49 protein-coding genes and 1 pseudogene (2 of these 50 cut by a window edge) are annotated in these 57307 nt (G+C 65.5%); 18 read left to right on the top strand and 32 right to left on the bottom strand.

Going from position 1 to position 57307, the window contains the following annotated elements; all coding sequences use genetic code 11:
- From ACVI1L_RS05840 to ACVI1L_RS05785, 12 genes are all read right to left on the bottom strand, one after another.
- Positions 1 to 300: the beginning of an FAD binding domain-containing protein gene (locus ACVI1L_RS05840; RefSeq protein ID WP_057016875.1), read on the bottom strand. 519 nt of this gene lie to the left of the window's left edge; only the first 300 of its 819 coding nucleotides appear in the window; it begins with the start codon at positions 298 to 300; its stop codon lies off the left edge, out of view.
- 15 nt (positions 301 to 315) lie between these two features.
- Positions 316 to 759, bottom strand: coding sequence for an SRPBCC family protein (locus tag ACVI1L_RS05835; protein WP_057016876.1), 444 nt, complete (start codon positions 757 to 759; stop codon positions 316 to 318).
- Between the two features lie 3 nt (positions 760 to 762).
- Positions 763 to 1200, bottom strand: a complete 438-nt coding sequence (locus tag ACVI1L_RS05830; protein WP_028338488.1) for an SRPBCC family protein — start codon at positions 1198 to 1200, stop codon at positions 763 to 765.
- Positions 1201 to 1209: 9 nt separating this feature from the next.
- Positions 1210 to 4104: a flotillin domain-containing protein gene (locus ACVI1L_RS05825; RefSeq protein WP_456782490.1), complete on the bottom strand. Its 2895-nt coding sequence runs from the start codon at positions 4102 to 4104 to the stop codon at positions 1210 to 1212.
- Positions 4105 to 4128: 24 nt separating this feature from the next.
- A complete protein-coding gene (locus ACVI1L_RS05820; protein WP_456782489.1) occupies positions 4129 to 4962 on the bottom strand; it encodes a phosphoenolpyruvate hydrolase family protein in 834 nt (277 codons plus the stop codon).
- Positions 4963 to 4965: 3 nt separating this feature from the next.
- Positions 4966 to 7176, bottom strand: a complete 2211-nt coding sequence (locus ACVI1L_RS05815) for a Tm-1-like ATP-binding domain-containing protein (protein ID WP_456782488.1) — start codon at positions 7174 to 7176, stop codon at positions 4966 to 4968.
- Positions 7169 to 7951, bottom strand: a complete 783-nt coding sequence (locus tag ACVI1L_RS05810; RefSeq protein WP_456782487.1) for an ABC transporter ATP-binding protein — start codon at positions 7949 to 7951, stop codon at positions 7169 to 7171. Before ACVI1L_RS05810 ends, ACVI1L_RS05815 begins: the two co-directional genes overlap by 8 nt.
- Complete coding sequence (locus tag ACVI1L_RS05805; RefSeq protein WP_076826017.1) at positions 7944 to 9029, bottom strand: branched-chain amino acid ABC transporter permease; 1086 nt, start codon at positions 9027 to 9029, stop codon at positions 7944 to 7946. Before ACVI1L_RS05805 ends, ACVI1L_RS05810 begins: the two co-directional genes overlap by 8 nt.
- A 3-nt stretch (positions 9030 to 9032) precedes the next feature.
- Positions 9033 to 10043 carry a branched-chain amino acid ABC transporter permease gene (locus ACVI1L_RS05800; RefSeq protein WP_168855385.1) on the bottom strand — a complete coding sequence of 337 codons (1011 nt, stop codon included), beginning with the start codon at positions 10041 to 10043 and terminating at the stop codon, positions 9033 to 9035.
- A gap of 120 nt (positions 10044 to 10163) precedes the next feature.
- Positions 10164 to 10982, bottom strand: a complete 819-nt coding sequence (locus ACVI1L_RS05795) for a helix-turn-helix transcriptional regulator (RefSeq protein ID WP_016847806.1) — start codon at positions 10980 to 10982, stop codon at positions 10164 to 10166.
- A gap of 136 nt (positions 10983 to 11118) precedes the next feature.
- On the bottom strand, positions 11119 to 12369 hold the full coding sequence (locus tag ACVI1L_RS05790; RefSeq protein ID WP_456782486.1) for an ABC transporter substrate-binding protein: 1251 nt from the start codon (positions 12367 to 12369) through the stop codon (positions 11119 to 11121).
- Positions 12370 to 12494: 125 nt separating this feature from the next.
- Entirely contained in the window at positions 12495 to 12686 is a 192-nt protein-coding gene (locus ACVI1L_RS05785) for a hypothetical protein (RefSeq protein WP_057016883.1), read from the bottom strand.
- A gap of 758 nt (positions 12687 to 13444) precedes the next feature.
- Between ACVI1L_RS05785 and ACVI1L_RS05780 the strand changes: the two genes are divergently transcribed.
- Together ACVI1L_RS05780 and ACVI1L_RS05775 are read left to right on the top strand one after the other, a co-directional pair.
- The gene (locus tag ACVI1L_RS05780) at positions 13445 to 15469 is read left to right on the top strand and encodes an autotransporter assembly complex protein TamA (RefSeq protein WP_456782485.1); all 2025 of its coding nucleotides are present in this window, start codon (positions 13445 to 13447) and stop codon (positions 15467 to 15469) included.
- Positions 15469 to 19818: a translocation/assembly module TamB domain-containing protein gene (locus ACVI1L_RS05775; protein ID WP_456782484.1), complete on the top strand. Its 4350-nt coding sequence runs from the start codon at positions 15469 to 15471 to the stop codon at positions 19816 to 19818. The genes ACVI1L_RS05780 and ACVI1L_RS05775 overlap by 1 nt, the downstream gene beginning before the upstream one ends.
- 19 nt (positions 19819 to 19837) lie before the next feature.
- Here the strand turns inward: ACVI1L_RS05775 and ACVI1L_RS05770 are convergent, their stop codons facing one another.
- Complete coding sequence (locus tag ACVI1L_RS05770; protein ID WP_456782483.1) at positions 19838 to 20611, bottom strand: SDR family oxidoreductase; 774 nt, start codon at positions 20609 to 20611, stop codon at positions 19838 to 19840.
- Positions 20612 to 20746: 135 nt separating this feature from the next.
- Between ACVI1L_RS05770 and ACVI1L_RS05765 the strand changes: the two genes are divergently transcribed.
- From ACVI1L_RS05765 to ACVI1L_RS05755, 3 genes are all read left to right on the top strand, one after another.
- Positions 20747 to 21655 (top strand): LysR family transcriptional regulator, encoded by a 909-nt coding sequence (locus tag ACVI1L_RS05765; RefSeq protein WP_456782482.1) that lies wholly within the window; start codon positions 20747 to 20749, stop codon positions 21653 to 21655.
- 62 nt (positions 21656 to 21717) lie between these two features.
- Complete coding sequence (locus tag ACVI1L_RS05760) at positions 21718 to 22341, top strand: hypothetical protein (RefSeq protein ID WP_168855389.1); 624 nt, start codon at positions 21718 to 21720, stop codon at positions 22339 to 22341.
- A gap of 185 nt (positions 22342 to 22526) precedes the next feature.
- Complete coding sequence (locus ACVI1L_RS05755) at positions 22527 to 23300, top strand: SDR family NAD(P)-dependent oxidoreductase (protein ID WP_456782481.1); 774 nt, start codon at positions 22527 to 22529, stop codon at positions 23298 to 23300.
- A 119-nt stretch (positions 23301 to 23419) separates the two neighbouring features.
- Here ACVI1L_RS05755 and ACVI1L_RS05750 read toward each other — a convergent pair whose 3' ends face one another.
- The 6 genes from ACVI1L_RS05750 to ACVI1L_RS05725 all read right to left on the bottom strand — a co-directional run bounded on the left by ACVI1L_RS05750 (position 23420) and on the right by ACVI1L_RS05725 (position 31868).
- Positions 23420 to 25906 (bottom strand): TonB-dependent receptor, encoded by a 2487-nt coding sequence (locus ACVI1L_RS05750; RefSeq protein ID WP_456782480.1) that lies wholly within the window; start codon positions 25904 to 25906, stop codon positions 23420 to 23422.
- A gap of 325 nt (positions 25907 to 26231) precedes the next feature.
- Positions 26232 to 26906: an RraA family protein gene (locus ACVI1L_RS05745; protein WP_316394025.1), complete on the bottom strand. Its 675-nt coding sequence runs from the start codon at positions 26904 to 26906 to the stop codon at positions 26232 to 26234.
- Positions 26907 to 27092: 186 nt separating this feature from the next.
- Positions 27093 to 28118, bottom strand: a complete 1026-nt coding sequence (locus ACVI1L_RS05740) for an amidohydrolase family protein (protein ID WP_057016890.1) — start codon at positions 28116 to 28118, stop codon at positions 27093 to 27095.
- 22 nt (positions 28119 to 28140) lie between these two features.
- A complete protein-coding gene (locus ACVI1L_RS05735; RefSeq protein ID WP_456782479.1) occupies positions 28141 to 29469 on the bottom strand; it encodes an MFS transporter in 1329 nt (442 codons plus the stop codon).
- 29 nt (positions 29470 to 29498) lie between these two features.
- Entirely contained in the window at positions 29499 to 30830 is a 1332-nt protein-coding gene (locus ACVI1L_RS05730; RefSeq protein ID WP_456782478.1) for an MFS transporter, read from the bottom strand.
- Between the two features lie 51 nt (positions 30831 to 30881).
- Complete coding sequence (locus tag ACVI1L_RS05725) at positions 30882 to 31868, bottom strand: NAD(P)-dependent oxidoreductase (RefSeq protein WP_456782477.1); 987 nt, start codon at positions 31866 to 31868, stop codon at positions 30882 to 30884.
- Between the two features lie 186 nt (positions 31869 to 32054).
- On the opposite strand from ACVI1L_RS05725, the gene ACVI1L_RS05720 reads away from it, so the two are divergent.
- Positions 32055 to 32990 (top strand): LysR substrate-binding domain-containing protein, encoded by a 936-nt coding sequence (locus tag ACVI1L_RS05720; RefSeq protein ID WP_229193443.1) that lies wholly within the window; start codon positions 32055 to 32057, stop codon positions 32988 to 32990.
- Between the two features lie 185 nt (positions 32991 to 33175).
- Entirely contained in the window at positions 33176 to 33526 is a 351-nt protein-coding gene (locus ACVI1L_RS05715) for a hypothetical protein (RefSeq protein ID WP_456782476.1), read from the top strand.
- 22 nt (positions 33527 to 33548) lie between these two features.
- Here the strand turns inward: ACVI1L_RS05715 and ACVI1L_RS05710 are convergent, their stop codons facing one another.
- Positions 33549 to 34445, bottom strand: a complete 897-nt coding sequence (locus ACVI1L_RS05710; protein WP_168855395.1) for a LysR family transcriptional regulator — start codon at positions 34443 to 34445, stop codon at positions 33549 to 33551.
- Between the two features lie 116 nt (positions 34446 to 34561).
- On the opposite strand from ACVI1L_RS05710, the gene ACVI1L_RS05705 reads away from it, so the two are divergent.
- Positions 34562 to 35440 carry an NmrA family NAD(P)-binding protein gene (locus ACVI1L_RS05705; protein WP_456782475.1) on the top strand — a complete coding sequence of 293 codons (879 nt, stop codon included), beginning with the start codon at positions 34562 to 34564 and terminating at the stop codon, positions 35438 to 35440.
- Positions 35441 to 35478: 38 nt separating this feature from the next.
- On the opposite strand, the gene ACVI1L_RS05700 is transcribed toward ACVI1L_RS05705, so the two are convergent.
- Positions 35479 to 36435 (bottom strand): IS481 family transposase, encoded by a 957-nt coding sequence (locus ACVI1L_RS05700; protein ID WP_456782474.1) that lies wholly within the window; start codon positions 36433 to 36435, stop codon positions 35479 to 35481.
- 182 nt (positions 36436 to 36617) lie between these two features.
- Between ACVI1L_RS05700 and ACVI1L_RS05695 the strand changes: the two genes are divergently transcribed.
- Positions 36618 to 37781, top strand: a complete 1164-nt coding sequence (locus ACVI1L_RS05695; RefSeq protein ID WP_057015126.1) for an IS4 family transposase — start codon at positions 36618 to 36620, stop codon at positions 37779 to 37781.
- 196 nt (positions 37782 to 37977) lie between these two features.
- Here ACVI1L_RS05695 and ACVI1L_RS05690 read toward each other — a convergent pair whose 3' ends face one another.
- The 3 genes from ACVI1L_RS05690 to ACVI1L_RS05680 form a co-directional block, all read right to left on the bottom strand.
- Positions 37978 to 38688: a type 1 glutamine amidotransferase gene (locus ACVI1L_RS05690; protein WP_456782473.1), complete on the bottom strand. Its 711-nt coding sequence runs from the start codon at positions 38686 to 38688 to the stop codon at positions 37978 to 37980.
- An 85-nt stretch (positions 38689 to 38773) separates the two neighbouring features.
- Positions 38774 to 39712: a hypothetical protein gene (locus tag ACVI1L_RS05685; RefSeq protein ID WP_456785515.1), complete on the bottom strand. Its 939-nt coding sequence runs from the start codon at positions 39710 to 39712 to the stop codon at positions 38774 to 38776.
- 193 nt (positions 39713 to 39905) lie between these two features.
- On the bottom strand, positions 39906 to 40394 hold the full coding sequence (locus tag ACVI1L_RS05680) for an Lrp/AsnC family transcriptional regulator (RefSeq protein WP_016847653.1): 489 nt from the start codon (positions 40392 to 40394) through the stop codon (positions 39906 to 39908).
- A gap of 126 nt (positions 40395 to 40520) precedes the next feature.
- Between ACVI1L_RS05680 and ald the strand changes: the two genes are divergently transcribed.
- On the top strand, positions 40521 to 41636 hold the full coding sequence (gene ald / locus ACVI1L_RS05675; protein WP_141340735.1) for an alanine dehydrogenase: 1116 nt from the start codon (positions 40521 to 40523) through the stop codon (positions 41634 to 41636).
- Positions 41637 to 41879: 243 nt separating this feature from the next.
- On the opposite strand, the gene ACVI1L_RS05670 is transcribed toward ald, so the two are convergent.
- Positions 41880 to 42668 (bottom strand): IclR family transcriptional regulator, encoded by a 789-nt coding sequence (locus ACVI1L_RS05670; RefSeq protein WP_456782472.1) that lies wholly within the window; start codon positions 42666 to 42668, stop codon positions 41880 to 41882.
- Positions 42669 to 42813: 145 nt separating this feature from the next.
- Between ACVI1L_RS05670 and leuC the strand changes: the two genes are divergently transcribed.
- From leuC to ACVI1L_RS05640, 6 genes are read left to right on the top strand one after another with little or no spacing between them, the layout of a single operon-like run.
- Positions 42814 to 44217, top strand: a complete 1404-nt coding sequence (gene leuC, locus ACVI1L_RS05665) for a 3-isopropylmalate dehydratase large subunit (protein ID WP_168857287.1) — start codon at positions 42814 to 42816, stop codon at positions 44215 to 44217.
- Positions 44218 to 44220: 3 nt separating this feature from the next.
- Positions 44221 to 44871, top strand: a complete 651-nt coding sequence (gene leuD, locus ACVI1L_RS05660) for a 3-isopropylmalate dehydratase small subunit (RefSeq protein WP_168857286.1) — start codon at positions 44221 to 44223, stop codon at positions 44869 to 44871.
- A complete protein-coding gene (leuB, locus tag ACVI1L_RS05655) occupies positions 44868 to 46001 on the top strand; it encodes a 3-isopropylmalate dehydrogenase (protein WP_456785514.1) in 1134 nt (377 codons plus the stop codon). Before leuD ends, leuB begins: the two co-directional genes overlap by 4 nt.
- Positions 46001 to 47062, top strand: coding sequence for an ABC transporter substrate-binding protein (locus tag ACVI1L_RS05650; protein WP_141340739.1), 1062 nt, complete (start codon positions 46001 to 46003; stop codon positions 47060 to 47062). The genes leuB and ACVI1L_RS05650 overlap by 1 nt, the downstream gene beginning before the upstream one ends.
- A complete protein-coding gene (locus tag ACVI1L_RS05645; protein ID WP_456782471.1) occupies positions 47059 to 47892 on the top strand; it encodes an ABC transporter ATP-binding protein in 834 nt (277 codons plus the stop codon). The genes ACVI1L_RS05650 and ACVI1L_RS05645 overlap by 4 nt, the downstream gene beginning before the upstream one ends.
- Positions 47889 to 48761, top strand: coding sequence for an ABC transporter permease (locus ACVI1L_RS05640; RefSeq protein WP_456782470.1), 873 nt, complete (start codon positions 47889 to 47891; stop codon positions 48759 to 48761). Before ACVI1L_RS05645 ends, ACVI1L_RS05640 begins: the two co-directional genes overlap by 4 nt.
- Positions 48762 to 48809: 48 nt before the next feature.
- Here ACVI1L_RS05640 and ACVI1L_RS05635 read toward each other — a convergent pair whose 3' ends face one another.
- Positions 48810 to 48986, bottom strand: coding sequence for a hypothetical protein (locus ACVI1L_RS05635; protein ID WP_168857282.1), 177 nt, complete (start codon positions 48984 to 48986; stop codon positions 48810 to 48812).
- A gap of 218 nt (positions 48987 to 49204) precedes the next feature.
- Here ACVI1L_RS05635 and ACVI1L_RS05630 point away from each other — a divergent pair, with 218 nt between their 5' ends.
- Both ACVI1L_RS05630 and ACVI1L_RS05625 read left to right on the top strand, forming a co-directional pair.
- The gene (locus tag ACVI1L_RS05630) at positions 49205 to 49462 is read left to right on the top strand and encodes a hypothetical protein (RefSeq protein WP_057016905.1); all 258 of its coding nucleotides are present in this window, start codon (positions 49205 to 49207) and stop codon (positions 49460 to 49462) included.
- A 92-nt stretch (positions 49463 to 49554) separates the two neighbouring features.
- Entirely contained in the window at positions 49555 to 51060 is a 1506-nt protein-coding gene (locus ACVI1L_RS05625) for a CYTH and CHAD domain-containing protein (protein WP_456782469.1), read from the top strand.
- 28 nt (positions 51061 to 51088) lie between these two features.
- Here the strand turns inward: ACVI1L_RS05625 and ACVI1L_RS05620 are convergent, their stop codons facing one another.
- The 6 genes and pseudogenes from ACVI1L_RS05620 to ACVI1L_RS05595 form a co-directional block, all read right to left on the bottom strand.
- Positions 51089 to 51256: a hypothetical protein gene (locus tag ACVI1L_RS05620; RefSeq protein WP_168857280.1), complete on the bottom strand. Its 168-nt coding sequence runs from the start codon at positions 51254 to 51256 to the stop codon at positions 51089 to 51091.
- Positions 51257 to 51349: 93 nt separating this feature from the next.
- Complete coding sequence (garD, locus tag ACVI1L_RS05615) at positions 51350 to 52891, bottom strand: galactarate dehydratase (RefSeq protein WP_456782468.1); 1542 nt, start codon at positions 52889 to 52891, stop codon at positions 51350 to 51352.
- 183 nt (positions 52892 to 53074) lie between these two features.
- Positions 53075 to 54523 carry an aldehyde dehydrogenase family protein gene (locus tag ACVI1L_RS05610; RefSeq protein ID WP_076826058.1) on the bottom strand — a complete coding sequence of 483 codons (1449 nt, stop codon included), beginning with the start codon at positions 54521 to 54523 and terminating at the stop codon, positions 53075 to 53077.
- Between the two features lie 17 nt (positions 54524 to 54540).
- Positions 54541 to 55894: pseudogene (gene gudD / locus ACVI1L_RS05605) on the bottom strand (glucarate dehydratase).
- A gap of 43 nt (positions 55895 to 55937) precedes the next feature.
- The gene (gene kdgD / locus ACVI1L_RS05600; RefSeq protein ID WP_456782467.1) at positions 55938 to 56879 is read right to left on the bottom strand and encodes a 5-dehydro-4-deoxyglucarate dehydratase; all 942 of its coding nucleotides are present in this window, start codon (positions 56877 to 56879) and stop codon (positions 55938 to 55940) included.
- A gap of 126 nt (positions 56880 to 57005) precedes the next feature.
- On the bottom strand, positions 57006 to 57307 hold the 3' portion of the coding sequence (locus tag ACVI1L_RS05595; RefSeq protein ID WP_141340767.1) for a LysR substrate-binding domain-containing protein. 604 nt of this gene lie beyond the right edge of the window; only the last 302 of its 906 coding nucleotides appear in the window; the start codon falls outside the window, past its right edge — the gene reads right to left on this strand; it ends in the stop codon at positions 57006 to 57008.

Below are 57307 nucleotides of genomic sequence, written 5' to 3'. Positions count from 1 at the left end.
CATGTTGCGCACCGCCGGCCCGCCGATCGAGCGCGCCGGGGCGTGCAGGAAGGCGAGGTCGCGTTCGGCCAGGATGCGGGCGAAGGTGACGCCGGCGCCGAGCGTGATGCGCGAGCCGGTGGCATCGATCCGTGTCATCGCTTGGTCGCTGGCGCGCACGATGGTCGAGATCGAGATGTCGCCCTCGTTCAGCGCCCGCATCACCAGCGTGCCGCCGCCGAGATAGCGGGCGCTGCGATCCGAGGACAGCGCCGCCGCGGCGTCATGGGTGCTGGTGAAGGTCTTCACCGTGACTGGCATGATGGTGCTCTCCGCTTACGCGGCCTCCTTCAGATGCCGGCGGATGGCGTCGAAGCCGGCCTGGTAGATGTCTTCCGAAACCATCCGCGTGATGCGCTCGCTGTCCTCGGTTCGCGTCGTGAAGCGCGACTCCCAGTGCCAGAAGGTGCGGTCACCATCGGTGACCGGCAGCAGACGGACATGCGCCACGTAGTTGAACATCGGGATCGGCGTATCGAGCAGGCAGTAGCTGAACGATTGCTCAAGATCGGACAGCGCCAGCAGTTGCTCGCGCAGCTCGGCGCCGTCCTTCAGCTTGAAGCGCCTGACGCAGCCGATCTTGTCGGACGGCTGGGCGCGCTCGATGCCGCTGCTCGCGACCGCCGGATGCCAGCGATCATGACCGTTGAAATCGCGCAGCACGGCCCACACCGCATCGGTCGGCGCATCCAGGATCGTGCTTTTGACGATATGCGGCACGGTCTATCCTCCGAACGCCCGCTTCAACGCGTCGAAGCCGCCCTGGAACACGCCGCCGCCGATATTGTTGACGAGCTCCGTCTCGCGCTCCGGCGCGCAGTCGAATTCGGCGGTCCATTCCAGGAAGGTCTGGTCGCCGTCGGTGACTGGCGTGAGCCGCAGCGTCGCGACGTAGTTCTCGACGCCCATCGGCGATTCCAGGATCGAATAGGTGCAGAACATGTCGTAGTCGGACAGCCCGAGCAGCTTCTCGCGGATGCGATCGCCGTTGCGCAGCCGGAAATCCCTGACGCAGCCGATCTTGTCGGAGGGCTCGCCGCCCTCGATCCGGCTTTCGGCGATCGCGGGATGCCAGTTCGGCAGCCCGTTGAAATCGCGGACGCGGGCCCAGACCCGGTCGTTGCGGGCGTTGACGACGGTGGAAACGTAAACCCGTGCCATGGCGTGAGCTCAGTCCTTCTTGCGCGGCGTGCGCTCAGGTCGCGCCGGCTCGCCGCCACCCTCGGGCGCCGGCGGCTTTTCCTCGGCGCCGCTCTTGCGCGCGGAGTCCTTGATGCCTTGCATGTCTCGGGCTTCGCGGATCAGGCCGGGCATCTTGGCGAGGCTGCCGCCCTCGACGCCGATATCCGAGAGGATCGAGTCGATCAGCGGCGCCTGCACGCGGTAGCGCAGCGCCGAGTCGATCACTTCGTCAGTGGCGCTGCGTCCGGTGCCGTTGCCATGCCCGTTGCCGTTGAGGCCGTCGACCTGGAGGATGCGGATGCCCTCGATCTTCTCCATCGGCTTGACGCTCTCGCGCACGATGCCCTCGATCCGGTCGAGCAGCTTGCGGCGGAACAGCGAGTAGCGCGCCTGATCGGTCAGCACGTTCTCGGCCTCGTTAAGCAGACGCTGCGCCTCGGCCTCGACCGTGGCACGGACCCGTTCGGCCCCGGCTGCGATCCTGGTTTCCTCGGCCTGCTTTTCGGCGAGCAGCACCTCGACGGTCTTGCGCCGCTTTGCGATCTCGCTTTCGCGCGCGGTGACGACGCGTTCGGCCGCTTCGGTGGCGTGGATCCGGGCGTCCTCGGCCGCGGCTCGTGCCGCGGATTCTTCCAGTGATTTCTGATGCAGCGCGATGGCCTTTTCCATCAGCGCGGTCTCGACATCCTTCTCGCGGTTGACCTCGAGCTTGCGTAGCTCGCGCTCGCGGCCGATGCGGGCCTCGTCGAGGCCACGGTCGGAGGCGATGCGGGCGCGTTCGACCTCCTCGCGGGCGACGATCTCGGCCTCCTGCAGCGACTGGTTGCGAGCGACCTCGAGCTGTTCGATCGCACGGCGCCGCTCGATCCGGGCCGCCTCCAGCGCCTGCTCGCGGGAGACGTCGGTGGTGTCGATGTCCTTGCGCGCCACAATTTCGGCCTGCCGGACCTGCCGGTCGGCATCGATCCGCTCGGAGCGCTTGGCGGCGAGCGCGATCACGCGCTCCTCGTCGGCGAGCTCGATCGCCTTCTTCTGGTCGATGTTGAGCACTTCGCGGGTCCTGGAGGAGGCGATCCGCTCACTCTCCAACGTCAGCTCGACATCGATGCGCTGCCGCTCGATGGCGTCGCGGCGCTTCAGCTCGGCGGCCTCGATCGCCTCGGTGCGCGCGATCTCGAGCCCGCGGGTTTCGCGCTCGGCGCGGATGCGCTGCGCGGCGACCGACTTCTCCTGCGAGATCCGCGCCGCCTCGATCGCCTCGCGGGAGGCGATATCGGCTTCCTCGATCGCGCGGGTGCGGGCGATCTCAAGCGCCCGGACGTGCTCTTCCTGGGCGATCCGCGACGCTTCGGTGGCTTCGCGGGCACTGATCCCGGCGATCTCGACCGCCTGGTTGCGCTCGATCTCGAGCTTGCGTGTGGTGTGGTCGGCGGCGATGCGCTCGGCGGCCAGCATCTTCTCGCGCGCGATGCGGGCGGCCTCGACCGCCTTCTGCGCCTCGATCTCGGCTTCCTGGATGGTGCGGACCTGCTGGATTTCCAGCGCGCGGGTGCGCTCGTCCGAGGAGATGCGCTCGACATTGACCGTCATGGTCTGGGCGATGCGTGCCTTCTCGGTGGCCTCGCGCGCGGCGATCTCGGCCTCGTCGACCGCGCGGGTGCGCTCGATCTCGCGGCGCCGGGTCTCCTCCTCATTGGCGATGCGGGCGTCGGTGACGACGCGGTCCTGCTGGATCCGGGCCTTCTCGATCGCCTCGCGAGCGGCGATCTCGGCTTCCTCGACCGTGCGCATCCGCTCGATCTCGCGCTGGCGCACCTCGCGCTCGGAGGCGATGCGGGTGGTGTCGACCGAGCGCTGGTTGGCGATCCGGACCTTCTCGATCTCCTCGCGCGCCAGCAGCTCCTTCTCTTCGACCGCCCGCGTCCGCTCGATCTCCTTGTGCCGGGTCTCGCGCTCCGAGGCGATGCGTGCTTCGGTGATCGCCTGCTCGTTGGCGATGCGCGCTTTCTCGATGGCTTCGCGCGCCGCAATCTGGGCCTGCTCCGACTCGGTCTCACGCAGCGCGCGCTCGCGGGCGACTTCGGTGCGCTGCAAGGCGCGGCGCATCTCGATGTCGCGTTCCTGCTCGAGGCGGGCGGTCTCGCTTTCGCGCTCGATCTCCAGCGCCTGCCGCTCCGCCTCGAGATTGCGGGAGCGGATCTTGATCATCGACTCCTGCTCGATGTCGTTGCGCAGCTTGCGCTTGGCCTCGATGTCCTCCATCAGGCGGGTCAAGCCTTCGGCGTCGAAGCGGTTCGAGGGATTAAAATATTCGAGGTCGGTCTGATCGAGATCGGTGATCGCGACCGACTCCAGTTCGAGGCCATTCTGCGCCAGTGCTTCGGCGGCATTGGCCTTGACGCGCGCCACATAGTCGCCGCGCTGCTCGTGCATCTGCTCCATCGTCATCTCGGAGGCGACTGAGCGGATCGCGGAGATGAACTTGCCGGAGAGCAGGGTGTGGAGCTGTTCGGGCTCCATGGTGCGGCGGCCGAGCGTGGCGGCAGCGATCGAGACCGCTTCGCGGGTCGGCTGAACCCGGACGTAGAAATCGGCCTCGATGTCGACGCGCATGCGGTCGCGGGTGATCACCGCGTCCTGCCTGGAGCGCACGATCCCCATCGGCAGCACGTTCATGTTGACCGGCGTGTAGTCGTGGATGAAGGGCAGCACGAAGGCGCCGCCATTGATCACCACGCGCTCGCCGAGGAAACCGGTGCGGACGAAGGAGACCTCCTTCGACGAGCGGTGATACAGCCAGTTCACGACATAGACGATGATGACGATCGCGACGATTGCGACGATGAGCCAGAGGATCAATTCACCGACCAGCATCCCCGACATCTCTTCCTCCCTTGGTCACGGCGGCTAGCGCGCGCCGATCGCCTTGAATTTGCGAACCTGATCCGTCAGCGCACGCTCGACCGGCAGGCGTTCCATCGAGGAGGCGCCGTAGAAGCCGTGGCAGTTGCGGGTCTGCTTCATGATGAAATCGGCATCGGCGGGGTCCGCGATCGGACCGCCATGCGCGAGCACGATGATGTTCGAATTGACGCTGAGCGCGGCCTCGGCCCAGGCCTCGATGCGGGCAGGGCAGTCGGCGAGCTTCGGCGCGGTCTGCGCGCCGATCGTGCCGCCGGTGGTCAGGCCCATGTGGCAGACGATGATGTCGGCGCCGGCGATCGCCATCGCGGCGGCCTCCTGCTCGCTGAAGACATAGGGCGTGGTCAGCATGTTCTTCTCATGCGCCTTCGCGATCATGTCGATCTCGAGCGCGTAGGACATTCCGGTCTCTTCGAGATTGGCGCGGAAGGTGCCGTCGATCAGGCCGACGGTCGGGAAGTTCTGCACGCCGGCAAAGCCGATCGCCTTGAGCTGGTCGAGGAAGAAATCCATATCGCGGAACGGATCGGTGCCATTGACGCCGGCGAGCACCGGCGTCCTGGTCACGACCGGCAGCACCTCGCCGGCCATCTCGACGACGATGGCGTTGGCATCGCCATAGGGCATCAGTCCGGCGAGCGAGCCGCGGCCGGCCATGCGGTAGCGGCCGGAATTGTAGATCACGATCAGGTCGACGCCGCCGGCCTCCTCGCATTTCGCCGACAGTCCGGTGCCGGCACCGCCGCCGACGATCGGCTCGCCGCGTGCGATCATGGCGTGAAACCTCTTCAGCAGCGCTGCTCGTTCAAACCTGGGCATGGGTCACCTCGCCACTCTCCGCCGCACACCGGCGCGTCCGAGCAAGGGGCGGAACGCGCTGACGATGGCGGCGGTGAACTCGGGATCGTTGATGTTGCGTTTGATGCGGATGATCCGCCGGTTGCCGGTCTGGCGCACGGTGCGCTCCAGCGCGCGGAACAACGCTGCATCGGCCTCCGGGTCCCAGAACGGCTGGCCGGGTGCATCGAGCGCGGAGACGCCGCCTTCGGCCAGGAAGAAGCGCACCGGCCCGTCCATCTGGTTGAGCCGTTCGCCGATCCAGCGGCCCATGCGCTCGTTCTCTTCCGGCGTGGTCCGCATCAAGGTGACCTGCGGATTGTGGATGTGGAATTTGCGCTGCCGATAGCGCTCCGGGATCGTGTCGGGTGCGCCGAAGTTCACCATGTCGAGCGCGCCGACCGAGCCGACATAGGGCACGCGGCTGCGGATGATGGCGCCGAAGCGATCCTCGGTCGCCGGGAACACGCCGCCCATCAGGAGGTCGCAGACCTCGGTCGTGGTGAGGTCGATCACGCCGGCGAGTTGGCCGGACTCGACCAGCTTCTCCATCGAGCGGCCGCCGACGCCGGTGGCGTGGAAGACGAGGCACTCGAAATCCTCGCGCAGGTCGGCCGCGATCTTCTGCACGGCCGGGGTGGTGACGCCGAACATGGTGATGCCGATCGCCGGAAGGTTCGCGCCTGCGCTGCGCTGCTTGCCGGCCTGCTCATCGAGCCGCGCCTTAACCATGCCGACCAGCGCATGAGCGCCGTTGCCGAGCACCGTGCGCGAAATCGAGTTGAGACCCTGCACGTCGGTCACCGAATACATCATGGTGATGTCGGCGGGACCGACATAGGGACCGACGTCGCCGGACGCGACCGAGGAGATGATCAGCTTCGGCACGCCGACCGGCAGCGCGCGCATGCCGGGCGCGACCAGCGACGCGCCGCCGGAGCCGCCGGCGGAGATGATCCCGGCGATATTGCCCTGGCGACGCAGCCATCGCTCGAACGCCTCCGCCATCGCCGTCACCGAGGCGCCGCGATCGGCGCCGAACACGCCGGAGCCGCCGCGGCCGTGGTTCAGTGCGATCTCCTGCGCGGTGACATCGCAGCTCGCCGCTTTGCCGCTGGTCGAGACGTCGACCAGTCGCGTGCGCAGGCCGCTGCCGGCGATGATATCGCGGATGAAGCGCAGCTCGGCACCCTTGGTGTCGAGCGTGCCGACGATGAGGACGACCGGTGGCCCGGACGTTCGGGAGGTCGTCGGTTCGCGTCGCTGCCGGGTTGCCTCCTCGAGCCGAGTGACCCCGGTGGACTGCGTCCGTGCGGCGGCCTCGATGCGGGCGATCGGCACCGGCTGCGACCAGCGGGTCGGCAGCACGGGATTGGAGACGTAGATGCGGGTCGGCCCCTTGCGTTCCGGCTGCGGGGCACCGGCCGCTTCGGCCTTCGCCGGTGCTGGCTCGGCGTCGGTCTCGTCGGCGCCATGGGTGCCGACGCCGAGCAACCGCTGCTGCAGCTCGCGGTCGGTTGCAAGGCGGGCGGAATCGATGATCCGGTTGATCCGGCCATTGACCATGATGGCGACGTTGCGCGACACCGCCGTCGCCACACCGATGTTCTGCTCGATGACCAGCACGGAGATGTCGCCCTCATCGCCGAGCCGCAGCAGCATGTCCTCGACCTGGGCGACGATCACGGGCGCAAGGCCTTCGGTCGGCTCGTCCATGATCAAGAGATGCGGATTGGTCAGCAGCGCACGCGCGATCGCGAGCATCTGCTGCTCGCCGCCGGACAGCTGGTTGCCGCCGTTGGTCTTGCGCTCGGCGAGGCGCGGGAAGGTGTCGTAGATTCGCTCGATGGTCCAGGCGCCGCGCCGCAGGCCGCCGGCAAGCGCAAGGTGCTCGTCGACGGTCAGCGACCGCCACAGGCGGCGGCCCTGCGGCACATAACCGACGCCGAGCCGGGCGATCCGTGCCGGATTGAGCCGCGTGACCTCTTCGCCGCGAATCCGGATCGAACCGCCGCTGGCACGCACGAGGCCCATGATCGCCTTGCACAGCGTGGTCTTGCCCATGCCGTTGCGGCCGACTACCGAGAACACGCCGGACTCGAGCGTGAGATCGACGCCCTGCAGCGCATGCGAATGGCCGTAATAGACGTCGAGGCCCTTCACCTCGAGCGCGGGCATTGCGCGGCGGTCATTCATGGCCGCCTCCGAGATAAAGCTCCTGCACCTCGGGATCGGATTCGATCTCGCGCGGCAGGCCTTCCTTGAAGATGCGGCCGTTGTGCATCATCGTCACGCTCTCGACGACGCGCAGTGCGACGTCCATGTCGTGCTCGATGATGATGTAGCCGATATGCGCCGGCAACGAAGTCAGGATCTCGATCAGCTCGCGCCGCTCGGTCGGCGACAGCCCCGCCGCCGGCTCGTCGAACAGGATGAAGCGCGGCGCGCCGGCCAGCGCCAGCGCGATCTCGAGCTGCCGCTGCTGGCCATGTGCGAGCTCGGCGACGCGCTGGTCCTTCACGCAGCTGAGGTGAACCGCCTGGACCAGCGTTTCGGTCGCGTGCATCAGCGCATCGTTCTGCCCCGGGCGCAGGAACGAGAACCGGCCACGCGAGACGCCACGGCAGGCGAGGTAGACGTTGTCCTGCACCGTGAGGCCGGGGAACAGCGCCGAGATCTGGTAGGTACGGCGTAAGCCCCGGCGGATCCGCTCATAGGGCGGGAACTGGGTGATGTCCTCGCCGAAGAAGCGGATCGTGCCGGAGGAGGGCGGGAAGTCACCGGTGATGCAGTTGAACAGCGTGGTCTTGCCGGCGCCGTTCGAGCCGAGCACCGCGCGCCTTTCGCCCGGCCGCACAGTGATGGTGACGTCGGTCAGCGCCGCCAGCGCGCCGAACAGCCTTGTCACGCCGCGCAGTTCCAGCGCCGCGCCGGCGCCGACCACGGACAGCCGCTGCGCGACGCTATCCATGGCGGCCTCCGCCTGAACGTTGCGTCGAGGATGCATTGCGCTGCCGCCAGCGTTCCCACAGGCCGATCACGCCATCCGACGACCAGAACACGATGGCGAGGAAGCCGAGCCCGATCAGCAGCCGGAAGCGGTTGCCGTCGAGCCCGAACTTGATCAGCACGTCGAGCGCGAAGGTCCGCAGCAGCACGAAGATCAGCGCGCCGATGAAGGGTCCGATCGGCCGCGTGATGCCGCCGACCACGGCGATGATCAGGACGTCGATGCAGGCTCCGACGCTGACCGAGCCGGGCGAGATCTGCCGGTAGTTCCAGACCTGCAGCACGCCGCCGAGCGCGGCGATGAAGGCGGCGAAGGCGTAGGCCGCGATGCGGTGCGCATTGGGGTTGAAGCCGAGCGCCGCCATGCGGCGGGAATTGTCGCGGACGCCCTGCAGCGCGAGGCCGAACGGCGCGCGCGAGACATACTGGACGGCGAAGTAGCAGATCGCGGCGACGCCGAGCGTGACATAGTAGAAGGCGATATCGGCGCGCCAGTCGACGCCCCAGAAATGCGGCGTCGCGACGGTGTTGATGCCGGTGTGGCCGTTGAAGATCGCCCAATTCTGGTTGGTGAAGTAGTAGAACGCCGCGCCGATCGCGAGCGTGATCATGATGGTGTAGATGCCCTCGGTGCGCACCGCGAGCGCGCCGCCGAGCGTGCCGAACAGCGTCGCCAGCGCCAGCGCCATCGGGGTTGCCAGCCACCACGGCCAGCCGAGGCTGATATTGGCGTTGCCGCTGATGCCGAAGACCGCGACCATGTAGCCGGCGAAGCCCGCGATGGTGAGCTGCATCAGGCTGACCATGCCGCCATAGCCGGCGAGGAACATCAGGCTGAGCGCGATGATGCCGAGGATCAGCGTGGTGGCGAAGATCTCGATCAGAAAGAAGCCGTTGGCGATCAGCGGCATGATCACGAGGATCAGCGCGACCAGCCAGGCCGCCGGGTTCTGGAATTCCGGCCAGGCACGGATGAAGGCGCGGCGGGTCGCGTTGGCGGACGGGTCGGGGCGGAACTGGGTGCTCTGCAGCAGCGACATCTGTCATCGCCTCGCGAGCAGGCCCTGCGGCCGCAGCGCCAGCACCAGCACCATGATCAGGAAGGTGACGACGATGGCGTAGGTCGGGATGTAGACCGAGCCGAGCTGCTCGGCGAGGCCGATGATGACGGCGCCGAGCGCCGCTCCCGGGATCGAGCCCATGCCGCCGACGATCACGACGACGAGCGAGGCGAGCAGGAACCGCGTATCCTCGCCCGGCGACAGCGACTGGAAGGTGCCGCCGACCACGCCGGCGATGCCGGCAAGGCCCGCGCCGAGCGCGAACACCAGCACGAACACCAGCTGGATCCGCACGCCGGTGGCGGCCAGGATGTCGCGGTCGTCGACGCCGGCGCGCACGATCATGCCGATCCGCGTACGGTTGAGCGCCAGCCACATCGCGATTCCGATCACGACGGACGCAGCGAAGATCACCAGCCGCACCAGCGGGTATTGCAGATAGACCGGTTCGCCCGTTGATTTGATCGCGGTCAGCAGCGGCAGCTGGATCGGGCCGATCAGCCAGCTCGGGGTCTGGATCTGGTAGAAGTCGCCGCCGAACACCCAGAGCATCAGATCGGCGAACACGATCGACAGCCCGATCGTCACCATGGTCTGCCTGAGGTCCTGACCCTCCATGCGTCGGAACACGACGAGCTGCAGGATCACGCCGACCAGCGCCACCGCGATGAAGGCGATGATGAAGCTGAGGAGCCATGACCCGGTCCAGCTGCTGATCGCGTAGCCGACATAGCCGCCGAACAGATAGAGCGAGCCGTGCGCGAGGTTGACATTGCGCATCAGGCCGAAGATCAGCGTGAAGCCGCTAGCCACCAGGAAGTAGAGCCCGCCGAGCGTGATGCCGTTCAGCACCGCGTTGAGGAACACGCGCTTGCGGCCGATCGCGGCCTCCAGCCCCGGCGGCCAGATCGCGAACACCAGCCACGCGAGCACCGCGACCGCGATGATCACGATCAGTGCCCAGGCCGGATGGCGTTCGATGAACCTGGCCATCTCCGTCGCGTTCCCTCACTGGTCGCGACCGTCTGCCGGGCCGCGTGTCCAGTATCCTACCGAGGGCGTAAGCTCAGGATTTGATCGACAGTATCTTTTATCGTGCGCTCCGGAACTCCTTCACGGCCGCAACACCTTGGCGGCGCGGCGATAGTCGGTCGGGGCCATGCCGACATTGGCGGCGAAGAAGCGGGTGAAGCCGCTCTGCGAGGAGAAGCCGAGGTCGAAGCCGATATCGGCGATCGGCGTCTCGGTCGCCACCAGCGCATCGAGCGCCTGCTCCATGATCAGCGTGTTCATGTAGAGGTGAGGGGTGACGCCGGTCTGGGTGCGGAACAGCCGGTAGAAATGCGGCCGCGACAGCCCGGCCTCGCGCGCGATCGCATCGAGCTCGATCTCGGCGCCGGGGCTTTCCGACATCAGCTTGATCGATTTGCGCACCCTGAAATCGGTCACCGCGGCCGCCGCGCGCGCATCCTGCGCGGCCTGCCAGCTCTCCTCGTAGCAGGAGTCGATCAGCTGCCGGAGTTCGCAATCGAGGCTGCGCAGCGACGGCGCGCCGCACACTAGTGCTGCGGTGCGGCGGATCAGCCGGTCGAGCGCTTCGGTGCGCGGAAAGAAGGTGCGGCCGAACCGCAGGCCCTGTGCCGTCGCGGGCTGCGGCGCGAACCATTCGGCGTTGACATAAAGCACGAAGAAGATCGCGCCGTGGTCCATGTCGGTCGGCAGAAAGTTGTGCGGTTCCCACGGGTTGACCGCGACGACGGTGTCGTCCTTGAGCAGCAGCCGCTGCTCCGAGACGTCGATCTGCGCCGGCGTTCCGCCGACATGAAAGATCAGATGCCCCTCGCGGTGCGCATGCACGTTGAAGGGACGGTTCAACTGATAGACCGTCGCGCGACCGAACCGGCCGTGGAAGACGGCAAGCGCCCTGCTCATGCCTCCCCTCCCGCGGGATGTTCTTGTCTTTTCGACAAGGGTTCATCATCCGCCCGCGGAAAGCAAGGGCGAGCAGGGCTCTTGATGCAACCGCGCACCATGCCGCGGCCGTTCAGCCTGCACTGCAACAAATACGTCAGTACTTCTTGCACTCCGGGACCGTGCGGCTCGGCAGGCCGATCTTGGCGAACACCGCCGGATCGTAGCCCAGCGTCTGGTTGACGTTCGGGATCACCTTGACGACCTTGCTGAACAGTGCGCCCTTGCTGTCATCGACCACCTCGGTGACGAAATTGGTGCCGATCGCCTGGCGGTTGGAGTCGAGCTTGATCTTGCCGTTCGGCGCGTCGATCTCGATCTTCGCCAGCGCGTCCTTGAGCTTGGCCTGGTTGTTGGAGAGATCGCCATTGACCTGGCGCAGCGCCAGGATCAGCGCCATCGTCGAGCCGTAATAGTTGGTCGCGAGCAGCGACGGGCTTGGGAAGCGTTTGGCCGGCGGGAAGGCATCCTGATAGGCCTTGACGAATTTCTGCCAGCCCGGATCCTCCCAGGTATCGGCCTGGCCGCTGGCGGCGATGGTGCCGATCAGCGCGTTCTTGGCGTTGCCCTTCGACGACAGGATGGTCTGGTCGATCATGATCGAGCCGCCCATCAGATGCGCCTTGCCGCCGGCCTGCTGATACTGGTTGAGGAAGTTGACGGCATCGGCGCCGCCGAGGCCGAGATAGATCGCGTCGACGTCGTCAGGCAGCGCGGCGATCACGGAGGCAAAGTCCTTGGTGCCGAGCGGCACCCATTGTCGGTTGGTGACCTGGCCGCCGGCGCCGCAGAACTCGAGCACCAGGCCAAATACCTGGGTGTAGATGAAGGAGTAGTCCTCGCCGACGGTCGCGATCTTGCGATAGCCCTTGGTCTCATAGGCGTATTTGCCGAGGCCGACCTGCCACTGCGCGCCGTCCATGTTGTAGCGGAAGAAGTTCGGCGCCGGATCGACATAGGTCGTTTCCTGCGCGCCGGAGGCGGCGTTGACGAAGGTCAGCTCCGGATGGGTCTTGGCGAAGTTCTTGACCGCGATGCCTTCGTCGCCGGACAGCGGCGACAGCAGGATTTGCACCTTGTCCTGCTCGATCAGCTTGCGCACCGCGCGCACCGCGGAGTCGGGCGTCGCGTCGGTCGAGGCGACGACGAATTCGAGCTCCTTGTCGCCGATCTTCTTGCCGAGCACGTTGAGCGCCGTCTGGAAGCCGCGCATGCCGTCCTCGCCGAGCACCGTGTAGGTGCCCTCGAGCGTCGCGGTGACGCCGACCTTGATCTTCTCCTGAGCGAACGCCGTGCCCGAAAGCAACAGGCTGCTCAACGCAATCAGTCCCAAACTGCCTTTCAACATCGCGCTCCTCCCTCTGCGTTGTCGCCGGCGTCCACTTGGCGTGCGAAGGCTGATGGGCGTCCGGTTGTTGCCGGCAAAGCTAGCCGAAGGCGGGCGCGGCGCGGATGTCGTCGGCGCCAATTGGCTTAACGGGCAGTCTCATTTTGATTGTTGCGCCGCAGCGCGGCTCGCGGCGCAATGCCGCGGAGCGTGTTCGGTGTCATCACCGCGCATGCGGGTGATCCAGTATTCGAGAGACGGTCCTGCTTGAGCCGAGAGGTCACGGTGCACTGGATGCTCGCACGCGCGGGCATGACACCGGAGAGAATGCCGTCCATGCTCTCTCCGCACGTCGTCCCGGCGAAAGCCGGGACCCATAGGCCGCGGCGGGTGTCGTGAACGGGACTCGTCGTTCCACATCGTTCAACAATCACGCTCGGTGGTTATGGGTCCCGGCCTTCGCCGGGACGGCACCGAATGTATTGCGCTGCCGGTGAGTCATACTTCCGCGCTCTGTCCGAGCTTTGCATTTCGTTTCGCCACTCCGGAAACAGAGGGCGCAGGGAAAGCCTGGGTGCCGATCGCACCCATGGGTCCCGCTGATAAAAAACGCGGGAGGTAAGACCACGGCCGCGGGGGCGTGTGCCGTCGGGCAAATCAGTGGCAGGGCCCGGATTGGTTAATGCGCCCACGCAACGCGTTGCCCGATGACGGGCTCTGCGTTGATCGGCCACGGCAGCAGACTGCCGGCCCGACCTGAACCTGTCCCTCTGCATTTGCGGATTGGATCGGCCGAGCTTGCACTCTGCTTTTAACTGGCGACGGTTCCGGCATCAGCGCCATGGAATCGTGATGACGCGTGTGGCGGATTGTCCGCAAGATGCGGTTGCCGGAACCGATGGTGGCGCGCATCGGAGAGTCGATAACTGCGACGAACGTCGAAGTTCCCTTGCGTTTGCCCAACATTGTCCATCATGAGTCTATCAACTTCGCGTGTGGTGCCTGTTGAATGCGGAGACAGGGGATCGCCGGAACCTGAGGTGCAGAGACTCGGGTCGCGTCAACAGGCAGGCGGAGCGGAACAATCAAGCAAATCGTGGTGCGACGATGCCTGCCGCCTTTGCCGGGGCGGGCAAGGCGGAGGTATTTCATCGCTGCAGCGCGGCGCGTTCTGCGTTCGGCGTGCGTCGCTGTCGTCGGTTGCTCGCTGTGCGAGCAGGCTCACGCGCTCGACTTCTTTGGCCTGTTCGGTTCCGACGATCCGCCGCCGGTCAGCGCCACGACGCTATCCTATCGGCTGGAGATCGAAGCCAAGACGCCGGAGGGCAAGAACGATAGCGACGCCGAACAGGCATTGCGCGATGCCGCCGGCACCTATCGCCTTCGACAGGAACCGCCCCCGGACGGGGAAGGTCTCGCGCGCCGGCTGCAGGCGGATATCAATCCGCTGCTCGATGCCCTTTGGGGGCTTGGCCGCTACAACGCCCAGATCGATGTGACGTTAGATGGAGTTCCAATCTCCCTCGACGAGATCGGGCTTGCCGCGGCCGCGCGCCGGGCCGACAGCTTTCGCAATCGGACCGTTGTGCCCGTCAAGGTCATCGCGCGACTTGGTCCGTTGTTCAAGCTGCGTGCCGTTGATGTAGACTATCCGCGCGACCAAGCGCCGCAGGGATTGCCGCGCCGCGCGTTTGCGCTGAAGTCCGGCGATCCCGCGATCTCTGCCGACCTGCGCGCCGCGCAGGCGAAACTCGTCGACTGGTTCCGCAGCAACGGACATCCGCTCGCGAAGGTCGCCGACGTCAAGGCCACCGTCGATCATGGCGCCGCCGCGATGGACCTTCGGCTTCGGGTCGAAGCGGGCCCCAAGGCCGGCATCGGCGCCGTGACGATCTCGGGCGGAGACGTCGATCCGAGAGTAGTGGCCACGCACGTCTACCTGAGGGAAGGCGAGCCTTATTCGCCAGAGCGGCTCGCCTTGGCGAAAACCTCGATCGCAAAGATCCCGGCCATCGGGGGAATTCGCGTCCGCGAGGCGGACCAACTCGATGAGAATGGCAATCTGCCGGTCTTCATCGATTTGACGGAAAGGCCCAGGCACGCGGTGGGCCTCTCGGCGAAATATTCCACCGTCGATGGTCCCGGCATTGCTGGCTACTACGAGGATCGGAACATATTCGGCCGCGGCGAGCGCCTGAGGCTCGAAGCGTCCGCCTCGCTTTTGCAACGGATCGACGGCACGTCCTTCACCGGCTTCAATAATCTGAGCGGCTCGGATTTCGGCGCACGCTTTACCGGCACCTTCATCAAGCCGGGCTTGTTCGGTACGGCCAACGATCTACTGATCGAGGCCACTGCGTTCCGCGAGCGTGTCGGCAACAACGACCTCGGCGGTTACACTGACGACACGGTGCGCGGCACATTCGGCGTGATCCATCGCTTTTCGGAGGCGGCTTCGCTGCAGGCCGGTCTCCAGGTCGAGCAATCGAAATCGCAGGACGTGCTGGGGCGGGTCGATGCGACATTGATCGGCTTCACGGCGACCGGCCGCTACGACACGACAGACAATCCGCTCGACCCCACGCGCGGTGTGCGCCTCTCGGCGACCGTCAATGCCTATCCGAAGCTGATGGGTTCCACGATCGATCTGTTCGAAGCGCGGGTTGCGGGCTCGGCCTATTATGCTCTCGACGAGCAGGCCGACTACGTGCTGGCGGGTCGGTTGGCCGCAGGCTCGCTTGCGGGCGCGCCGCTCGACCAGATTCCGGACGCACATCGCTTCTTCGCTGGCGGCGGCGGATCCGTACGCGGTTACGGCTTCAACACCATTTCGCCGATGATGTTCGGTCAAATCACCGGTGGTCGCAGCCTGATCGAGGGCTCCGCCGAGGTGCGGGTCAGGATCACTCCCACCATCGGCCTCGTGCCATTCTTCGACTTTGGCACCGCCTCCCGATCATCCCTGCCAGGCTTCGACGACTATGTGGGCTACGGCGCGGGACTTGGGTTGCGCTATCTCACGCCGGTCGGCCCGATCCGCCTTGACGTTGCGACACCGCTGAACCCTCGCCCCGGCGACAGCCGTTACGCGATCTATGTCAGCATTGGGCAAGCCTTCTGATGCGCATCCGACGGCTGTTCATTATCGGTTCTGCCGTCGCGGCCCTGGGTCTCATCGCTGCCGCGGTGCTTGGTGTCGTTCTCTACCGAATGGTGGGCGGTACCGGCGAGAACCAGCAGGATGTGCTAGCCAGTCTCGTCTCGCGGACGCTCTCGACGCCGGCGACCCAGGTCCATGTCGGCGCCGTCGATGGTGTGCTGTCCTCGGATGCAACGGTCCGCGACGTTAGCATCACCGACAAGGACGGTGTCTGGCTGACGCTCGACGAGGCGCGCCTCGTCTGGCGACGCAGCGCATTGTTGCTGGGGCGGCTGGAAATCGACCGTCTCGAGATCGGCACACTTGAGATCAGGCGAAAGCCGCTTCCGTCCAACCAGCCTGCCGCCGAGTCCGATCAGCCGATGCTGCCTGACCTTCCGGTGAAGGTGCAGGTGAAGGCTTTCGACCTGCGGGCCCTGACGCTGGGACAGTCGATTCTGGGTGAAGCTTTGAGTGTCGCGGCGACCGGCAATACCGAGTTCGGCTCGCCCTCGGAAGGGCTCGTCTTCAACCTCGATGCCACCCGCAAGGATTTTCCGGGCCACTTCAAGGCCGCTCTCGCCTACGTTCCGCAGGGAAATGCGCTTACCCTCGACGTCACGCTCGACGAGCCAGCCCACGGACTCATGTCGAAGCTCGGCCATCTGCCGGGCGAGCCGCCCGTCACATTCGCACTGGGAGGCAAGGGCACGCTCGACAGCTTTCGCGGTGCCCTGAAGTTGCAGGCCGGCCCCACGATCGATGCGACCGGCACGATTGCGCTTGACCGAAACGGCGCGGCCCGAGTGCTCGCAACGCGCCTTGCCAGTCACCTCGAACCATTGTTGCCGGCGATCGCCGCGCCGGTCTTCGCGGGCGAAACCCATCTCGACAGTACGACGCATTTTGGTGACGACGGCAGCGTCGCCCTGGACGGGCTGACGCTGACGAGCCGTCTCGCACGGCTCGACGCGAAAGGTCTGCTCCGAGCCGACAAGGTCGTGGATTTTGCGGCTTCGATCCGCGCCTTGCCAAGCAACGGCGACGTGACCGAGACTGACCAAGGCTCGATCCGCAGCCTCGTCTTCAACAGCCGCGTCAACGGCCCAATTAAGGCTCCTACAGCATCGGTCAAGCTCGCGCTGTCGGGTGCTCATCTGCCGGACGGAGACGTCGAGACGCTTGATGCTTCGATCACGGCCGTTCCTCGTGCCGAGGCCAGCGATCCCGCAACGCGTATCATCCTTGACGCGAACCTGCGCGCTTCCGGCATCGCGCCACGCGACGCGAGTTTGGCGGCCGCGATCGGCAACACCGCGTCGCTCGTGCTCCATGGCGATACGGACCTGGGCGGCCGCGCCAGGATCGAGCGTCTCGAGGTCGGCACATCAACGGTTCAGGCCACCTATACAGGCGATGTCAGCGCCGATCGCCTGAATGGCCGGGCAACCGGAACCGTGCCCGACCTCGGCGCCTTTGCCGACCTTGCCGGGTTGAAGCTCAAGGGTTCGGTGGCGTTCGGCCTCGATCTCGACACGGATTTACAGCGTGGCAGCTTCGATATCAGAATGTCAGGTGCCGGCGAGAAGCTTGCGACGGGACTTGCGGCGCTCGATGGGCTCGCGGGGGCGCGGCTCGCACTGGCAGCCGACATCTCTGCTGACGGACGCGACACTTACACGGTCCGCGACGCGTCGATCGATGGTGCCCATGTTGCGGTTCGCGCCAAAGGAACAGTGACGCGCGACTCGAGCGACCTGTCGGCGCGTGTGGACCTGCCGGATCTCTCGGCGGCCGATGCTCGCCTCACCGGTGCGGGAGCTCTCGACGTCGGCCTGACCGGCGGGCTCGCGCATCCCGGGGTTTCGTTCGTGGCCTCGGTGGATCGTGCCACCGCGATGCGGCGTCCGATTCCGCATCTCGGGCTCGCCGCGACGGTCAACGACATCAACGGAGTCTGTGCTGTCGAGGCCAAGCTCGACGGCTCCGTCGACGGCAAGCCAGCGCGCGGGATTGTTCAGCTGAGTCGTCGATCGTCGGAGCCCGACGATCGCGCAGCTCCCGCCTTTGCCGGATGGCACGCAAAGACCGTCGACATCGCGATCGGATCGGTATCCCTGAAGGGGGCAGCAACGATCGACGCCCAGAGATTCGCCAGCGGGCAGATTCGCTTCGCAGCCGGGGCGCTCGCCGATCTCTCGCCGCTTGCGCTTACAGAGCTCGCCGGTTCGGCCTCACTCGACCTTGCCGCTTCGGCCGATGGCGGCCAACAGTCGATCCGGCTTGCCGGCAAGGGCGCGGGAATCCGTGCCGCGGGTGCGGCCGTCCGCAGTTTCGATCTGCGCGCCGATGGCGCCGATCTCTACAGCCATCCGGTGCTCAATGCTGATGCGCAGGTCAATGGTGCCGAGTTCGGCGGTCAGACAGTCTCAAACGTCACGCTGGCGGCCGCGGGCAATGCCGATGCGAGCACGATCGGCCTGTCCGCCAAGGCTGCCGGATTCGATCTCGATGCCGTGGGTGCACTGACCACCAGGGAGCGGGTGCGGTTCGATCTCAACCGCTTCACCGCGCGCCGTGGCGCCAAAGCGATTGCGCTGCAGGGCCCCGCGGGCTTCACGCTCGACGATGGCACGGTGCTGATCGAGCATCTGGCGCTCGGGATTGGACGCGGCCGCTTCACGGTGGACGGCAAGGCCGGCCAGGTGCTCGACCTTAAGGCCATGGCCAGCGCGATCCCGCTCGGCGAGGCCGATGTCGCGATACCCGGTCTGGGCCTGAGCGGGACCCTCGACGCGTCAGCGGCCATTGCGGGCTCCATGAGCGCGCCGACCGGCCAGTACAAAGTCGCGGTCAAGCAGCTCACCGCGCCGCAGACCAGAAGCGCCGGTCTGCCGCCGATCGACGTTGCCGCGGACGGACGGCTCGATGGCAGCCGCGCGAGCCTGAACACCACAATTGCCGCGGGAAGAGCCGGCGCGATCACGGCGTCGGGCACGGTGCCGTTCGACGCCACGGGTCCGATCGCGCTGACCGCGAAGGGCCGCCTCGATGCCGCCGTCGCCAATGCCGCGCTTTCCGCCTCCGGCCGTACCGTGTCCGGCAGCGTTACGCTCGATGCCCGTGTCGGCGGCACGCGTACCAGGCCACAGATCGGCGGTGTCGTCACCATGAGCGGAGGTACCTTCCGTGACAGCATGCTCGGTACGCGCCTTGATGCCGTCGACGCGAAAATCACCGCCGAAGGAGAGCGCATCGTCGTGGAGCGCCTGACCGCGGTGACGCCCAACGGCGGTACGTTGTCCGGCTCCGGTGAGGTAAGGGTCGCCCCGGATGCAGGTTTTCCAGGCACGATCTCGATTCGCGGTCAGCAGGCGACGCTTGCTTCCAGCGCGCTGGCGACCGCGCAGGCCAATCTCGCTATCGACGTCACAGGCGCCCTGGCGCGCGATCCGCGGATCGTCGGTCGCGTCGACTTGACTCGCGTCAACGTCGATATTCCGGATCGCCTGCCGTCGACGCTGAAGCCGATCGACGGCATCAACCATGTGAACGCCTCGGGGCAGGCCGCTGCACGGCTCGCAGCTGCGCGCAAGGCCGAGACGCCGAAAGGCAACAAGAAGCGTCCGGCGCTCTTCAACGCCGCGCTCGACGTGACAGTTTCTGCGCCGAACCACGTCTTCATCCATGGCCGCGGGGTAACCGCAGAACTCGGCGGCTCCGTTCATGTCGGCGGCACGAGCAACGCGCCGGTTCCGAAGGGGGCTTTCTCGCTCTATCAGGGCAAGCTGGTGGTGCTCGGAAAGACGCTGACCTTCACCAAGGGCAATCTCTCCTTCAATGGCGATCTCGCGCCCGAGCTCGATTTCGCGGCAGAGATACAGGCCTCTGACATCACCGCGCAGGTCGGAATCTCGGGCCCGGCGGCCGCGCCGGTCTTCGCCTTCCATTCGCAGCCCGAGTTGCCGCAGGACGAGATCCTGTCGCGCATTCTCTTTCAGAAGGGTTCGGGCAGCCTGACGACCTCGCAGGCCGTGCAGCTCGCCGGGGCCGCCGCTCAGTTCGCAAGCGGTGGCGAGGGAACGGTGGACCGCATGCGCCGCTCGCTCGGGGTCGACAATCTGGACGTCGGCGCCGGAGCGGGCGGTCCGATGGTCGGCGCCTCGCGCGCGATCGGCGACAGGCTGAGCGTGGGCGTGCGGACGGGCGCGAGCGCCAGCCAGTCAGGAGTGTCGGCCAATGTCGACGTGACGCGCCATATCCGCGTCGAGTCGGATGTCGATGCGAAGGGCTCGACATCCGTCGGGGTCGGCACGCGATTCGAATGGTAAGGGCGACCGAGATCGCGCCTCACTTCGTGGTGTAGCCGCCGTTGACGAGGATGGTCTGGCCGGTCATCCACCAGCCGTCCGACACCAGCAGGCGGATCCACGGCACGATGTCCTTGATGTCGGTGAGCCCGGTCCTGGAGAAGCCCGACAGCGACGCCGCCGATTTGTGATAGGCGACCGCGTCCGCGCCTTCGGCCGGATAGAAGAACGGCGTGTCCATCGGTCCGGGTCCGATCGCGGTGACCGAGATGCCGCGCGCGCCGAACTCTTTCGATGCCGCGCGGGTGAAATGCTCGACCGGCGCCTTGGTCCCGGCATAGGCCGCATAGAACGGCGTGTAGGCGCCGAGCAGCGAGGTCACTAGCGTGCAGATCTTGCCGTTGTCGTTGACGTGGCGGCCGGCCTCCTTGAGGAAGAAGAACGCGGACTTGGCGTTGACCGCGCTCATCGCGTCATATTCGGCTTCCGAGATCTCGATCATCGGTTTCTTCAACACCTTGCCGACGGTGTTGATCGCGATGTCGGGGCGGCCGATCGCGGCGACCGCCTCGGCGAACAGTTTTTCCATCGCGCCCGATGTCGTGAGGTTGGCCTGGAAGGCGACCGCCTTGCTGCCTGCGGCCTGCAGCGCCGCCACCGTCGCGTCGGCATCGGCCTTGGTGGCCGCGCTGTTGTAGTGGATCGCGATCGCCCTGGCGCCGTGGGCGGCGAGATCGCGCGCGATCAGGCCGCCGAGATTCTTGGCGCCGCCGGCGATGATGACGGTCTTGCCCTTGATGCTGTGGTCGGTCATGGCGTTCGCCTCTCCAGGTCTCGCGGCCGCGCCCTGCGGCCGCTTTCTGGAGAGGACGATATCGTCTAGAATTTGCCGATAAAGCCATGCATCCTGATATCACTTGTCGGAAATGGCGAACAATCGGGGACGATTTTGGACCGCATCGACCTGTTCCGCATCTTCGCTCGCGTCGTCGAGTGCGCGAGCTTTACGCGGGCGGCCGATACGCTGGGCCTGCCGCGCTCGTCGGTCTCGTCAGCGGTCGCAGAACTGGAGCAACGCGTCGGCGCGCGGCTGCTGCATCGCACGACGCGAAAGGTGTCGCCCACGCATGACGGCGCGGCCTTCTACGAACGAGCCTTGCTCGTCGTTGCCGATGTCGAGGAGGCCGAGACCCTGTTTCGCCACGCCGCCGCCGAACCGTCCGGCAGGCTCAGGGTCGATGTGCCCGGGCGGATCGGCCGCCTGATCATCGCGCCGGCGTTGCCGGCTTTCCTTGATCGTTATCCGCAGATCGACATCGATCTCGGCGTCACCGATCGCGCTATCAACCTGATCGAGGATTCCGCCGATTGCGTCGTGCGCGTCGGCCCGCTCAGCGATTCCGGTCTGATCGCGCGGCCGCTCGGCGATCTGACGCTGATCAATGTCGCAAGCCCCGGATATCTCGCGCGCCACGGCACGCCGCGAACGCCCGACGATCTCGGCGCGCATTGGGCGGTCAACTACGCCTCGCCCTCCACCGGCCGCATCGAGGAGTGGGAGTGGAGCGAGCAGGGCGCGTCGCGCGGCATCGCGCTGCGCGGCCGCGTCACCGTCAACAGCGCCGAGGCCTATATCGCCTGCTGCCTCGCCGGCCTTGGCCTGATCCAGATTCCCGCCTACGACGTGAAGCGGCAACTCGATGCCGGAGAGCTCGTCGAGCTGATGCCGCGGCACCGCGCCGCGCCGATGCCGATGACCTTGCTCTATCCGCACCGTCAGCATCTATCGCGGCGGCTGCAGGTGTTTGCCGACTGGCTGACGGATTTGCTGAAACAGAAGCTGCTCGCGGCGGGGTAGGGCGCAGGCTGGTGTTCCCGGTCGGTGGGACGTATAATCCCTGTGCTCGTGACGGTAATCTGATGACCACTTTGGTAAGCAAACTCGGCCCCGCAATCGCAGTGTTGGCGCTGTGCCTGAGCGGCCAGCAGCAGGCCAGTGCCCAGGCCGGCCCGGTGCGCTACTGGACGCCGGGCTCGCTGTTCGGCTTCGGCGGCAGCCTCGCCGACGGCCAGAAGGCGGATACCTACGGAAACTTTCCGAGCTTTGACGCCGCCGGCGCGCAAGGCGGCGATTTTTCGTATCTGAACGGCCGGCCCGACGGCTGGTTCGCCGGCAGCGAAGGCGGTCGCGTCGGCTGGAACGCGCTCGGCCAATCGGCGGCGTTCGGCTCGCTGGAATATCAGGGCGCGCAGTTCGGCTACAATTTCAGGGGCGTCGGCAATACGCCCGTGACCTTCTTCGCCGGCTTCGACACGCTGAAATACAATCCGCCCGGGGCCGGCGGACCGCTGGCGCCGTTCAGCGGCAATCCCGGCGTCAACGCCGGCTATTCTGCGCGCGCGGGACTCGAGTTCCGGCCGACTTCGAATCTCAGCCTGTCCTTCGGCGCGAGCTTCACCCAGCAAGGGGCGGAGCGGATGGACAGCGACATTCATTCGCAGCTGCTGCCCGGCCAGTCTCCGGTCCTGTTCGGTGGGCGCTGAAGCGCGATGAGAATCGTCATCGCGCCTTATCTCCTTGTTTGAGCATGATCTTTTCGGAACCGCTTCGCACTTTTCCGGATCATGCTTTAGCGCGTCAGCGCAAGACGGCAGCGCTGCGGTCCTGATTCAACCAGAACGTCACAACCAAGAAGGCTCGAGCTCACGGGCACAGTCAGGATCGAAACATGGACATGCAGGGCAAGATCGCACTCGTCACCGCCGCGGGATCCGGCGCCGGCCGCGCCGGGGCACGCATCCTCGCGCGCGAGGGCGCGGCGGTCGCGGTGGTCGACCAGAACGAGGCCGGCGCGAAGGCGGTGGTCGACGAGATCAAAAAGGGCGGCGGACGCGCGCTGGCGCTGACCGGCGATCTGCGCGACGACGGCTTTGCGCGCGACATCGTCACGGCAACCGCGAAGGAATTTGGAGCGCTCGACTGCGTGTGGAATCACCTCGGCATTCCCGGTCCGTCCGTGATCGACGATCTGGAAGGCTGGGATCTCAGCGTCGATCTCAACCTGCGCTCGCAGCTGATCACCACCAACGCGGCGCTCGGCCAGATGACCGCGCGGCGCCAGGGCAGCATCCTGTTCACTGCATCGACCTCGGGCCTGGTCGGCTCGCCGTGGAGTCCGACCTATTCGGCGGCCAAGGCCGGCGTGATCGGGCTGGCGCGCGCGCTCGCCAAGCGCCACGCCAAGGACGGCGTCCGCGTCAACGCGATCTGCCCCGGTGCGATCGACACGCCGATGCTGCGGGTGTTCGTCAACCGGCCGGACCAGCCGGGCCACAACGAGGCCGATCCAGAGGAGCTGATCAAGGCCGCGGTCACCCGCAATCCGATGGGCCGCGCCGCGCGTCCCGAGGAGATCGCGGAGGTCGCGGTGTTCCTGCTGTCGGACAAGGCGTCGTTCGTCACCGGCATCGCGATGCCGGTCGATGGCGGGACGGTGGCGTAGCGTCTTCCAGGAATTGCCCTAAAGCATGATCCGGAAAAGTGCGAAGCGGTTTTGCGAAAAGATCATGCTCAAACAAAGAGCTAAAGCGCGATGACGATTCAACCTAATCACATCGCGCTTTAGAACTTCGCCCTGATGCCGGCATAGGCGGCGAGCGGCATGCCGGGCACGAAGGTGCGCGGATCGGTCAGCTGCGCCATCAAATTGGGCGCGGCTCCGGCGCTGGCAAAGCCGCCAGTCTCGTAGAACGCGCCGCCGAGATAATAATGCTGGTTGAAGACGTTGTTAATCAGGCCGAACACCTCGATATTCGGCGTGATCCTGTAGGAGGTGTGCAGGTTCACGACCGCGTAGGCCGGGACCTTCTGGCTCTGGTTGGTGTCGTCGCCGATCAGCCACTGGCTGCCGACCACGTTGATGTCGGCGCCGACCTTCCATGCGTCGGTGGCGAGGTACTCGACACCTGCCTTGAAGCGGTGCGCCGGAATGCCCGGGATATGGTCGCCCGGCTTGACGTTGATGAACCGGACGTCGTCGTTGTTCGGGTCGGTCAGGGCGTTCGGGTTGTCGGGAGCCGGCAACGTGTTTGCGCTTCGATAGGTCGCGTCGATGAAGGTGTAGTTGGCATAGGCGTTCCAGCGATTGACGCGGTAGTCGAGCTTGGCTTCGATGCCCTGCCGCAGGGTCTGTCCCGCATTCTGGAAATAGCCGAAATTGCCTGTGCCGATGGGGCTCTGCACCCGGATGATGTCGTCGTCGGACAGAGTGTGGAACGCGCCGACGCCCCAGCTCAGCATGCCGGTCCTGGCGTCGTTGCCCCAGGTGCCGCGGAAGCCGGCCTCGATGGTGTGCGACACCACCTGCTTGAGCGGCGGATCGGATACCAGGAAGGAATCGATGACGCAGGGGCGGGCCGGATCGGAGCAGCCGAGCTCGAGCGGCGTCGGCGCGCGGTTGGCCTCCGAATAGCCGGCATAGAAGGTGAGGTTCGGGGTGATCTTGTAGGTGCCGCCGATCACCGGGTTGAGGCGCTGGAATCGGTTGCTGCTGTTGAGCTGGTCATTTGTCCCGGTCTGGTCCTGCAGATCGATCTGGGCATAGTTGAATCGTCCACCAGCAGTGACCGAGAACCTGTTCGTCACGTCGAAGGTATCGGTGAGATATACGCCGGTGTAGGTGTTGGTTGCGCGCAGGTCGACCGGGGCGAGACCGGCATCGGGCTGGTTGATGAAGATGCCGGTGCCGGTCACGAACAGGTTGTTCGGATCGATGGTTCCGAGCTCGCTGGTCGCCGTGAATTTCGTGTTGCCGTGGTCGACGCTGACGCCCATCACGACGTGGTTGTCGTGTCCGAACAGCTTGTCCGAGTTGGTCAGTTGGGCTGTGCCGCCGAAGCTGTTGGTCGCGGCCCGGTTGCGGTCGACTTCGCCAAGGAAGGCATTGCCCAGCGTGTTCGAAACCGAGGGACCTCCCGCCGGACCGAAAATCGGCAGGCCGTCGCCGATGCACAAACTGTCTCCCCCGTCGCAGGCATGCACGTCGGTGCCGTTGCCGTCGACATGGGTCTGCCGGAAGCCGCGGAAATAGGCATTGCTCTGGAAGGACCAGGTGTCGGAGAAATTGTGGTTCAGCGTGGCGTTGACGAAGGCGAGCTGAAGCAGCGTCGTCTGCGGCCAGGTGTAGACGCTCGACCAGCGCTGATTGAGCATCTGGACCGGCGTCGCCGCGACATTGCCGAGCAGGTTGCTGGCGCCGGTGAAATTGACATGAAATTCGGTGTCGTCGTTGCGTGCGCCAACATCCACATACATGCGGTTGATGTGCGACGAATTGGCGTAGTCGCGCCAGCCGCGATCATACGCGGATTCGAACGCAGCGTAGGCGGAGATGTTGTCCCTCTGGCCGCCGGCCTGCACGCTGCCCTGCACGCGCCCGTAAGAGCCGCCGAACAGTTCAGCCTCGGAGCCCTGATAGGTGAAGCCGTTCTTCATCTGGATGCTCAGCGCACCGCCGATCGCGTTGAGGCCGAACACCGGATTGTTGGGAAACAATGCGACGCTGTCGATAGCCTTTTCCGGGATGAAGTCCCAGTTGACCACGTCGCCCCAGGATTCGTTGATGCGCACGCCGTTCTGATAGACCGCGATGCCCTGCGGCGTGCCCTGGACCGGCGAGGCGGTAAAGCCGCGGTAGTCGAGGTTGCGCTGGAACGGATTGCCGGTCTGGTCGCCGAGCGTGACGCCGGGCAGCTTGCGGTTCACAGCATCGAGGAAGTTGGTCGAGTAGTTGTGGCTGAAATCCTGCGTCGTCATCACCGCGGTGTTGGACGGGACCTTGTCGCGATCAATCAGGGTGGAGTCGCGGTCGGAGGGGCCGGGTGCAGCGGTGCCGACATCGGGGCCCGCTGCCGGAGCAACAGGTCCGGTTCGGGTTCGCGCGGTTCGCGTGGTCCGAACCACCGGCCGTGCCGTCGGCCTTGCGCTGCGGGTGCCGGCCAGAGGTGTGGGCGCAATCACGTTGACGGGCGGCAGTTCAGTGGGGACCGGATCGGCCGTCTGAGCATGCAGGACAGTCGATGGCAGTGCAGAGCCAATAACAGCCAGCACGGCCGCAGCGCCTCGCGTATAGACCGAAGAAGACAAAGACCGTGTTGCCGCACGCAACAACGCAGCAGCCATGACGCCCACCCCCAAGCCGCGGTTCGGCTTGATCCCCGACGAACCTTGGCTCGGAGACTGCGGGAACGCCCTTGCTTTGGCAAACAAGATCAATGCCGGGGGACCGGGATTCTTTTCCATCTGGAATCGGGAAAAATTCCCGATTTTGATGGACGGGCACACGCACACGATACGGGCGGGATGATTCCGGCCGACTTGGCGCAAATTCGTGCCCAAAAGGCGGGCATCGCCGCCTTTGGGACCGCCGATCGTCTCAGTCCTTGAACTCGCAGCCGAGGCGCAGCAGGGCCTCGTCGACCCAGCGGCGGTCGCTGGTGCCGGCGAGGATTTGCTGGATGGCCTTTTCCTCGGTCGCCTTCTTGGCCTCGGTCAGCTTGCAGATCGCCTCGGCGTCGTCATGGGGCACGCAGAGCACGCCGTCGTCGTCGGCCACGACGAGATCGCCGGGCTCGACGATCATGCCGTCGATCGAGACGGCGCAGTTGATCTCGCCCGGGCCGTCCTTGTAGGGGCCGCGATGGGCGACGCCGGCGGCGAACACCGGGAACGATCCGGCGCGGATCGCGCCGGCATCGCGGATCGAGCCGTCGATCACGAAGCCCGCGACGCCCTTCTTCTCGGCCAGCGTCGACATGATCTCGCCGATGATGGCGTTGACGAGGACGCCGCCGGCATCGACCACGATGACGTCGCCGGGCTGGGCCAGGTCGATCGCCTTGTGGACCATCAGATTGTCGCCGGGACGGGTCTTGACCGTCAGCGCCGGGCCGCCGAGCCAGCCGCCCGCATGCATCGGCCGCAGCCGGTTGGTGCCCGCGATCCGCGACATCGAATCGCTGATATTGGCGACCGGCAGGGTGCGGTAGCGCGCGACGAGGTCAGGCGACACTTTCCGCTTCGCTTTGTGAATTGCAAATCCTATGGCCATCGGTTTTCTCCGAGATTGATTGGTTGAAGTCGATTGTCGGTCTTGCCGCTTGGTTGGACCCTCATGGTGAGGAGCGCGGAACGCGCGTCTCGAACCATGTGGCCCGGTTAGTGGCCTGCATCCCTCGAGACGCCCGCTTCGCGGGCACCTCAGGATGAGGAGTTGGAGTGCTTGTCTCGGCTTCGTTCAATGCGCGCGGCGTTCGAGATGGGCGTTGAGGCGAGGATAGACGCGGCGGGCGTTGCCTTCAAAGATCTTGGCCTTGTCCGCCGCGCTCAGCGGCAGCGCGTCGATATAGCGGCGGGTGTCGTCGAAGTGATGACCCGTTTCAGGATCGATGCCGCGGACCGCGCCGACCATTTCGGACGCAAACAGGATGTTCTCGACAGGGATTACCCTGGTCAACAGCTCGATGCCGGGCAAGTGATAGACGCAGGTGTCGAAGAACACGTTCTTCAAGAGATGCTCCGACAGCGGCGGCAGCTTCATGTCCTGCGCGAGGCCACGGTAGCGGCCCCAGTGGTAGGGCACCGCGCCGCCGCCATGCGGGATGATGAACCGCAGGGTCGGGAAGCGCTTGAACAGATCCGAAGTCAGGAACTGCATGAAGGCGGTGGTGTCGCCGTTGAGGTAATGCGCGCCGGTGCCGTGGAAGCAGGGATTGCAGGACGAGGAGACATGGACCATCGCCGGCACGTCGAGCTCGACCATCTTCTCATACAGCGGATACCACCATTCGTCGGTCAGCGGCGGATCGCACCAATAGCCGCCGGCGGGATCGGGGTTGAGGTTGCAGCCGACGAAGCCGAGCTGGGTCACGCAGCGCTCCAACTCCTCGATGCAGTTGGCAGGCTTGATGCCCGGGCTCTGCGGCAGCTGGCACACGGGGACGAAGTTCTGCGGGAACAGCGTGCAGACCCGGTGCACGAGGTCGTTGCAGATCGTGGTCCATTCGCGGCTGGTCGCTTCCTTGCCGACGTGATGTGCCATGCCGGCGGCGCGCGGCGAGAAGATGGTGACGTCGGTGCCGCGCTCCCTTTGCAGGCGAAGCTGCGCGCCCTCGACGCTGGAGCGGATCTCGTCATCGGTGATGCCGAGATTGGTGGTGAGCGGCCGGCGCGACTTGTCGGCGAGGCCGGCGAGCTGCTTGTCGCGGAAGATCTGCAGCTTGGCCGGCTCGGTGGTGTAATGGCCGTGACAATCGATGATCATGGTTGCTTCCTTGGCAGGGGTGTCAGTGTGCGACGGATGACGGGATCGCGCCCGTCAATTCCGTCTCGCGCGACTTGACGCGCATGGTGGCGGCGATGGCGGAGGCGACGAGCAGGAAGCCGGCGATGCCGACCAATGCCCAGGAGAAGCTTCCGGTGGAGTCCTTGATCAGGCCGATGCACCACGGCCCGATCAGGCCGCCGAACTGCGCCAGCGTGTTGACCAGCGCGATCGAGGCGGCGCCGGCCGCGCCGGTCAGCAGCGAGGCATTGATGCTCCAGAACAGCGGGTTGCCGGCATTGAGGCTGAAGCCGACGATGCACAGGAACACGAAGGCCAGCACCGGGCTCGCGACATAGGCGCTGCCGAGCATCGCGACCGCGGCCAGCAGATAGACCGCCGCGAGATGAAACTTGCGATCGCCGGTCTTGTCCGAGCTGCGACTGACCACGATGGTGCCGATGACGCCGAGCAGCGGCGGGATTGCCGAGAGGAAGCCGACCTGGACGTTGCTGAGATCGCCCATGCCCTTGATGATCTGCGGCAGCCACAGCAAGAGGCCGTAGATCCCGACCAGTGCGCAGCCGAACAGCGCCGCCAGCAGCCAGACCCGGATATCGAGGACGCATTCGATCAACCTGTGCTTCCCCTGTTGTTCGATCTCGGCCCGCTCGGCGGCGAGTTCGCCTTCCAGCCAGGCCGCCTGTTCTTTGGTGAGCCAGCTCGCCTTGGCTGGGCGGTCGGTGAGATAATAGAGCGTGAACAGGCCGAGCAGAATGGTCGGCACGCCCTCGGCGAGGAACATCCATTGCCAGCCGTGGAGACCGGCAGTGCCATCGAACGAGGTCATGATGCTGGTCGAGATCGGCCCGCCCAAAACCGCCGAGAACGAGCCGGCGATGATGTATCCCGCCACCGCGCGGGCGCGATAGCGCGCCGGAAACCAGTAGGTGAGGTAAAGCACCACGCCGGGCATGAAGCCGGCTTCCGCGACGCCGAGCCCGAACCGCATCACATAGAGGCTGAGCGGATTCCAGACAAAGGCGGTCAACGCGGCGACCAGGCCCCAGGTGATCAGGATGCGCGCCAGCCAGATCCGGGCGCCGAGCCAGTGCAGCATCAGGTTGCTCGGCACCTCGAGCACCATGTAGCCGAGGAAGAAGATGCTGGCCGCGAAGCCGAAGATCGCGGGGCTGAGGCCGAGGTCCTTGTTCATCGTCAGCCCGGCATAGCCGAGATTGATACGGTCGAGATAGTTGAAGAACATCATCACGAACAGGATCGGGATCAGCCGCCAATAGACGCGGCGGATGGTCTGTTGTTCGAGCTCAGTGACGGACGCTCCGGCCATTGCAATCCTCCCGTTCATTGTGATGGCGTTCATTGGGTTGCGGCGCCATTTCGGATGTTGTTAGGGTGTCCAGTCTCTCGTTCGTGCGGCAGCCGTTCGGCGTCGTCCGAAGCTGCGCCTGCTGTCATCGTTCTGAGGTCGATGCCCTGCTGCTCGGGCAGCAGCAATGCCGCGCAGAACGCGGCGGTGTAGCCGCAGATGGCGCAGATCGCCATTGCGTCGCCGAGATGCATCCGCGTCGAGAGAATGCCGACGGTCGCCGGCACGATCGAGCCGAGGCCACGCCCTGCGCTCAGCGCGAATCCGGCGCCGTTGGCGCGGATGCTGGTTGGAAACAGCTCGGCAAAGGTCGGCATCAGGCCGGAGGCGAGGCCTGCCTGCAGCGCGCCGAGAAAGAATCCGAGGATGACCGTGATGCCCTGTCCGATCGGCGCTTGGGTGTAGACGACGACGTTCAGTGCCTGGCAGACCAGGAACAGCATGAAACCCTTGCGGCGGCCGATGCGGTCGGTGATCAGGCCGAAGGCGATCGGTCCGACGAATGATCCGAAGATGTTGACGGCGAGATAGCCGGCGGTGTGCGTGACCGGTAGATGCAGCCCGGTTTGCAGATAGGTCGGCAGCCAGGTGATCATCACATAGGCCGCGCCAAGCGTGCCGGTGGTGAAGAAGGTCGCGACCAGCGTCTTGAACAGATGCTCGCCGGTGAAGATGGTCCAGAAGCTATGCGCCGGCGAGGCGGCGCGCTGTGCCTTCTCCTCGACGAAGATCGCGGATTCCGGCACGAAGCGGCGGACGAAGAAGACCAGCAGCGCGGGGAGGATTCCGATCGCGAAGAACACACGCCAGGCCATGTCCTGCGACAGCCAGCCGAAGATGACGGGAAACAGCGCCACCGACAGCGCATTGCCGACGGCGTATCCGCTCTGGATCGCGGCGGCGACGCGGCCGCGCATGCCGGCCGAAACCACTTCGGCGACCAGCACGGCACCGACCGCGGCCTCGCCGCCATAGCCCATGCCCTGGATGGCGCGCGCGACCAAGAGATACCAGAAGCCGTCGGCAAAGGCGGCGGCAAAGGTCGAGACCGCGACCAGGAGGATGGTGAATTGCAGCACGCGCACCCGGCCGAACCGGTCCGCGGCAATTCCGGCGACCCAGCCGCCCAGGGCGGTGCCGATCAACGAGCTGGAAGCCAGAATGCCGGCGTCAGGCCGCGACAGGCTCAGCGTTGCGATCAGCGCCGGCGTGACCAGCGCGTAGATCGTCGTGTCCATCGAATCGAGTGCAAGGCCGCCGAAGGCGGCGAAGAAGGTCTTGCGTTCGACGGCGGACAGCTTGGACAGCCACCCCAGATTCATGTTCGTTTCCTCTTGATGTCGCGGCCTCTTGGTGGGCCGTTTCTGCGAGATTTAAGGCGCGTCGAGTGCCGCCGGGTTCACCACATTGGTGCGATCGATGTGGCGTTGCGTGAGGACAGCTGCGATGTTGCGCGCGGCCTCGACGCCGGTCCGCGTGATCGATGCGCCGGTTTGGGCTGCGATATGCGGCGTCACGATCAGGTTCGGCGCCTGCAGGATCGGCCTGTCTTTCGCCGGCGGCTCCTCCGCCAGCGTGTCGAGGCCGGCACCGGCGAGATGGCCGCTGCGCAGCGCCGCGCACAGCGCGTCCTCGTCGACCAGCGCGCCGCGCGCGGTGTTGATCAGGAGGGAGCCGGGCTTCATGGCGTTGAGCCGCCCGGCATCGATCATGCCGCGCGTCGCATCGGTCAGCGGCGCGTGCAGGCTGACGATGTCGGAGACCGCAAGCAGCTCGGCGAGATCGGCGGCTTCGCGCGCCAGCGCCGGATCGACACGGCCGCTGCTCCGGCCGAGCGCGACGACGCTCATGCCGAGCGCGGCCGCCGCGCGGGCGACGTGCCGGGCGATGCGACCGAAGCCGACCAGGCCGATCGTGCGGCCGCGGATTTCGCGGCCGCGATAGGTGGCGCGGTCCCAGGCGCCGGAATGGGTTCGCGCGTTCAGGCTGACGACGTCGCGCCCGAGCGCGAGGATTAATGCGATGGTGTGCTCGGCAACCGCAGGCGCATTCGCGTCGCCCGCGACCATCACCAGCACGCGCCTGGCGGTTGCGGCATCGATATCGACGCTGTCGATGCCGGCGCCGTGCTTTGCGATCACGCGCAGGTGCGGATTGCCGGCGATGGTGGCGGCGGAGAACACCGGATTGCCGCGCATCAGGATCGCCTGCGTCGGCGCCCGCGCCATCTCATGCGCGAGACGCTCAGGCGTGACGGCATCGCGCATCAGCACGACATCTGCACCGATCTCGCTGAGGACATTGACGGCGGCCGGCGCGAGGCTGTCGCCGGTGACGAGAACGCGAAACGGAACGGTCATCTTCTATCGTCCGCTGCGATATTGCATGGCTGACCCGCTGCGAGCGCCGCGCCGTCGTGTCTGAACCTGACGCATTTCGCGCGCTTCTCCCTTGGAGGACTGGTGATTTCGCGCGAAGATCGGGAAACGGCCCCGTGAGGTCAAATACCTTGTTGACCCCCGACTTATAGGGAATCGGAATAAGCGATGGATTACAGGCAGCTTCGTTACTTCATCGCGGTAGCCGAAGAGCTCAGCTTCAGCCGCGCCGCCAAACGCTTGCATGTCAGCCAGCCGCCGCTGAGCACGCAGATCAAGGCGATGGAGGAAGAGCTCGGCACGCGCCTGTTGGCGCGGACGCGGCGCGCGGTGGAACTGACGCAAGCCGGACAATTGCTGCTGGAACATGCGCGGCGCGCGGTCAGCGAACTCGATCTGGCGTCGGAGACGGTGCGCCGTGCGGCGCGCGGCGAGGCCGGCATGATCCGGGTCGGCTTCACCGGCTCGGTCCCGATGCTCGACATGTTCGCCGAGCTGTTCCGCAGCTTTCGCGCCAGCTATCCGCGGGTGAAGATCGAACTCCGGCACATGTCGACGGCAACGCAGCTGCGCGCGCTTGCCGACGCCGAACTCGATGTCGCGATTATGCGCCCGCCGCTCGATTTCAGGCCGGCGGCCGATCTGCAGGTCCATGTGGTGTGGCGCGACCGGCTGATGGTGTTCCTGCCGCTGGATCATCCGCTGGCCGGCGCGAAGGGCGCGCTCGAGATGGCCAACCTTGCCGAGCATGAATTCGTCGGTATGGCCGAGAGCGGCTGCGGTGTCGGTGATCAGGCCGCGATGCTGTGCCGGCGGGCGGGCTTTGCCCCGCGCGTGGTGCAGGAGGCGCATGAACTGCGCACCGTGCTCAGCCTGGTTGCGGCCGGGATCGGGCTGTCGATCCTGCCGTCGTGCTACCAGCAGGCCGGCGTGATGAATGTGGTGGCGAAGCCGCTGGACACGCCGGATGCGGAGAGCCGCATGCTGGTGGCGATGCGCTCCAACGCCTCGCTGCTGCCGCGCCGGTTCGTCGAATGCGCGCTGCAGGCAGCGTCGCGCAGCGCACCGCCGCTTGTTCCGGAGGTTGCGGCAGTGAGTCGTTGATCGTGCCGCACGCCCTATACTTTCGTCGGCCGTAGTCTTCCGGCATCCCGTCTGGCCCTGCTCTTGCATCGTTCAATGTCAGGTGCTGGGGCGCGGATGTGTCGTGCTCTCGCCTGCGGCGGCAGCGTCGCAGGCGAGCAGTCTGTGACGCGCGCCCGCAGCTGGATCGACACGGAGACGACGACATGCACGCCATCACGCGTGCGGCACTGCTGCTCGGGACGATGTGGCTGACATCGCCGACCCTGGCGCGGGACGACGGCCGCCACGCCAATTCACCGCTAAAGCCCTGGTTCGAAAGCCTGCACAGCGGCTATGGACAATGCTGCTCGGATGCTGACGGCTATGTGGTCGCCGATCCCGACTGGGAGTCTGATCACGGCAACTATCGCGTGCTCATCGACAATGAATGGGTTGTCGTGCCGAACGAGGCCGTGATTACCGAGCCGAACAAGATCGGGCGCACCATGGTGTGGAAGCACTATGTCGACGGCCACCCGCGAGTGCGCTGCTTCATGCCGGGCAGCATGACCTGAGGCGCATCGTCCGGGCTGCAACTCAGGCCGGCGGGACGAACACCCGGTTCGGGAATGCCTGCTCGACGACGTCGAGAAACGCGCGAACCTTTGCGCCGACCAGCCGTCGCGAGCTCTGCAGTGCCCAGATATCGACCGGAGGTCTGGCATCCGTTCCCCAATAGGCAAGCCGACCCGCGGCAATGTCGTCATCGACCAGCAGCTTCGGCAGCAGGGCCGCGCCCGCGCCTGCGAGCACCGCATCGCGCATCATCAGCATCGATGAGAGACGCAGCATTGGCCGCGGCCTGAGCATCATTTCTTCGCGTTCATGTCGGATGCGCCAGAGCGTGTCCAGCGGCGTCTGCGACATCAGAACGGCATCGACGGAGACGCCATTCGGATCGCGCGCGGCGGTCGTCGGCCGTTGTCGATCGGGATGCGCCACGACGAGCAGTTCGTCGCTGAGGAAGCGGCGGCCGACCAGACGTTCATCCGCTGACGGGTTGATGCGGATGACGAGGTCATAGCCGTCCTCGACCGGGTCGACCAGGCGATCCTCCGCGACGATCTCGAGCTGGACGTCGGGATAGGCGTGCGCAAAGCGCGCACCGATCCGGCCGAACGCGACATGGGCGAGCAAGACCGGCGCACTGACCCGCAAGCGGCCGCGGGGCGTCGACGCGCCGAGCACCACGGCTTCGCCGGCCTCGGCGATGTCGGACAGCGGACCGCTGGTGCGCTCGTGCAGCGCGCGGCCCTCATCGGTCAATCGCAGACTCTGCGAACCCCGCTCGATCAAGCGGACGCCGAGACTCTGTTCCAGTTCGGCGACGCGGCGGGACAGCGTGGCCTTGGCCCGTCCGGAAGCGCGGCTGGCGCGGCCGAACCCGCCATGCGCGGCCACCAGGTTGAAATCGGTGAGCGCCTGAAGGTCCATCGAACTGTTCCATATTCGAAACGGTCTGTTCAGATAATGCCATCTTCAAAGGAAAATTGGAACGGATAGCTTCTCTGCAACGGCAGACGGTCTGCCCCAAAAGAGGAGCATTCGACATGGCCATTCTGGTGACAGGCAGCACGGGCACCATCGGCACCCAGGTTCTCAATCATCTCGCCGGTCAGGGCGTCGAGGTTCGGGCCCTGACGCGTTCGCCCGGCAAGACGCAATTTCCGCAGCGCGTGACGGCGGTTCGCGGCGATCTTGCCGACGTGGATTCGGCCCGTGCGGCGCTCATTGGCGTCAGCACGCTGTTCCTGCTGGTGCCGAACGCCGCCGACGAACTGACGCAGGCGATGCTGACGCTGACCGCCGCACGCGAGGCCGGCGTCAAGGGCATCGTCTATCTCTCGGTGTTCAAGGGCGAGGCCTATGCCGACGTGCCGCATTTCGCCGGCAAGCACACGGTCGAGCGGATGATCGAGGCGCTCGATCTTCCCGCGACTGTCCTGCGTCCGGCCTATTTCATCCAGAACGATCTTCGGCTGAAGGAGCCGCTGCTGAACTTCGGCGCCTACGGCATGCCGATCGGCGCGAAGGGCATCTCGATGGTCGATATCCGCGACATCGGCGAGGCGGCCGCGATCGAGCTGCTGCGCCGCGAGCGCGCGTCCGCACCGCTGGGCCGCGAGACTTACGCGCTGGTCGGCCCCGACGTCGTGACCGGCGAGGGCGCGGCTGCGATCTGGCGCGATGAGCTTGGCCGCGCGGTCAGCTATGGCGGCGACGATCTCGCGGCGATGGAGCAGCGTTTCAAGGCAGCGATGCCGGCATGGCTCGCGCTCGACATGCGCCTCATGTTCGGCCGGTACCAGAGCCACGGCGCGGTTGCGACGGCCGACGAGCTGGCACGCCTGACGAATCTGCTCGGCCGCGCGCCGCGGGCCTATCGCGATTTCGCCCGCGACGCCGCCGCGCAGTGGCACAAGGGCTAGCTGCGAATGAAGGCTTTACAGCGAAGCAAGCGCTTCCTTCAGCTCTCCCCCGCGTGCGTGTTCGGTCCCGTGTGATTGGCGAGGGCCTGGATTGGCGCCAGGTAGCCGAGGCATTTGAGGCGGGTCCGATTGTAGTCGTGGACGAACTTGGCGATGAAGGTGTCGCGGTCGGCGTGGTTGACAAAGGTACGGCGCGCGCTGCCCCGTTTGTGTTCGCGGTCGATGGCTTCGGCGATGCGCCGGTTGAAGCGTTCGACGAGGCCGTTGGTCTGCGGATGGTAGGGCTTGGTCAGGCGATGCTCGATTGCGCGCTGCTTGCAGAGCCGATCAAAGGGATGGTCGCCGGAAGGCTTCCCGACCGGTTTGTTCTTCTTGTCGACGGCGAAGCGGTCGGTGAACTCGGCTCCGTTGTCGGTCAGGATGGTGTGAACCTGGTGCGGAAAATCAGCCAGGAAGCGCTTAAGGAAACCGGTCGCGGTCGTTCCGTCTCGCCTGGAATGGATCTCGACGAAGACGTATCGGGTGGCGCGATCGATCGCGACAAAGGCATAACTGGTGCGGCGCTGCAGCGCGGGCAGATACTTCACGTCGATATGAATGAAGCCGATGCTGGCGCTTTCGAAGACGCCGGCCCTGGGCTTGTCGGGCTTGGCAAGCCGGCTGATGCCGTTGCGCTGCAGGCAGCGGTGGATCGCGCTGCGGGACAGCTTGGCATTGATGCACCGCTGCATCACCTCGACGATATCGTCCAGCGGCAGCTGCAGCGATGTCCGCAGCTCACACACTGCCCGTTCCTCAAGGGCGGACAGGCTGGTCGTGAGGTGCTTCGGCCGATGCGAGCGGTCCTCGACCGTCGTGCGGCCGCGCCAGCGATAGATTGTGGTCTCGCTGACCCCCAGCTCGGCCGCCAATTGGGCGACCGACTTCCTGCTGCGCTGGATGTAGGCACGCGTCTTCGGTGTCGTCGTGGCGTTCGCGTGCAAGCTCAGTTCCATGACACGAGGCGCTCCCTAACAAAGGCCACGCCTCGTTCTACACCGATTCCATCCAACCAATCTGCAGGGACCAAACACGTGCGCAGGGGTGTCCGGGGAATGATTCACTGTGTCGCGGTGCATGCTCGGCAGGACCGAGGCAAATCGGTCTTTTCTGGTTGTCGAGACACAGAGGGCCGAGCATGCGATATCGCGGTAGCATTTTTGGAAGGCTGCTTGAACCGATCAATCGACGGCAGTTTCAGACGGTTGTGGATCGTCTGGACGGGGATGCCTACGACAAGTCGTTCAGGAGCTGGGATCATCTGGTGGCGCTGATCTATGCCCAGCTTAGCGGCAACAGCAGTCTGCGCGGGGTGGTGACTGGCTTCAACGCCAATTCGCAGCATCACTATCACTTGGGAACCGGCAAGCTGTCGCGCTCGACGTTGTCCGATGCCAATGCCCGCCGTCCGATCGGCATTTTCGCGCAAACCTTTGCGGCGCTGTCGGCGATGGCGCGTCGCCAGCTGCGGAGTGAAGGCATGGAGATGGTGCGTCTGATCGACGCCAGTCCGATCCCGCTCGGCAAGGTCTGCAGTTGGGCGACGTGGAACGGCCGCATCCGCGGCATGAAGCTGCATGTCGTCTACGACCCAAGGAGCGATGTCCCGACCTGCGTCGAGATGACGGCCGCGAACGTCAATGACATCGAGATCGGCCGACAGACCCCAATCCAGCCCGCCACCACCTATGTGTTTGACAAGGGCTATTGCCGTTTCGACTGGTGGCAGAAGATCAATGATAGCAAGGCTTTCTTCGTTACCCGGGCGAAGACGAGCATCCGTCTTCGCTCGCTCAGGCATCGCGCCATCCGCAAGCGTAACGGGGATGGCTTCGAAATCCTTGCCGATGACGAGGTGAAGCTCACCAGCAAGGGCGATTCGCGCCTTCCAATCCCGCTCCGCCGCATCAAGATCAGACGCGAGAAAGGCGGCAAGATCACACTCCTGACCAACGACCTTGCCCGTAGCGCCGTCGAGATCGCCGCCCTCTACAAGAGCAGATGGCAAATCGAGCTGCTGTTCCGCTGGATCAAGCAGCATCTCGATATTCGCAAGTTCCTCGGCGCCAACGACAACGCGATCCGCCTTCAGGTGCTCGCTGCGATGATTGCCTACCTGCTGCTGCGCATCGCCGCTCACACCAACTGCATCAAAATGCTCCCGCTCAGGTTCGCCGAACTCGTCGGCCAGCTCCTGCTCACGCGTCGATCCCTCGCTGCCATCGACAAACCTCCGCCCATCAACCCCAGCCGTCGGAAATCAACCATCTCACCTGACCAGATGGAGCTCCGCTATGCCTGAATTTCCCCGGACACCCCTGCCGCGTGCGGGGCGAGGTCGGAATTCAAGCGTAGCTTGAATTCCGGGTGAGGGGGGAGCCTCCGCGAATTTTTCTGGCTCCGTTGACGTGGTGACAGCCCCTCACCCCAACCCTCTCCCCGTAAGAACGGGGCGAGGGAGCGACAGTTCCGTTGCGGCCGCCAAGCGAACACGATGTCTAGTTGCTACGGCGCACGAGGAAGCGCGTGATCACGCCGCCAAGCGTGGCGTGGTCGAGCGGTTCGGTGAGCGAAGTCTTGGCGGCTTCGATCAGGGCATCCGGCGCGAGGCCGCGGCGCAGGTCGCACAGCGCGTCGGCATAGTCGGCGGTGAATTCCGGATGCGGCTGCACCGACAGCGTCGTGCCGTTGGCGTAGAGCAGGGCGGCGTGCGGCGTGAACCCGGACGACAGGATGGTGCGCGCTGAGGCGGGCGGGGTGATCACCTGGTCCTGATGCGAGCAGGCGACGGCGATCGTCTCGCCGTCGATCAGTCCGTTGTCCGGCGCGATCCGGTAGACATGGCGTCCGATGCCCCAGCCTTTCTCGGATTTGCGCACCGTGCCGCCGAGCGCCTGCGCGATCAGCTGATGGCCGAAGCAGACGCCGACGGTTGGAATGCGCTTGTCATGGGCCGTGCGCACGAAGGCTTCGAGCGGCGCGATCCACGCGACGTCGTCGTAGACGCCGGCGGCCGATCCTGTGATCAGGATCGCATCCAATGCGACCGGATCCGGCAGCGTCTCGCCATTGGCGAGGCTGACGACGTCGCAGGTAACAGAGGAATCGGCGGTGGCTACCATCCGCTGAAACATCTGCGGATAGCTGCCGTGGCGCTCGCGGAATTGCGGACTGACGAGCCCGGTTTCGATGATGGTGATGCGGGGCATGGAACGCGCTGACAGATGAGCGGGGATGCCTCAGCCTTTACTCCGAAAGCACTGGCGGCGACAAGCCGCGCGCGGCGGTCGCCGATCAATTCCGCGACGGTGCCGCCGCGTCGATCGTGGCGGTGTGCTGCGCTGTCGGCGCCGGCGTCGTTGCGACGATCACGGGCTCGCTGCGGTAGCGCGGCAGCTGATCCTCGAGCGAGTAGCCGACGCAGAGCGCGAGGCTCGACCAGACCGCCATGCTGAAATACAGCGACATCCAGGCGATCTCGTCGCGCCACTCGGCGATGTCGTGGGTCACGACCCAGCGCCGGCTGACGTCGCGCAGGCCTTCCAGCGGATGCAGCAGCGTGCCGCCGGCGGCGAGGTTGGCGCGCCAGCGATTCAGATACATCGGGACGTCGACGGTCATCAGGAAGGCGAGGAAGGCGGCGATGCCGAGGATCGCGACGATGAAGGCCCAGCGCACCGGGCCATGAAACTCCGGCAGCAGCCGGCACAGCGCGATCCCGACCAGGAAGAACACCACCGCCCAGATCGAGTTCTCGATCGCGTTGCAGAGATAATGGGTGGTCAGCACCGCATACCAGGAGAAGCATTCCGCGATCACGATCAGCGGCACGATGATCCAGGCGATGTTCACGGTGGTCTCGGCGCCGGTCATGGTGCCGAGCTGATGCAGGATGATCGCCCATTGCGCGGCGAAGCAAACCTCGGCGACGGTGGCGACGGTGCGGCCGACCACGACGCTCGACAGCCAGGTGTCGAACAGGCAGATGCGCTGCACGTCGGCGCGCGGCAGGACCGAGCGGAAGGCACAGCCGAACACATAGGCCGCGCACAGCAGCATCATCAGGCCGATGCCCGAGGTGTTGCTGAAGCTGCCATTGGCTTGTTCATTGAACTGGCGGTAGAGCGCGAACCAGATCGCGATATTGGCGGCGCTGACGAGGCTCAAGAAGCCCCACCACCGGACCACTGGATTTGACCAAGCCAGCGAAACCGGCCGTGCCCGCCACTCCATGCTCATTCACCGCTCCACGTGTAACCGAATTGATATTGAACTGTAGCAATTCTGTCATAGAAGCCGGCGAATCACGAACTAAAAATTGCGTGTGGGAGCGAGCCGGGCAGATCCGATTATGACAGTGCCCGATTATGACAGTGCCCGATTGTGACAGTGCGCGATTGTGACAGTGCGCGATGGCGCGTGACCGTCAGCCGCGCAGCGCCGTCTCGGGAATGGTGCGGCGAACCACCTCGCGCATCGCGAAGCTGGAATGGATGCGGGCGACTCCCGGCATCCGCGACAGATGCTGCTTGTGGATGCGCTCGAAGTCGGCGATGTCGCGGGCGATCACCTGCAGATGATAATCGTCGCTGCCCGACATCAGATGGCAGGACACGACGTCGGGACAGCGCGCGATCGCAGCTTCGAAGGCTGCGAGATAATCCTCGCTCTGCTTCTCCAGCGTGATGGTGACGACGACGGTCGTCACCAAGCCCAGCGCCGATGGTTCGAGGTCGACGCGATAGCCGCGGATCACGCCGATCTCCTCGAGATGGCGGATGCGCCGCGCGCAGGCGGTCGGCGACAACCCGACCTTCTCGGCAAGCTCGATTTGGCTGGCGCGGGCATCAGCGACCAGCTCGGCGAGGATTCTGAGGTCGATACGATCGAGACCGTCCACGCAGATTTCCTTCAAGAGCTGAGCTGGAAGCGAAGGATATGGGCGTATTTTGCTGTGAGCAAGCCGGAAATCGCTGAGAAACGCCATGTGACGGGGCATAGCCTTGACGACGGCGGAAACGAATCCTTCAAGGAGCGGACCATGCGCATCGGCGTGCCCAAGGAAATCAAGGTCGAGGAATATCGGGTCGGGCTGACGCCTGACTCGGTGCGGGAATATGTGGCGCACGGCCACGAGGTCGTGGTCCAGCGCGGCGCCGGTGACGGCATCGGTGCCGGCGACGACGTCTACACGCAGGCCGGCGCGCGGATCGCCGATACCGCCGAAGAGGTGTTTTCCGTCGCCGAGATGATCGTGAAAGTGAAGGAGCCGCAGCCGTCCGAATGGATCAGGCTGCGCGAGGGACAGATCCTCTTCACCTATCTGCATCTCGCGCCCGATGTGCCGCAGACCGCGGGTCTGATCGCCTCCGGCTGCACGGCGGTGGCCTATGAGACGGTGACCGACGCACAAGGTGGACTGCCGCTGCTCGCGCCGATGAGCGAAGTCGCCGGCCGGCTCGCGATCGAGGCCGCGGGCGCCGCGCTGCGCAAATCCGCCGACGGCATGGGCAAGCTGCTCGGTGGCGTGCCCGGCGTTCCGCCGGCGCGGGTTGCGATCATCGGTGGCGGCGTGGTCGGCACCCATGCGGCGCGGATGGCGGCAGGCCTTGGCAGCGAAGTCACCATTCTCGACCGCTCGTTGCCGCGGCTGCGCGCGCTCGACGACCTCTTCCTCGGCCGCGTCCGCACCCGTTACGCCACGCTGGAAGCGATCGAGCAGGAGGTCTTCGCGGCTGATGTTGTGATCGGCGCGGTGCTGGTGCCGGGCGCCAGCGCGCCAAAGCTGGTGTCGCGCGCGCAGCTTGCAGGCATGAAACGCCGCGCGGTGCTGGTCGACGTCGCGATCGACCAGGGCGGCTGCTTCGAGACCTCGAAGCCGACCACGCATCAGGCGCCGACTTACCTCGTTGATGACATCGTGCATTATTGCGTCGCCAATATGCCTGGCGCGGTGCCGGTCACCTCGAGCCACGCGCTCAATCATGCCACCTTGCCGTTCGGGCTGGCGCTGGCATCGAAGGGGCTGCGCGCGCTGGTCGAGGATCCGCATCTGCGCGCCGGCCTCAACGTGCATCGCGGCCGCATCACCAACCGCGCCGTCGCCGAAAGCCAGCATCTGTCGGCCGTGATGCCGGAAGAAGCGCTGGCGTCGTAGGAAATTCGAAAGATCTAACTGCAGCGCGGGTCCCAACCTCCCCTTCAAAAGGGGAGGTCGCTTTGCTCGCCAGAGCAAAGCGGGTGGGGATCAACTCTCTCCACATAGAGCGTCGCCTGCGGCTGACCCCCATCCCGACCTTCCCCCTCAGGGGGAGGAGAAGACAGATATTTAGTCCGAATGCTTCGCTTCATCCGGGCTACGGCTCCGTCATCCGCACGACGCGTTATGCGTCCCAAGAGGTCATTTCTCAACGAATTTTGGCCCGGCTTCATCTGTCAATTCCTTCAGCCGGCTCTGCATGACTTCAATGATGTGCGCGCGCTTTGCCGCGATACGTTCGATGGGGCCGCCGATGCCGATAGCCAGCGGAGCGCGTCGCTTTGGCAGGGGAACGAGCATGCCTATTGTGTTTGCGCCTGGCGTCGTGCGGCCGCCTGTCTCGGAAAAGCCGCGGCGGCGAATGCGCTCGACCTCCTCGAGAAAGGCGGATTCGCGAACGCGCGCCGATTGACTCGGCTCCTCGGCGTTGTTGCGCCGGATAATGCCGCGAATTTTGGTGTTCGGCATTTGGCTCAGCAGCACATGTCCGAGCGCGGTCCGCACCATCGGTCGTATTTGACCGGCTTGTGCCGTGTACTGAAGCTGAGAGCCGCCGGGGACAACGTGCAGATATTGCATCCCGGCGGCGCCGGCCTGTTGTCCGAGCATGACGGTTTCGCCGCCCGTCGCGGTCCAGAGTTCCTCCATCAGATCGGTGAGCTTGGTATCACGGAACGGGGAACGACGGATCCAGTCACCCAGCAAATTGACCCGGTAGCTCGGGATGAAGAGCCGGGTCTTTCGCTCGTATTCCAGGTAGTTCAATTCAACGAGACATCGAAGCAACACTGACGTGCTCGACTGGGGCATCTCCAGCACGGACGATATTTCGGTCACGGAAGCAGCCCGCCTTGTTTTCCGAAAGAACTCCAGAACTGCAAACGTCCGCATGGCCGATTTGATGACGGCCGTCTTATTCGGATTCGGCATGGCTGGCTCCTCGGCGGGTCAAGTACCGCACCTCCATCACATATGTGATGTTAGGGCAAAACTGCTTCACTTGACGACAACTTTGGCCCAGATTGGCGTCAATAAGATCAAGCCGCATGGAAACGCACAGAGCAGGGGAAGGCGGATGCCCGGCCGAAGTTTGCTCGAGAAGATCTGGGACCAGCATGTCATTGCTCGCCTCAGCGAAGACACAGACCTCCTTCATATCGACCGCCATCTGCTGCACGATCTCGGCGGCTCGCGGGGCCTGCTCGATCTCAAGAGCCGGGGCCTCAATGTCCACAATCCCGAACTGACCTTTGCAACGCCGGATCACGCGCTGTCGACGGCGCCGGGCCGCGCCGGAACCAGCAAGATCGGACTGGAATTGCTGGCGGCGCTGCGGGTCGAGACCTCGGCGAGCGGCATCACGCTGTTCGACGTCGATCAGCCCGGCCAGGGCATCGTCCACGTCATCGGTCCGGAGCTCGGCCTGAGCCTGCCGGGCGCGACCATCGTCTGCGGCGACAGCCACACCTGCACCCATGGCGGCTTGGGGGCGCTCGCCTTCGGCATCGGGTCGAGCGAGCTCACCCATGTGCTGGCGACGCAGGCGCTGATCCAGCGCCGCCCGAAGACGATGCGCGCGCGCTTCGAGGGTAAGCTGCCGCTCGGCGTCACCGCCAAGGACATGATCCTGGCGCTGATCGGCCATATCGGCGCCGCCGGCGGCACCGGCTATGCGGTCGAATATGCCGGCAGTGCGATCCGCGCGCTGCCGATCGAGGGCCGGCTCACGATCTGCAACCTCTCGATCGAGCTCGGCGCCAAGATGGGAATGGTGGCACCGGACGAGAAGACGTTCGAATTCCTGCGCGGCCGTCCCTATGCGCCGCAAGGCGAGATGTGGGATCTCGCGGTGAAAGCGTGGCGCGAACTGCCGAGCGATCCCGATGCGGTGTTCGACCGCGAGGTCGTGATCGATGTCGAGAAGATCATTCCGCAGGTGACCTGGGGCATCAGCCCTGAGCACGTCGTCGGCGTCGATGGCGTGATTCCCGATCCGAAGACGGTCGACGATCCCTTGCGACGCGCTGCGATCGAGACCGCGCTGGAGTATATGGGCCTGCAAGGCGGCGCACCGATCGCGGGCACGCCGGTCGACTGGGTGTTCATCGGTTCCTGCACCAACAGCCGGCTGAGCGATCTCCGCGCGGCGGCTGAAGTGGCGCGCGGCCGCAAGGTCGCCGCCGGAGTCCGCGCCTGGGTGGTGCCGGGCTCCGAAAACGTCAAGCGCGAGGCGGTCGCCGAAGGGCTCGACAAGATCTTCATCGATGCCGGCTTCGAGTGGCGTGAACCGGGCTGCTCGATGTGTCTTGCCGCCAACGGCGAGGTGGTGGCGCCCGGGCAGCGCTCGGTCTCGACCTCAAACCGCAATTTCGTCGGCCGGCAGGGACCGCGGGCGCGGACGCATCTGGCGAGCCCCGCGAGCGCGGCGGCGTCTGCGATTGCCGGCGCGATCGCCGATGTCAGGATGATGGGACGCTAGAGCATGCCAAAGCCGTTCGACAAGCTCACCGCAACCGCCGCGCCGATCATGCGCGGCAATATCGATACCGACGTCATCATCCGCATCGAGCGGCTGGTGGGCAATTCGATCCGCGGCACGCTCGGTAAATGGGCGTTCGGCTCGCTGCGCTATCTGCCCGACGGCTCGGAGAATCCGGAGTTCATCCTGAACCGCGAGCCGTACCGCGAGGCGGAGATTTTGGTGACCGGGCCGAATTTCGGCTGCGGCTCCTCGCGCGAGGGCGCGGTGTGGTCGCTGCAGGAGCGCGGCATCCGCGCCATCATCGGCTCCGGCTTCGGCGACATCTTCTTCGCCAACTGCTTCCAGAACGGAATCCTGCCCGTCATCGTCGACAAGGCGGTGGTCGATCAGCTTGCCGCCGACATCGAGGCGACGCAGGGCGCGGGCAAGGTCTCGATCGACCTCGAGGCCCAGACCATCGTCTCACCGTCGGGCGCGCGGCATTCGTTCGAGATCGATCCGCGGCGGCGCGAGGGGCTATTGAAGGGGCTCGACGAGGTGGCGCTGACGCTGCAGCGCGACGACGAGATCCGCGCCTTCCAGGCCTCCGACCGCGCGGCGCGGCCATGGATTCATTCGACAACGACACCCGCTTCAAGGACACCGGCATGAGCACGCAATCCAATATGGTCAAGGTCGCCGTCGTCGGCGGCGAGGGCATCGGCCCCGAGGTCACCGCGCAGTCGCGCCGCGTGCTCGACTGGTTCGCGGCGAAGCGCGGCGTTCCGATGACGCTGCGCGAGGCGCAATACGGCCTGATCCCGTATCTGGCGACCGGCAAGGTGCTGCCCGAGGACACCGCCGAGGCGATGGACGAGGCCGATGCGATCCTGTGGGGTGCGACCGGCGGGCCGGAGACCACCGAAGTGCCGGCCGCGGCACGCAAGGCCGGCAGTCTGCTCGGCCTGCGCAGCAAATACGATCTCTATGCCAATCTGCGGCCGATCGTGGCGAGCCCGGCCCTGTCGGCCTCCGCGCCACTCAAGGCCGAGGTGCTCGACGGCGTCGATTTCGTCATCATCCGCGAATTGACCAGCGGCATCTATTTCGGCGAGCCGCGCGGCATCGAGACGCTGCACGACGGCCAGCGCCGCGGCTTCAACACCGAGCAATACACCACGAACCAGATCCGCCGCGTGGCGCGCTCGGCCTTCGAGCTGGCGCGGACCCGGCGCAACAAGGTCTGCTCGGTCGACAAGGCCAATGTGCTGGAGACCAGTGTGGTCTGGCGCGAGGAGGTGATCAAGCTGCACAAGGAGGAGTTCTCCGATGTCGAGCTGACCCATCTCTATGTCGACAACGCCGCGATGCAGATCGTGCGCGAGCCGCGGCAGTTCGACGTGATGGTGACCGGCAACATCTTCGGCGACATCCTGTCGGACTGCGCGGCGATGGCTTCGGGCTCGCTCGGCATGCTGCCGTCGGCCTCGCTCGGCCCGGTCGATCGCTTCGGCCGGCGCAAGGCGCTCTATGAGCCGGTGCATGGCAGCGCGCCCGACATCGCGGGCAAGGGCATCGCCAATCCGCTCGGTTCGATCCTGAGTGTCGCGATGCTGCTCCGCCTGACGCTGAACCGGCCCGAGGACGCCGACCTGCTCGAGAAGGCGGTGCAGACCGCGCTGGCCTCCGGCGCCCGCACGGCCGATATCGCCGAGGCCGGGGCGAAAAAGCTGTCGACTGTCCAGATGGGCGATGCGGTGCTCGGCGCACTCGACAGGATCTCGGCCAAGGAGCACGCGTGATGGCGCGCCTCACCATGCCCCACATTTCAAGGCGATCGGCGCTGACGGTCATCGCCGCCGGCGGCGCCGCGCTGGCGACCGGGCGTGCGTGGGCGCAGGCGGCCGCGGGCCGCGCGATCTATCCGGTCGCGGTGCCAGTCTATCAGACGCAGTTCGTTGCCGACCGTATAGGCTACTTCAAGGAGGCCGGGCTCGACTGCAAGCTGGTGCAGGGCGGCAGCGGCGTGAAGACCCGCGAGATCATCGCCTCGTCGCAGGGCGATATCGGCATCGGCGACGTCACCCATCCGATGCAGCTGACCAATCACGGCCGCGCCGCGCGCGTGCTGTTGCCGGTCGACACGCGATCGAACTCGGTGATGTTCATTATCCGCAAGGACCTGAAGGACCAGGGCATCAACTCGCTGGAGGCGTTCACGCAATGGAAGCGGCCCGACGGCCGCAAGCCGATCGTCTCGGTCTCCTCGCTCGGCGGCACCAACCATGTCTGGTCGTCCTATTACATGGAAACCATGGGGCTTGACGACAAGGTGACCTGGATCGGCACCGGCAATGTCGACACCATGCTGGGATCGCTGAAGTCGAAGCAGGTCGATATCCTCGTCAGCTCGCTCTCGCTGTTGAACGAGGCACAGCAGCAGGGCTGGGGCGAATTGCTGTTCGATGGCACCGACGAGGCGATCTGGAACAAGCATATCGGCGGCAAGGTGCCGGTCACGGCGCATTTCACGCTGCAAGCCACCATCGACAAGGACCCGGCCAAGATGCAGGCCTACGTCACCGCGCTGTGGCGGGCCTCGCAGTGGATCAAGACCCACAAGCCGACCGAGGTCTACGACGCCATCGAGCCCTATGTCGGCAGCACCTCGCGCGAGGCTAATCTGCTGGAGATTACGTCGATCCAGAAGGTCGCGGACTATGAGGGCTCGATCGACGCCGCGAGCTTCGCTCGCGGCGAGAAGGTCTGGTTCCGCGAGATGACCGGCATCAAGCCGCTCAAGATCGCCGATGTGGTCAATTCCAACCTGATCGAAGCGGCGCGAAAGGCCTATCCGGGTTGAGCGCGCTCGAGACAAGCGCAACCGTATCGCCGCGCGCCTCGGCCGATCGCCGCGTCGAGGTCAAGGGCCTGAGCAAGTCGTTCCAGCTCGCCAAAACCACGATCGAGGCCGTGCGCGACGTCACCTTCGACGTCCGCCGCGGCGAGTTCGTCGCGCTGCTCGGGCCGTCGGGCTCCGGCAAGAGCACCGTGCTCAACATGATCGCCTCGCTGATCCGCCCGACCGGCGGCGAGATCCTGATCGACGGCAAACGCGTCGTCGCCGGCAAGGCGACGCCCAATGTCGGCTACGTGTTTCAGCGCGACACGCTGTTTCCATGGCGGACCGTCGGCGACAATATCGGCTACGGGCTGGAACTATCAGGCGTGCCGGCTCACGAACGGAAGGAGCGCATCGCCGAATGCGTCGCGCAAGCCGGCCTGAAGGGATTCGAGAACGCTTATCCGTCGGCGCTGTCGGGCGGCATGCGGCAGCGCGTGGCGCTGATGCGGACGCTGATCGTCGAGCCGCAGATCCTCCTGATGGACGAGCCGTTCGGCGCGCTCGACACCCACACCAAGATCGACATGCACGAGGTGCTGCTCCGGATCTGGGAGCGCGAGCAGCAGACCGTGCTGTTCGTGACCCACGATCTCGGCGAGGCGTTGACATTGGCCGACCGCATCATCCTGTTCTCGGCGCGGCCGGGCCGGATCAAGGACAGGTTCGAGGTCGATTTCGACCGCCCGCGCGATGCGGTGAAGGTGCGCGAAACCCCGCATTACGCCGAGCTGTTCCAGCATATCTGGCATTCGCTGGGCGAGGAATTCGTCAGGGGCCGCAGCACATGAAGAGGTACGGCACGCTCGGCACGGTCGGCTGGCAGGTCCTGATCTGCGCAGTCGTGCTGTCGGTCTGGGAATGGGGCTACGACCTCCGCACCAAACTGCCCTGGCTGGTGCCCGACCTGCTCGATCCCTACTTCATCTCAAAGCCGTCGATGATCTTCGACAACTTCCTGATCCAGAGCTGCCTGACCTCGAAGCTCGGCGCCTTCAACAGCTGGTTCAACGGCGACTTCGGAAAGTGCCTGGCGCGCAACGAGAACAACCTCTGGGCCGCGACCGCCATCACCCTGAAGAATACCTTCTTCGGCTTCGTCACCGGCGTGGTCAGCGGCTTCGTCGCCGGACTGATCCTGGGACGATCCGATCGGCTGAGCGCGATCTTTCAGCCCTTCATCACCGCGGTGAATTCGATCCCGCGGATCGCGCTGGCGCCGATCATCGTGCTGGCATTCGGGATCGGCGACATGTCGAAGATCGTGACGTCGTGGATCGTCGTCGTGTTCCTGGTGTTCTTCAACACATTCGAGGGCGCCCGCTCGATCGACGAGGGTTTCACCAACGCGGCGCGGCTGCTCGGCGCCAGCGAGTGGCAGATCACCAGGACGGTGGTGATCCCCTCGACCATGGCCTGGGTGTTCGCCTCGCTGACGCCTGCGATCTCCTTCGCGCTGATCGGCGTGATCGTCGGCGAGTTCATTGGCGCCGAGCGCGGCATCGGTCGCCTCATCATCGAATCGGAGGCGCGCGGCGAGGCCTCGGGCATGATGGTTGCGGTCGTGGTGCTGATGCTGGTCGGCGTGGTGCTGTCGACGATCATCTGGCGGCTGCAGGCCTATCTGTTGCGCTGGCAGCGGCAACGCAGCGCCGAGTAGGCCGCGGGCCGTGGCGACGTCGCATTTGCCGCCACGGCCGGGCTGGATCTAGGCTGCATTTTCCGATGGCGAGGTCTCGCCGTCGAGCCAGTCCTGTTCCTTTGCCAGCGCGCGCCAAGCCGCTTCCATTCGCTTGAAGCGATTGTAGGTCGGCCCGTCGTCGGCACGCTCGGCAAGTTGCGCGCAGTTCTCCGCATTGTCGCGGAAGTGCTGTGACTGTTTCATGGAACGTCCTCCTATTAGTTAAGGACGTGGGACATCAATTCAGGCTATTCAACGTGTGGAACATGGGTATTTCGCCACACAGATGAATGCCTGTTCAGCGAGTTCCCGGCGCGATATTTCGCAACTGAGCGTGAGCAATTGCAGCACGGTCGATACAGGAACGGTGCGTCGCACTCGACGTTCCTCCTTCACGTCGCAACTGGAGGAGGAGAGACGGCATGAGGACGTATCTGCTAACCGCGGCCATGGTGACCGCGATCGCATCTCCTGTGTTCGCCGATGATATCGGTGTCCGCGCAGGTCCCGTCGGCGCAGGCGTAACGGTTGGTCGGGCACCCGAATATCGCGATCGCGATCGTGATCGCACCACGGTGATCAGGGAGCGTGAGCCGCGCCATGACCGGACCACGGTCATCAAGAAGCGGGACGAATTCGGCAATCGCAGCAAGACCGTCATCCATAACGACGACGATTGACGCCAACTCAGGCGATCTTGTGTGAGCATGAACGTCCGTCGCTGACCTCGTCACGGCGGACGTTTGCTTGGTGCCCCAGGCATGGAGCGACGATGGCGGCCGAGACGGAGCTCAAATTCCACGTTCCCGCGCGCAAGCTCAAGGGACTGAAGAAACCGCTGGTCGCCGGCAGCAAGAGCGGTGCACCATCCGAGAGCGATCTCATCTCGACCTATTTCGACACCGCGAAGCACAAGCTCAAGCGGCACGGACTGACGTTGCGCGTGCGGCGGGATGGCGGCAACTATGTTCAGACTATCAAGTCGGGAGCGGGTCCGCAGTTTGAACGGGGCGAATGGGAGACTGACCTAGCGGACGGAAACCTCGACCTCGACAAGGCCAAAGGTACGCCGCTTGAAGGGCTCACGTCTGGCAGGCTGCGTCGCAAGCTGAAACCGGTATTCGAGACGTCAGTGCGGCGTATCACCGTGCCGCTGCGGACCAAACGCAGCGAGATCGAACTCGCGATCGATCGCGGCTACACCACGGCCGGGCACCGTTCGCGCCGAATCGACGAGGTCGAACTCGAACTCAAGAGCGGCCGCCCGCTCGACCTGTTCCGGGTCGCAAGGGCGCTGGAGCGGAAGGCGGCGGCGGAGCTCGATCTGCGCTCGAAAGCCGAACACGGCTATGAACTTGCCGATGGCGAGGAGCATGTCGTCGTCTCCGCCGGGAGCATCGTGCTCGACGCCGGACTTACCGCCGGCGCGGCGTTCCGGGTGATCGCGCGCGCCGCGCTTCGTCACTTCTCGTCGAATGCAGACGCCGTCCGCGAGGGCGAGGCGGAGGGCATTCACCAAATGCGGGTCGGGTTGCGGCGGCTGCGCGCCGCGATCTCGCTGTTCTCGAAGATCCTGACCGTGGCTCCGACGGAAGAGATCAAGATGCAGCTGAAGTGGCTCACCAACGCGCTCGCGCCGGCGCGCCAGCTTGATGTGTTCGTCAAGGAAGATATCGAGCCAGCATCGCATGACGCGCTGCTGCGGCGCGGCGGCAAAGCGATCCGGCAGGAGTTTTCCGGCCGCCGCGATCGTGCATTTGCCGGCGCGAGGCACGCGGTCAATTCGCGGCGCTATCGGTCCATGCTGATCGACACGTTGCAATGGATCGAGGCAAAGCAGACCGTTGCCGCGGAGGACGAAGGCGGTCCGATCGAGGAATTCGCCGCCGCGCTGCTGCATCGCCGCATCAGGAAGCTGCGCAAGGATGGCCGGCGTCTCGACGAGCTGTCGGCCCGGGAGCGGCACAAGGTGCGCATCAGGGCCAAGAAGCTCAGATACGCGATCGATTTCTTCGAAAGCCTGTTTCCGCGCAAGGGTGAACGCAAGCAACTCGCGCGGCTGTCCAGGCACCTGAAGCGAGTCCAGGATGCGCTCGGCTCGCTCAACGATTTTGTCGCGCACCGCAAGCTGGCGGTCGATGCGGCGCTGAAGGCCCCGCATCGGAAGGAGCGCGCCAGCGCCTTCGCCTCGGGCGTTGTGCTTGGCCGAGAGGAACAGGCGGTCAAGCCGCTGATCAAGGTCGCCGCCAGGGAAGTGCGAGGACTCGAGAAATTTTGACGAGCGTGTGGTGGCGAACCCCGGACATCTATGCTGCTGGTGATGCCCCCGACTGCCTCTCCCGTTCGGCCGCTTCGATGCGACATTCCTCCGCGTAGGCACGCAGGCGCTCGGCCGTCAACGAGTCCATGCCGGTGCGTGCCAGCCGCTCGGCGCGGTCGGCCTGATCTCTGAGATCATTGATGGTCCGGGTCATCTGTGCCTCCATGCCCAGACAATTTGAATCGAATTGCGACGTTCCCCGGCCGATCAGGACGTGGCTAACGGGTGGTTAAGGAGGCACGGTTGCTCAGGTCACCGGCGCCGGGTTGAACAGCGTCAGATCGTTGTGGATGCCCCAGCGGTCCGACCATGGCTTGGTGCGCCCGCTCGCGACGTCGAGGATCAGGCGGAACAGGTCCCAGCCGGTTTCCTCGATGGTCTTCTCGCCGGTGGCGATGCAGCCGGCGTCGAAATCGATCAGGTCCTTCCAGCGCCGTGCCAGCTCACTGCGGGTCGCGACCTTGATGACAGGCGCAGCGGCGAGGCCATACGGCGTGCCGCGGCCGGTGGTGAACACCTGCAAGGTCATGCCGGAGGCGAGCTGCAGCGTGCCGCAGATGAAGTCGCTCGCCGGCGTCGCGGCAAACAGCATGCCCTTCTGCCGCGCCTTCTCGCCCGGCGACAGCACGCCCGCGATCGGGCCGGAGCCCGACTTGACGATCGAGCCGAGCGACTTCTCGACGATGTTGGCGAGCCCGCCCTTCTTGTTGCCCGGCGTGGTGTTGGCGCTGCGGTCGGCGCCGCCGCGCGCGAGATAGCCGTCGTACCATTCCATCTCGCGGATCAGGGCGCGGCCGACATCCTCGTTGACGGCGCGGCGGGTCAGCAGCGGGATCGCGTCGCGTACCTCGGTGACTTCCGAGAACATCACGGTCGCGCCGGCGCGAACCAAGAGGTCGGCGGCAAAGCCCACCGCGGGGTTCGCGGTGACGCCGGAGAACGCGTCGCTGCCGCCGCATTGCAGTCCGATCACAAGATCAGCGGCCGGGCAGGTCTCGCGCTTGCGCGTGTTGAGCACCTTCAGCCGGGCCTCGGCCTGGGTCATGATGGCGTCGACGATGGCGCCGAAGCCGTCAAAGGCCTCATCCTGCATCCGCACGATGGCATCGCCGACGCCCTCCGGCACCAGCCGTTCCGGCGCGAGCTTCTCGCAGCCGAGCCCGACGACGAGGATCTCGCCGCCGAAATTCGGATTGAGCGCGAGATTCTGCAGCGTGCGGATCGGCACCACGGCGTCGGGCGCCGTGATCGCGACGCCGCAGCCATAGGCGTGCGTCAACGGCACGACGTCGTCGACATTGGGATATTTCGGCAAGAGCTCGGCGCGGATGCGCTTCACGGCATATTCCATCGTGCCCTTGACGCATTGCACGGAGGAGGAGATGCCGAGGATGTTCTTGGTGCCGACCGAGCCGTCGGGATTGCGATAGCCCTCGAAGGTGAAGCCTTCGAGCGGCGGCAGCGCGGGCGGCACCGCGGTCGCGATCTCGAGCTGATCGAGCGGTGGCGCCTCGGGCATGCGGATACGGGCCTCGTCGACCCACTCACCGGCCAGGATCGGCGACAGCGCCGTGCCGATCACTTCGCCATAGCGGATGATCGGGGCGCCCTCGGCGATGTCTTCCAGCGCGGTCTTGTGGCCTTGCGGCACGAAAGCGCGCAGCGTCAGGCCCGAGGCGAAGCGGGAGCCGGCCGGCAGGCCGAAATCATTCACGACGATCGCGACATTGTCGCGCTCGTTGAGCTTGATGTAGCGGGGCTGCTCCTGGGCGCCGATCGACTGGTCCATGCCGTATTCCTCCTGGCTTCACTTCACCTCTCCCGCTTGCGGGGGAGGTCGGATCGCATCGAATGATGCGATCCGGGTGGGGGCTCTCTCCACGGCATGACTCGCGGGGAGAGCTCCCAACCCTCCCCCGCAGGCGGGAGAGGGGCGCAGCGTCTTACGCGGCTGCACTCTGTTTCAACTGCTTCAGCCCGGGAACGTGTAAGCCGTCTTCACCGTGGTGTAGAACTCGCGGGCATAGGCACCCTGTTCGCGTGCGCCGTAGCTCGAGCCTTTGCGGCCGCCGAACGGGACGTGATAGTCGACGCCGGCGGTCGGCAGGTTGACCATCACCATGCCGGCCTCGCTGTTGCGCTTGTAGTGCGAGGCGTATTTCAGGCTTGACGTGCAGATGCCCGAGGCAAGGCCGAATTCGGTGTCGTTGGAGATCGCCAGCGCCTCTTCATAATCCTTGGCGCGGATCACGCAGGCGACCGGGCCGAAGATCTCCTCGCGGGCGATCCGCATCTGGTTGTTCGCCTCGGTGAACAGCGCCGGCTGCAGATAGAAGCCGGGCGTCTCGCGGTTCAACAATTCGCCGCCCCAGTGCAGGCGGGCGCCTTCGTCCTGACCGATCTTGATGTAGCGCAGATCCTGGTCGAGCTGGCTCTGGTCGACGACCGGGCCGACATGTACGCCGCTCTTCAGCGCGTCGTCCACCGAAAGTCCCTTCATGCGCTCGGTCATCGCGGCGACGAAGCGGTCGTGAATCCCCGCGGTGACGATCAGGCGCGAGGATGCGGTGCAGCGCTGGCCGGTCGAGAAATAGGCCCCGTTGACCGCGACCTCGACCGCGACCTTCACGTCGGCGTCGTCGAGCACGACCAGCGGGTTCTTGCCGCCCATCTCGAGCTGGAACTTCTTCATGGGGTTGGAGAGCACGCAGGCCTGCGCGATCTTGCGGCCGGTCTGCACCGAGCCGGTGAAGGAGATCGCGGCGACATCGGGATGATCGAGCAGAGTCTGGCCGACCACCGAGCCCGAGCCGACCACGAGATTGAAGACCCCCGCCGGAATGCCGGAACGCGCAATGATCTCGGACAGCGCATGGGCGGAGCCCGGCACCAGCTCGGCCGGCTTGAACACCACGGCGTTGCCGTAACACAGCGCCGGCGCGATCTTCCACGCCGGGATCGCGATCGGGAAATTCCACGGCGTGATCATGCCGACAACGCCGACCGGCTCGCGGGTGATCTCGACGTCGAGGCCGGGGCGCACCGATGCGCCCTTCTCGCCCATTAGCCGCAGCGCTTCGCCGGCAAAGAACGCAAAGATCTGCCCGGCGCGCGCCACCTCGCCGATGCCTTCCGGCAGCGTCTTGCCCTCCTCGCGGGCGAGCAGGCGGCCGAGCTCTTCCTTGCGGGCGAGGATTTCGACCGAGATCCTGGTCAGCGCATCGAAGCGCTCCTGCGGCGTCGAGCGCGCCCAGGTCGGGAATGCGGCCTTCGCGGCGGCGATCGCATTTTCGGTCTGCGCCTTGTCGGCCTTGGCGTATTCGCCGACGACATCGGTCGTGTTGGAGGGGTTGATGTCCCGCGTGATGCCTGTTCCGTCGACCCATTCGCCGGCGATGAAGTTCTTCTGGTGAGCGGTCATGTTTCCAACCTTTCTTGTTAGCGCACGAGGCAGGGACGCTTGTCGTCGAAGGTCCACCCCTGGATCAGGAACTGCATGGCCAGCGCGTCGTCGCGGGCGCCGAGACCATGCTGCTTGTATAGCGCGTTCGCGGCCTCGATGGCACCGCGATCGAGCTCGATGCCGAGGCCCGGCCGATCCGGGATAGCGATCTTGCCGCCCTTGATCTGCAGCGGTTGGCGCGTCAACGCCTGGCCGTCCTGCCAGATCCAGTGGGTGTCGATCGCGGTCACCTTGCCGGGCGCGGCGGCTCCGACATGGGTGAACATCGCCAGCGAAATATCGAAATGGTTGTTGGAGTGCGAGCCCCAGGTCAGGCCGTTGTCGCGGCAGGTCTGCGCCACCCGCACCGAGCCCTGCATGGTCCAGAAATGCGGATCGGCGAGCGGAATGTCGACTGCGCCAAGCCGCAATGCGTGCGAGAGCTGGCGCCAGTCGGTCGCGATCATGTTGGTCGCGGTCGGCAGCCCGGTGGCGCGGCGGAACTCGGCCATGATCTCACGACCGGAGAAGCCGGCCTCGGCGCCGCAGGGATCCTCGGCATAGGCGAGCACGCCATGCATGTTGCTGCAGCCGGATCGCCTCGTCGAGCGACCAGGCGCCGTTCGGGTCGAGCGTGACGCGCGCCTTCGGGAAGCGTTTTGCAATTGCGGTGACGGCCTCGATCTCCTCTTCGCCCCTGAGCACGCCACCCTTGAGCTTGAAATCGGCAAAGCCGTAATGCGCCTGCGTCGCTTCGGCGAGGCGCACGATGGCATCCGGCGTCATTGCAACCTGATGGCGCAGATCGAACCAGTCGGGCTTGCCGGTCTCGCCCTCGACGTAAGGCAGGTTGGCCTTCCTGCGGTCGCCGACGAAGAAGAGATAGCCGAGCGTCTCGACGCTGGCGCGCTGCTGGCCTTCGCCAAGCAGCGCCGCGACCGGGAGATTGAGATGCTGGCCGAGCAGGTCGAGCAGCGCGGATTCCACTGCGGTGACCGCATGGATGGTGACGCGGAGGTCGAAGGTCTGCTTGCCACGGCCGCCGGCGTCGCGATCGGCGAAGGCCTGGCGCATCGAGGCTAGGATGTTGTTGCAGGCGCCGATGGTCTGGCCGACGACGAGGTCGCTTGCGTCCTCGAGCGTCTTCTTGATCTTCTCGCCGCCCGGCACCTCGCCGACGCCGGTGTGGCCGGAGTTGTCGGTGAGGATAACGAGGTTGCGGGTGAAGAACGGCGCATGCGCGCCGCTCAGATTGAGGAGCATGCCGTCGCGGCCGGCGACCGGGATCACCTCCATCGCCGTGACAACAGGTGCGCCGGCAAAGCCGGTGCGGATCGTGTCCTGGATCATCTGCCCCTCCCTTCGTCCTTTGCAGTTTTCCTGGCCGTTCGGCTTATTCTGCCGCCTGCTGCGCGGCGGCCTGCGGCAGCTTGGCGACCAGCGCCGCGAGCTCGCCGATCTCCTGCTCGTTAAGATCGGTCAGCGGCGGCCGCACCGGGCCGGAGTAGCGGCCGATCACCTTCATGCCGGCCTTGATAATCGACACCGCATAACCCTTCCTGCGGTTGCGTATCGCGATCAGCGGCAGGATGAAATCCTTCAGGCCTGCATGGATGGTCTGATGATCGCGCCGGCGCACCGCGGCGTAGAAACTGGTGGCGAATTCGGGCACGAAATTGAACACCGCCGACGAATAGGTGGTCACGCCCATGTCGAGATAGGGCAGGGCAAAGGTCTCCGCGGTCGGCAGGCCGCCGATATAAGTCAGGCGGTCGCCGAGCCGGGTGTAGACACGGGTCATCAGCTCGATATCGCCGATGCCGTCCTTGTAGCCGACGAGGTTCGGGCAGCGCTCGCAGAGGCGCGCCAGCGTATCAGGCTGCAGGATCGCATTGTCGCGGCTGTAGACGATGACGCCGATCTTAACCGATGCGCACACCGCCTCGACATGGGCAGCGAGGCCGTCCTGCTCGGCATGCGTGAGATAGGGCGGCAGCAGCAGCAGGCCGTCGGCGCCGGCCTTCTCGGCGCCAACCGCGATCTCGCGCGCGATCGCGGTGCCGTAGCCGGTGCCGGCCAGCACGGGAACGCGGCCCTTGGTCTCGTCGACCGCGATCTTCACGACGTGGGGAACTTCACTCGGCGTCAGCGAGAAGAACTCGCCGGTGCCGCCGGCGGCGAACAGGCCGGCGACGTCATAGCCGCACAGCCAGTCCATGTTGGCGCGATAGGTCGCCTCGTCGAACGAATAGTCCGCGTTGAACGGGGTCACGGGGAAGGACAGGAGGCCGCCACCGATTCTAGCGGCCATCTCCTGAGGGGTCATCTTGCTCATGGCGCCACTCCTTGAATGTTTCTGGGAACGGGATGCGCGAGCAGCGCGCGTCCATGGCGGAATTTCTAGGGAATGGTTCGATGCGCGTCCAAGCCAAACGCGGTATCGAGCGATGCTAACTCTGCATCAATCGCCGCGCAGATGCGGCGCTGCGATTTCGGTCGCGATCTCGATCAGCGACGGCAGCAACTGGTTCTCGTGATCGCGCCGCCATACCATGAACAGCTCGACCGGCACGGGCGATCGCAGCTTCAGCGGCTTCAACTTGACGTCCGCGATCTTCAGGCTGGCGGCCGCTTCCGGCACGATCGCTACGCCAAGCCCGGCGCGCACCATAGCGAGGATCGAATGGATCTGGCTGAGATGCTGCACATAGCGCGGCAGCACGTCGGCGCGCGTGAACATCGACACCAAGAGATCGTGGAAGT

The organism is Bradyrhizobium sp. USDA 4516 (assembly GCF_054055915.1).
Note: the sequence above shows the minus strand (reverse complement) of the source record. Positions and strands in the feature narration are given on the sequence as shown.

Excerpts from the sequence above, each read along its gene's own strand:
- ACVI1L_RS05790 (WP_456782486.1), bottom strand. The coding sequence starts at position 12,369 with ATGTTGAAAGGCAGTTTGGGACTGATTGCGTTGAGCAGCCTGTTGCTT.
- ACVI1L_RS05640 (WP_456782470.1), top strand. The coding sequence starts at position 47,889 with ATGAAGAGGTACGGCACGCTCGGCACGGTCGGCTGGCAGGTCCTGATC.
- ACVI1L_RS05670 (WP_456782472.1), bottom strand. The coding sequence starts at position 42,668 with ATGCCGAATCCGAATAAGACGGCCGTCATCAAATCGGCCATGCGGACG.
- ACVI1L_RS05690 (WP_456782473.1), bottom strand. The coding sequence starts at position 38,688 with ATGCCCCGCATCACCATCATCGAAACCGGGCTCGTCAGTCCGCAATTC.
- ACVI1L_RS05725 (WP_456782477.1), bottom strand. The coding sequence starts at position 31,868 with ATGACCGTTCCGTTTCGCGTTCTCGTCACCGGCGACAGCCTCGCGCCG.
- ACVI1L_RS05695 (WP_057015126.1), top strand. The coding sequence starts at position 36,618 with ATGCGATATCGCGGTAGCATTTTTGGAAGGCTGCTTGAACCGATCAAT.
- ACVI1L_RS05705 (WP_456782475.1), top strand. The coding sequence starts at position 34,562 with ATGGCCATTCTGGTGACAGGCAGCACGGGCACCATCGGCACCCAGGTT.
- ACVI1L_RS05825 (WP_456782490.1), bottom strand. The coding sequence starts at position 4,104 with ATGTCGGGGATGCTGGTCGGTGAATTGATCCTCTGGCTCATCGTCGCA.
- ACVI1L_RS05710 (WP_168855395.1), bottom strand. The coding sequence starts at position 34,445 with ATGGACCTTCAGGCGCTCACCGATTTCAACCTGGTGGCCGCGCATGGC.
- ACVI1L_RS05650 (WP_141340739.1), top strand. The coding sequence starts at position 46,001 with ATGGCGCGCCTCACCATGCCCCACATTTCAAGGCGATCGGCGCTGACG.
- ACVI1L_RS05720 (WP_229193443.1), top strand. The coding sequence starts at position 32,055 with ATGGATTACAGGCAGCTTCGTTACTTCATCGCGGTAGCCGAAGAGCTC.
- ACVI1L_RS05805 (WP_076826017.1), bottom strand. The coding sequence starts at position 9,029 with ATGTCGCTGCTGCAGAGCACCCAGTTCCGCCCCGACCCGTCCGCCAAC.
- kdgD (WP_456782467.1), bottom strand. The coding sequence starts at position 56,879 with ATGAGCAAGATGACCCCTCAGGAGATGGCCGCTAGAATCGGTGGCGGC.
- ACVI1L_RS05800 (WP_168855385.1), bottom strand. The coding sequence starts at position 10,043 with ATGGCCAGGTTCATCGAACGCCATCCGGCCTGGGCACTGATCGTGATC.
- leuB (WP_456785514.1), top strand. The coding sequence starts at position 44,868 with ATGAGCACGCAATCCAATATGGTCAAGGTCGCCGTCGTCGGCGGCGAG.
- ACVI1L_RS05810 (WP_456782487.1), bottom strand. The coding sequence starts at position 7,951 with ATGGATAGCGTCGCGCAGCGGCTGTCCGTGGTCGGCGCCGGCGCGGCG.
- ACVI1L_RS05785 (WP_057016883.1), bottom strand. The coding sequence starts at position 12,686 with ATGGACGGCATTCTCTCCGGTGTCATGCCCGCGCGTGCGAGCATCCAG.
- leuD (WP_168857286.1), top strand. The coding sequence starts at position 44,221 with ATGCCAAAGCCGTTCGACAAGCTCACCGCAACCGCCGCGCCGATCATG.
- ACVI1L_RS05630 (WP_057016905.1), top strand. The coding sequence starts at position 49,205 with ATGAGGACGTATCTGCTAACCGCGGCCATGGTGACCGCGATCGCATCT.
- ACVI1L_RS05625 (WP_456782469.1), top strand. The coding sequence starts at position 49,555 with ATGGCGGCCGAGACGGAGCTCAAATTCCACGTTCCCGCGCGCAAGCTC.
- ACVI1L_RS05635 (WP_168857282.1), bottom strand. The coding sequence starts at position 48,986 with ATGAAACAGTCACAGCACTTCCGCGACAATGCGGAGAACTGCGCGCAA.
- ACVI1L_RS05795 (WP_016847806.1), bottom strand. The coding sequence starts at position 10,982 with ATGAGCAGGGCGCTTGCCGTCTTCCACGGCCGGTTCGGTCGCGCGACG.
- ACVI1L_RS05815 (WP_456782488.1), bottom strand. The coding sequence starts at position 7,176 with ATGAATGACCGCCGCGCAATGCCCGCGCTCGAGGTGAAGGGCCTCGAC.
- ACVI1L_RS05735 (WP_456782479.1), bottom strand. The coding sequence starts at position 29,469 with ATGGCCGGAGCGTCCGTCACTGAGCTCGAACAACAGACCATCCGCCGC.
- ACVI1L_RS05760 (WP_168855389.1), top strand. The coding sequence starts at position 21,718 with ATGACCACTTTGGTAAGCAAACTCGGCCCCGCAATCGCAGTGTTGGCG.
- ACVI1L_RS05730 (WP_456782478.1), bottom strand. The coding sequence starts at position 30,830 with ATGAATCTGGGGTGGCTGTCCAAGCTGTCCGCCGTCGAACGCAAGACC.
- ACVI1L_RS05755 (WP_456782481.1), top strand. The coding sequence starts at position 22,527 with ATGGACATGCAGGGCAAGATCGCACTCGTCACCGCCGCGGGATCCGGC.
- ACVI1L_RS05700 (WP_456782474.1), bottom strand. The coding sequence starts at position 36,435 with ATGGAACTGAGCTTGCACGCGAACGCCACGACGACACCGAAGACGCGT.
- ACVI1L_RS05685 (WP_456785515.1), bottom strand. The coding sequence starts at position 39,712 with ATGGAGTGGCGGGCACGGCCGGTTTCGCTGGCTTGGTCAAATCCAGTG.
- ald (WP_141340735.1), top strand. The coding sequence starts at position 40,521 with ATGCGCATCGGCGTGCCCAAGGAAATCAAGGTCGAGGAATATCGGGTC.
- leuC (WP_168857287.1), top strand. The coding sequence starts at position 42,814 with ATGCCCGGCCGAAGTTTGCTCGAGAAGATCTGGGACCAGCATGTCATT.
- ACVI1L_RS05770 (WP_456782483.1), bottom strand. The coding sequence starts at position 20,611 with ATGACCGACCACAGCATCAAGGGCAAGACCGTCATCATCGCCGGCGGC.
- ACVI1L_RS05820 (WP_456782489.1), bottom strand. The coding sequence starts at position 4,962 with ATGCCCAGGTTTGAACGAGCAGCGCTGCTGAAGAGGTTTCACGCCATG.
- ACVI1L_RS05715 (WP_456782476.1), top strand. The coding sequence starts at position 33,176 with ATGCACGCCATCACGCGTGCGGCACTGCTGCTCGGGACGATGTGGCTG.
- ACVI1L_RS05740 (WP_057016890.1), bottom strand. The coding sequence starts at position 28,118 with ATGATCATCGATTGTCACGGCCATTACACCACCGAGCCGGCCAAGCTG.
- garD (WP_456782468.1), bottom strand. The coding sequence starts at position 52,891 with ATGGACCAGTCGATCGGCGCCCAGGAGCAGCCCCGCTACATCAAGCTC.
- ACVI1L_RS05775 (WP_456782484.1), top strand. The coding sequence starts at position 15,469 with ATGCGCATCCGACGGCTGTTCATTATCGGTTCTGCCGTCGCGGCCCTG.
- ACVI1L_RS05610 (WP_076826058.1), bottom strand. The coding sequence starts at position 54,523 with ATGACCGCTCACCAGAAGAACTTCATCGCCGGCGAATGGGTCGACGGA.
- ACVI1L_RS05620 (WP_168857280.1), bottom strand. The coding sequence starts at position 51,256 with ATGACCCGGACCATCAATGATCTCAGAGATCAGGCCGACCGCGCCGAG.
- ACVI1L_RS05745 (WP_316394025.1), bottom strand. The coding sequence starts at position 26,906 with ATGGCCATAGGATTTGCAATTCACAAAGCGAAGCGGAAAGTGTCGCCT.
- ACVI1L_RS05830 (WP_028338488.1), bottom strand. The coding sequence starts at position 1,200 with ATGGCACGGGTTTACGTTTCCACCGTCGTCAACGCCCGCAACGACCGG.